This is a genomic window from Pseudomonas mediterranea CFBP 5447 (assembly GCF_000774145.1).
GTDB lineage: Bacteria > Pseudomonadota > Gammaproteobacteria > Pseudomonadales > Pseudomonadaceae > Aquipseudomonas > Aquipseudomonas mediterranea.
Genome location: NZ_KN322987.1, coordinates 1,586,917 through 1,644,587 on the forward strand (window position 1 = coordinate 1,586,917; position 57,671 = coordinate 1,644,587).

Here is a 57,671-nt window from a genome sequence, read left to right on the forward strand (position 1 = left end):
CAGCTCACACAGAGATCACCACTGAGTTGGCAAACCGAGATACACGGATTCTCGATTTCTTTTGCCATGGTCAGTCCTCCTTAGCTTTATGTAGTTGAGCCATGCGACGTTTCCAGTCGCCTATGTGCGTGCGTTGGCACTCTTGCTCCGAGTCGAAGCGGACACTGCGGTCTGAAACAGGCAGGTCAAGATCGGCCTCTTTCAGGGCGATCGCGGTCAACTCAAAGATGCGGGCCTTCGCGTCAATCTCGGCCCGCTTCCTGTCAGCCAGGGTTTCGAACACCCAGATGACCTTCAGAGTTTCAGCCAACGCACTTAGGTCAGCGGTGTGAGTGAGCCAAATAAACCCCTTTATCTCGTCCTTTGCTGTTTCGCACGCGTCGGTGAGCGTGACGATCAACTGCCGCTCGATCCGAGCCAGTTCACGTTTACCGGGCGGCATCGGTGTTTCCTATAGAGTTTGTGCTGGACAGGCGCTGAGTCATGTCTGCCGGAACTCGACGGTCAGGTGGCTGACTTCGTGAACCGTTTTGAGACGTTCACGAATGCTGTCGGCGTTCACAGTGGCTTCACCTAGAACGCTGACGATCGCCGCGCGCGCTTGAGGCCCCACCCTCCAAACGTGCAAGTCTGTAATGGTAGCGCCACCCGGTTTCTCAACGAGTTCGCGGATTTCCTTGGCAACGTGCGCGTCGGTCTGATCGAGCAACACGCCCGCAGTTACCCTCATCAAGGTCCAGGCCCAACGCGCGATAACGATAGCGCCGACGATACCCATGACCGGGTCGAGCCACACCCAGCCCAGATACCGACCGGCAAGCAAGGCAGCGATGGCCAGAATCGACGTCAACGCGTCTGCAATGACGTGGACATAGGCCGACCTCAAGTTGTTGTCGTTTCCGTTGTGGGAATGAGGGTGGTCGTGCCCATGCCCATGCCCATGCCCCAGCAGCAGGGCACTGACAATGTTGACGAGCAAACCGACAACGGCGATGAGGGTCGCGGTGCCAAACTGAACCGGTGTTGGCTGCAACAAACGCATGACCGATTCAACGCCAATGCCCAACGAAACAATGCCGAGAATCAGCGCCGAGGCGAACCCGCCCAAGTCTCCAACCTTTCCTGTACCAAAACTGTAGCGCTGGCTAGTAGCGTGGCGTTTTGCGTATCCGTAAGCGGCCGCCGCGATGCCCAATGCGCCGGCATGAGTTGCCATGTGGAAGCCATCGGCCAGTAACGCCATCGAACCCGTGATATAGCCGGCGGTGATCTCCCCGATCATCATTACCACCGTGAGTGCTACAACCCAAAGCGTACGCTTGGCATTCTCATCGTGCGCTGAGCCTAGAAACACGTGGTCGTGTGTGTAATCGATGTTGGTCCTGCTCATACGTGTTTACCTGGATGCATTCACTTGGAGTACCGGCGGATAGCTTCAAGAAGCTCTTCGACGCCCTTGTTACGCTCTTCTTCGCTAAGCGCAGGGTTCGCGACATGCGCTCGTGCATGATCCTCGATGATCTCCTCCATCAGCCCGTTGATGGCACCCCGAGTGGCCGCAACAAGATGTAGTGTCTTGGCGCAGTCGAGATCCGATTCCAATGCTCGTTCAACAGCCTGAATTTGCCCGGCAATACGTTTTACACGTTTAAGAAGATCGTCTTTGTGTGATGCGATATGGGCCACGCTATACCCCCCCTACCTATACAAGTTCGCATGATAGGCCTCCCCCCTATACCTATGCAAGGTTCGCGGGAGGACAGATCAAAGCCGTTGACGAAACGAGAGGCTTACAAAATCGTTGGATCAAGCAAGAGAGCCGCAATGTTGCCGTTAGCCGACCTTTACCGACGAGAACCATAGGGCGCACTCCTGGAAACCGTTCAAACGGTAGCGAGCTAATTAGCCGCCGAGTGGTCAAGTCCCGTAAAACTCTCGAAATCTACGCTCACGGCCTTGATTAGATAATCGTTGACCTTGCCATGGTGTCAACGTCGATGCTTTAGCTGCGGCGAAAAGACACCGCTCAGCACGAGGATAATTAACATGGTCGTCTTAGATGTATCAGGCATTGGATGCGGCAGCTGCGTCGGCAAAATCACCAGAGCGATCCAGGCACTGGACGACAACGCTACGGTCTCCGTCGATCGATCAACAGGTAAGGTGAGTGTTGAAAGCAGCGAAAACGCGGAACAGCTTCGTAAAGCTGTGGAGGCGGTTGGCTTTCCTTCCAAGATCAGCCATTGAACGGAGACTCCTACTCCTGAGTAGAGCGCCGTCTGGAGGAGAATACCTCTGAATCCAGGAGTACTTAAGCTGCTGTGTCGGTCAAAATGGGCTGGCATGCGGCTGCGCTGCTAGTCACCGCGCAGAGCTTTGAGCAAACCCTTGAATGCTCCGTTCAACCGAGTAAAAGCCTCGTCGAAACGTATTGCGTTTTCCGTGTATTTGGCGACCTCGACCTGCTGATCGACAGTATTTTGGTCCAAGGCAGGTTGAGCCGGCGTGCTGTAAAGCAAGTCGCGCCCGTACTCAGCCACCGCCGATTCTTTCTCAAGAAAATGCTTTGCGTTTGTTGTTTTCAAAGAAAACGCAGTGGTAGCAGGTTCTTTTGTTTGGCTGGCGAGCACAGTAGAAAAATCCAAGCCCTGGGCTTTGAAGTTCGGAGTGTCAGCGTTCGCGATATTGTTACTCAAGATCTCAGCTCTCTGGCCACGATAAACTAACGCTCTTTCTGCGGAGCCTAGTGCTTTCTCAAAATTAATAGTCACAATTAGTCACCCTCGGTGGCATTACTATCTTCTTAGATCATTGAATACTCAGCTGTTGCAGCAGCGCATTCAAGCCTCCTATTAATTTTAATGGAGAGACCTAGAACATCGCCTCCGTGAGAATTAATGGAACCCAAAGCAATGATTACACTTCAATCTTATTTACAATAAATGTTGGGCAATGCGAAAAGATGGAGACCATACGTATTAAATAGCGTGTACTTCAAGAAAAATATCCCAAACTGACACAACTGTAATATTGGCCTAAGCTTCCTGACAGGGGGTATCTCTTATAGTCCAGCTGAGTCTATTGCTCACCCCCAAAGAGTCCAATCCATGATGGGATTCAGAGGGGATATTTTCTCACATCTGAGGTAGCCCATATGAACACCATCAAAACCTTGTTCGTCGTCGCAGCGCTGACCGTTTCCACTCTGGCCATGGCTGAAGGCGGTGGTGACCGGACTTTCGCACGTATGGAAGTGGCCAGGACGAATTCGATGGAATCGTACCAGGTAGCTCAAACGCAGAGCGCTCAACCGCCTGTCGCTGAAAGCAAAGCCAAAGCGATGGATCATAAAAACTGCTGAACGATTAGGCACGCAGCCAAGCTGACAGAAATGTAATCACGAAGGTGGTTTAGATGTGGCAATTTCTGAGCTCGCTTGCAATGAAAAATTCGTCTTTTTTTCGGTAAGCGAAGCTCATCTTGCCAACTCACGGGTTGATTTGAACGGCTCCCTTTTGACTGATTGGAAATAAACGGCATGCATTCCAAAACCTCTAGACGGACATTCGTTAAAGGCCTAGCCGCCGGCGGCATCCTTGGCGGCCTTGGTCTGTGGCGCACTCCTGTATGGGCAGTGACCAGTCCAGGTCTGCCGAGCGTCCTCACCGGCAACGAATTTGATCTGTTTATTGGTGAAACGCCGGTAAACATCACTGGCTCGCCGCGCACAGCCATGACCATCAATGGCTCGTTGCCGGGGCCTTTGCTGCGTTGGCGCGAAGGAGAGACGGTCACTCTGCGCGTGAAAAACCGTCTGGAGCAAGACACCTCCATTCACTGGCACGGCATCATTTTGCCTGCCAACATGGATGGGGTACCGGGTTTGAGTTTCCACGGCATCGCGCCGGACGGCATGTACGAGTACAAGTTCAACGTGCATCAAAACGGCACGTACTGGTACCACAGCCACTCCGGGTTACAAGAGCAGGCAGGCGTTTATGGGCCAATCGTAATCGATTCGAAAGAGCCTGAGCCGTTTCAATACGATCGCGACTATGTGGTGATGCTGACTGACTGGACCGATGAGGATCCTGGTCGCGTCATGGCCAAACTCAAGAAACAATCGGACTACTACAACCACCACAAACGTACCGTGGGCGACTTCATCGACGACGTCAGTAAGCAAGGTTGGTCCGCTGCCGTCGCCGACCGGAAAATGTGGGCTGAAATGAAGATGAACCCCACTGATTTGGCAGACGTCAGCGGGGATACCTACACCTACCTCATGAATGGCCAAGCGCCGAACGGCAACTGGACCGGTATTTTTAAGCCTGGCGAAAAGCTGCGCCTGCGCTTCATCAATGGCTCAGCGATGAGCTATTTCGATGTACGCATTCCTGGTTTGAAAATGACCGTGGTGGCGGCCGACGGCCAACATGTCCAACCAGTCAGTGTCGATGAATTCCGAATCGCCGTGGCAGAAACTTATGACGTGATTGTTGAGCCTGCCACCGAGAAGGCTTACACAATCTTTGCCCAGTCCATGGATAGAACCGGCTATGCGCGGGGCACTTTGGCAGTTCGTGAAGGACTGAAAGCACCGGTACCGGCGATCGATCCGCGTCCGCTCTTGACCATGGATGACATGGGCATGGGCGGTATGGCTGGCATGGACCATGGCAGCATGGCTGGCATGGGCGGCGGCGATATGAAACAGGGTGACATGTCAGGTATGGCAGGCATGGATCACAGCAAGATGCAGGGAATGGACCAAGGTGACATGACCGGGATGACCAGCATGGGCAGCGGTGACATGACCAACATGGCCAGCATGGACCATAGCAAGATGGCAGGTATGGACAAGGGTGACATGTCCAACATGGCCGGCATGGACCACAGCAAGATGGCGGGGATGGACAAAGGCGACATGTCCAACATGGCCGGCATGGATCACAGCCAGATGGCAGGGATGGGCGGTATGGGAGGCGAGATGCAGTCTCACCCAGCGTCCGAAACCAACAACCCGTTGGTTGACATGCAGGCCATGAACCCAACGCCAAAACTGAACGATCCAGGTATCGGTTTGCGGAACAACGGTCGACGGGTGCTCACTTACTCAGATCTGAAGAGCACTTTTCAGGACCCTGATGGCCGCGAGCCCAATCGCACCATTGAGCTGCATCTGACCGGTCACATGGAAAAGTTTTCCTGGTCCTTCAACGGCATCAAATTTTCTGATGCTGAGCCCCTTCGTCTCAAGTACGGGGAGCGTCTCCGCATCACCTTGGTAAACGACACCATGATGACGCACCCCATCCACCTTCATGGAATGTGGAGCGATCTTGAAGATGAAAACGGCAAGTTCAAGGTACGTAAGCACACAATCGACATGCCACCGGGTACCAAGCGCAGCTATCGGGTCACCGCCGATGCTTTAGGTCGCTGGGCCTATCACTGCCACCTGCTTTTCCATATGGAAATGGGCATGTTCCGTGAAGTACGGGTTGATGAGTAAAGGAGACGATCTGTGAGCACACACCTAAATCGTAAATCGCTGGTCGGTTGCCTCTTTGCCTTTGGCCTGATGGGTGGATTCTCCTCCGTAGCATTGGCAGTCGAAGAAAGTGGTGATCATTCACCTGCTACTTCTGCGGATGCGCCGAACAAGACTGCGACCACGTCAAACGAGGCAACGCCGAATCACCCGAAGATGCCTCATACCAAGATGCGCCATGGGTCGATGGATCATGACCAAGAAAACAAGAAGGCGGATTGAGATCATGACCAGGAATTTTTTACGCCCAACGTTGATGGTATTGGCAGTTTCTACGAGTCCTGTCTTCTTTGCCGTGGCTCACGCCGCTGAAGAGATGGATCACTCTAAGATGAACCATGGTTCCATGGGAGCGATGGACCATAGCAACATGGGGGCTATGGACCACAGCAAGATGAAAATGGACGACGGGCAAATGACCGGCATGGAAAGTATGGATGCAGGGACGACAACAACCAGTCGAACCCCTGTTCCCGTACTTACCGATGCTGACCGTGCAGCCGCCTTTCCAGACGTCGCTGGTCATGGTGTTCACGACAAAGAAACCAACTCTTTCATGCTGCTGGATAAGTTTGAGTACCAGGATGCTGACAACGGTAGTGCGCTGGCCTGGGACGCGAAAGGATGGATCGGCGGTGACATTGATCGACTGTGGTTGCGCTCGGAAGGCGAACGTACCAATGGCGTGACGGAAAGCGCTGAATTATCCGCGCTCTGGGGGCACTCCATCGGACCGTGGTGGGATGTCGTCACCGGTGTACGACAGGATTTCAAACCAGGGTCTCCTCAAACCTGGGCCGCACTTGGCATTCAGGGCATGGCGCTTTATAACTTCGAGGCCGAAGCGACTGCCTACATCGGTGAGAACGGTCAATCGGCTGCTCGGCTGGAAGGCGATTACGACATTCTGCTGACGAATAGATTGATCTTGCAGCCGACGGCCGAGGTCAATTTTTATGGGAAGAATGACCCTCAGCGCGGCGTCGGGTCCGGATTAGCCAACACCGAAGTGGGGCTCCGATTGCGTTATGAGATTGTCCGCCAATTTGCCCCTTATATCGGGGTGAGTTGGAGCCGTTCCTATGGCAATACGGCAGACTTTGCACGTGAGGAAGGTGAAGATGCCAGCGAGGCACGCTTTGTCGCCGGTATTCGGATGTGGTTCTGAGAATCGAGCATGAAGATAACGCTGAAGGCACTGATAGCTGCTGGTCTGGCCACCGTATCAGCGGCTGCCGGCGTGGTGTATTTCGGCGTGATCAATGTCGGGGCAGATGATCGGCACTCCGCACCCGTCTACGCGCTACTTTCTATTGCTCGGGAGCGCTCGATACAAGTGCGCTCGCGCGACATTCAGGTCCCCGACCTGAGCCAAGAAGCCCTCATCCGTGAAGGTGCTGGCAACTACAACTCTATGTGTGTCGGTTGCCATTTGGCTCCGGGCCTTGCAGGCACCGAACTGAGTAACAGCCTTTACCCCGCACCTCCGAACCTTTCGAAACCGGGCGTCGATGGGCACCCAGCCGCAGCTTTTTGGATCATCAAGCACGGAATCAAATCCACCGGCATGCCCGCGTGGGGCAAAAGCATGGCCGATCCCTACATATGGGGGATGGTGGCATTTCTCCAGCAGCTTCAGTCACTGGATGCAGAGCAATACAAAGCTCTGATCACGAGTAGCGGTGGCCATCAACACGGTGGTGGCGAAAGCGTGATGCACAACCATGAGGGTCAGCATGGAACGACCTAGGAGCAAAGTGGCGTAGGTGCTGCCGACCAGATGGCGGAAGTCCGCGCTCATGATGACGAGAAAAACAAGGCACGTGCCCATGGCCCCTCCGCAGCGCCGCCTGCAAACGAGCCTGCTGACCACGCCGATCATAAGGGTAGGGAAGCTTCAGATGGTGCGGCCCCGACCCCAACCGTACAGCCCAAATCACATACACATACTGATGGGAAGGAACATACCCATGCGAAATAACTCTCTTCGTCGCAGACGGGCACTTCGTCTCGCCGCTTTCGTGGCTCTGTTCATCAGTTCAGCCAGTCACGCAACAGAGCCATTGACGATCGATGTCCATCGCGACGCTAATTGCGGGTGTTGCAAGAAATGGGTCCAGCACCTTGAAGCTAGCGGCTTTACTGTCGTTGATCACGTGGAAACCAACATGAGCGCGATCAAGCGCGGGCTCGGGATTTCTCCTGAGCTCTCGTCCTGTCACACAGCAACCATCAACGGAAAGTTTGTTGAAGGTCACGCGCCCGCCGAGCAAATCATTGCGATGAGCAAACGTGATGACCTGCTCGGGATTGCCGTTCCAGGCATGCCGGCCGGCTCCCCAGGAATGGAAGTGGACGGGAAACATGACGCTTATAAGGTAATCGGCTTGTCCAAAGCAGGCACCGACCACGTCATTGCTGAATACCCCGAAAACTGATCTTTTAATCTTGTTCCAGCATGGTAAGGGTCATGGCCGTGCAGAGGACATAGCTCATTTCGGACGTAAAAAAGGCGCCACTAGGGCGCCTAAACCGCCTCCCAAACCAAAGGAGAAACAAGGAGGCGGGATGTATCTGGTGGTTGAGCAATTGTTTACTGCGCAATAGAAACCTTTCAACTGACAGACATGATTTCATAAAATGAATAACTTCAGCCTGTCCTGTAAATTACTTCTACGTCAGCGAGCAGTAAGCTTGTTTCGGACAAACGGAAATTATTCAGTTCTTAAATAATTTTCATTGTCTAGCTTCCATGGGGGCAGTTGTCGGCCATAATCTTATATTCCACGGTGTTAAGCTTGCCCGCAGAGTCTTCGTAGGTCATGCGCGAAGGAGCAACACCACAGGTTTTATTGACTCGTGTGACACTGACGACCTTCTGGATATCGAGGTTCATACCATATCCATAATGAACAATTTCAGGAGGAGTCTTACCGTTCCTGGAGGCATATTGTTCCATTGCCTGTTGGTTCTCTTGCATCATTCGACCATACACGCGGTCACCGCCTCCTTCAGCCATGGCTAATGAAGATAAGGCCAAAATCGAAGCGGCGCAAAACGCTTTCACTGCTGTCATTTCTTTCATGATTTTCTCCTAAAGCTCAATTTTCTGAGTTAAAGAGTAACAAGTGAAAGCTTTCAGAAAGCTGCCGCGAAGGTTACTAATGTGAAAGGTGGACCCTACTCCGCTTTTACGCTTTCACGCTTTCAAGCCAGATGGCATTTTTGTTATCACCAAAGGTTGGCAGACGCTGACGGAACACAGACGCCCTCAAAAACTTATTGAAACCGGTGGTCCCTCCCAATTCCTGGATACGCCGGTAGATCTGAGCAAGGCCTCCGCGTCGACCCCGGTTCTCGCCAGGCTTTCCAGATCCCACTCAAAGAAACTGGAAAAAACCAAGAAAACTTTGCTTGATACCGCTGAGGTCAATCTTACCGTCGAGTAATTCACGGGGAGCTTCATCCTGATGAGTTCAGAGACAGTCCATACCAAAGTTCTTAAACGGAAATGCCATACTGACTCCTGATGAATCTTAATCTGTTGATAAGTCAGGGGGAACCTCTGCTTGCGCAGATCCAGTTCATGAGGTAACGAACCTGGGAGCAGCGATTGCAAATTCCGAATGTTCACTCTCTTCGAATCTTTCGTAACTTTATATAGCTCATCTACGCCCGCTTCGATAAGGGCTGCATAGGCGCCGTCTCTTGAGTCGACTGACTTTTCGACCGTAACGGAAACTTTCTTAGGTGCACGAAGTTTTGCCATTAACCATGCGTTATCGTTTTCTAGAATCCATTGCGTAGGTTTGTACGCCTTCTTCCAGAGGTACTCGATATCGGCATCGGTACGTAGCGCTAAAAGCAACTCAATTTTTTGGCGATATCTGGTTTTTTGGCTAAGACGCGATTCTTCGACTTTGGGCCCTCGCGGAGAAACAGCAGCACTCAGCAGGATAGACTCATTCTTCAGAGCCTCTTCAAAGTTATCTGCACTGGAAAACAAATGAAGAGCAATGATCAAATGCCGCGCGAGCGGCATATTTAGCTGACCTTTATCTGATTTGAGCCGGATCCATTGCTCATGCTTTCCGTTGTTGTAGGCTGGATCAATCTGCGCCAAAAGCTCATCGCCGTAAGCGCTTTGGATGCTGTCGAATAGTTTTGCAATACCCGCATTTTTTCCGAAAATGAATCCACGCTTCTTGCATTGGCGGACGTAGCACGAACTCAATACCGTACTGCCTATCGGAGGAATATTGCGTTGCAAAATATTGTGTGCGAACAGAGCGACTTTCTGTTCCATCTTTGAACCCTTGTGAATTGCTGCGCTGTTTAACGGGCTCCAGCCGCATGCGCATGGCTCAGTCAGATTGGGAAGCAGCTTCAATTTTCGGTAGAACGGGCGAGAGCACTCGGGGCAGGCATGGATCAATGCGTCGCCATGACGCCAACAGACGGCAACACCGGGTATCTGGTGAGATCGATGCCAGTAGGCAGAACCCCGCTCAATCAAATCTTCCTGAACGCAGGTAGGACAAAGCTTAGCCTTGCCATGGGTGGACTCTTCTCTGCGGGGCACCCGTACCACCCCGTCATAACCCAGCGGTCCTACGTTGTTCTCCGGCCCCTGCTTAACCCCAAGAAACGGCCGGTAAGCAGGAAAAGTAGTATTGCTACTGATCAGCTCTGCGAGATTGCTCTCCGATTGCCCCGGCAGCCTGTGCGCAAGCCTCTCGATCTGCTTGGGTACGATGCCACCAATGCAAAAAGGTTTCGATGCGAACAAATCGCGGTAGGTTTCTGTCGCGGTTCTATTGCCTGACAGATAGTGATAGCGGGTGACACGAGAGTGCAGCATTTCGTCCGGCATCGACACGGGAAAAAATAATAGATCAGACATCATTTACCAATTAAAGGTAGGGGTCGAAGAGAACGTGCATCCGGGGGCAGTATATATGCAACCCGTAAAATTCTGTATCCGGTCTGGATTTGGAAATGAAACAGCCGCTCAACTTTGAATCGTAGTGAATTCATCTAAACCCCGCCGCGCCCGTACTCCTTGAAATACAGAACACGTATCGATAACCCGGGTAGGTCAGCCAAGGGCGATTGCAAAACTATTTCGGGTGATCGCGGGTTAGTACGTTTTAGATGGTGATTGTGATCATCCAGCGTATGCCGGCGCTATTCTGGAGGGTGCAAATTTTCATTAACAGAAAAACAATGTGTTCACGGTGAATTGATTTAGAACTTTTTTAGATGGAGGGAATGCCTGGCTGAATTACAGCGGGGGCCGAATGCTCGCGAGCCTATAGAGCGAAGAACGTGATACAGACTTGCCCTCCGAGAACAATTGGCGTCTAGCCCATCGCAGACGCCTATCGTGAAAGCCTTCGATTGGTTCACATACTTTGTCGAGCATCGCTGCACAGAGAGGAAGCTTGCAGAGCTGTTTTTCGAAGCGGGATAGGACATGAAGCTCACGACCAATCCTCGTACGCGAAATGCGGACAGGCTTACCCGCAAGAGCATAAAGCGCGTCAGCACACTGACGGACTTCGCCGGCCAGTCTCGCATCGAGGGCAGCGAACATTTCGGTGCTATTTAGACGAGGCGTACGATGTGGGCTTGGGTTTGCAGTTGACTCCGAAAGCCACTGCCTATCGTGGCGATACAGCCACGCATACCCCCTGCATGCATGTGCTTTGTAAAATCGATAATCAGCCTCGAAAGCCGCGCGTCTTGCGCATAGCTCAATGTGAAATCGTGCCTCCCTCCAATCATCTTGCCCGCCAGGTACATTTCGGATGTGACGATAGACATACGCCAATGAAACGCCTAGAACCGCAGCGATCTTTTTGGCATCAGCTCCTTCAAGAGCACGTCTCCACACAGCGGCTGACGAACAGTCCAGGCCTTTACCAGGCATCACCGCAGAAGGACGCGTGGGAAGTCTAATGTGAGCTTCCGGGCCACACGCCACCGCCTGTTTCACATGGCATTGGCCATGCAGCAAGCTCACCATGTCAATGCCCAGAGCACCGGCCAATAAAATGTATTTGAGCGGATGGTGGGAGGTTATAGGCGTACGAAGCAGCTTGGTGACCCATGAGGCGGGTGTACCTGCACGAACTTCCCCGAGTATAGAAAATTCCCATTCTTGCGGGAGTGCGGCAAAAAAATCGGCCATGTGCCGCGCCAGCATGTGCAGGTGCAAGCGATGGTTATCAGAAGCAAGGTTGAGCTGCGTTGCCCTGTGTAAAAGCGTGCAGCGCACCGCCTCCGCCGACAAAGCAGTGACTTCAGACTCAAGGACCTGAAGTGAGCGCAAAGCTATTTCGTGAAGCGGCGGCATGCACCGCAACGGGGTGTCGAGAAGTACTGTGTGTGCTTGCACATTCTCATCATTGGGCAGATTGAGTTGTCGAGAGCTGCGGCTGGACCAGCGAGGATCAAGGATCCTGAGTGACGTGCCGTGATGCGGACATACCAGCACTCCTGGAAGCATGTGGACCCTGTGCCAGTAAGCGACTCCCCGTTGAGCCTGATCTTGGGCGATACATTCTGAGCATAACCGCACTCGGGAGGCGAATCCAATACGGCTCGCGTTGACGCCCAGCTTTAACATCAAGCCTTTCCCATCAGCGGTCATCAGCGTCCGAGCGTGTTCAACCTGGCTCATCCTCAAAAACGGCGCATAGTAGGGTAATAATGTGTGGCGCATGAGGACCTCGGCTACCGATAGCTCGGTACCGCTGGGTAGCGCGTCGACAAAATCCCCTAGATGGCTCGGGAATGCCACATTTTGTGAAAATGCTGCCGCCGATTTCAGTCCGGCAAATGCTGCTTGGCAATTACGAACACCACAAAGACGGGCGTAGCGAGAAATCACGCTGTGCAGCGTCTCGTCGGGAAACGCGGCGGGGAAGAAATGGAGTTTAAGGTGCACTTCACCACCCTCCGACTCACGCTTTGTGATACATCGGTGAGAACTCAAACAGGTCCTCGTTGAGCCAGCCCGCAGCGCGCAGAGCGTCGAGGGGAGCGTCATGTTCGCTAAGCGCTTTAACCTCTGAGTTTTCCACAGCAGTAGCAATCGGCGATGGGTGATCTTTCGCAAGAATGGTTGGAGATGGGTCTGCCGGTTTCTCACGGGATACAACGCTTCGAAGCAAGGTGAGGCGATCCTCTCGTGCCAATCCATCGAAGACCATCATTTCGCTCAGTTGATCCTCAATCGGCAGCAAATCGTCAAACTGTCGCATCCGCTTCGGATCACGGCTACGCAGGGCTGAAAGGGCTGGCTTTAGAATCTGCATTTTTGAGTTGCTTACCTTCACCATGACCTCAGCAGTCAAACACTCCGAGCCACTCTGGACCGCATAACGCTGACTCAATACCAGCAGCTTGACCAGGAAATCTGTCACGCCTTGAGTGTGTTCATACAGCGTGTCAAAAATCTCGTCGGTCAGCTCGGCAGTCTGCTTGCACCACTGATAGCTCCAGAGATTTTCGACCAACAACCGCCACTCCTCATCATCCTTTTCGAATCGTTTGAATTCGAGCGTACCGGCACCACAAACTCGGCGGGCAGTCCGCATGGCTTCTGAGAACAGGCTAATTGTCGAGTTCGTGCCACTGAAAACCACCGGGATACCGATGTTGTTTACCAAGTGCAGGAAAAAATTCAGCATGCTCTCTTTACCACCGGTTTTCGCCAGGTGGAGGTTTTGCAGCTCGTCGATCAACAAGGCGCCGATGAAAAACGTGCTGGCCACCTGCTCCATCTGTTGCAGCGCATCATTGATGTTTCGATGCCTGTAGCGCTTGTGGTAGTCCTTATCTCCTAGAGCGTCACCAACCGCATAAAAAAACTGCTGGCAAAATCCAGCCAGCGATCCATCCCGAGGGCAGTCAAGCTTCAGCCATGTGATTTGGGTATGAACAAACTGCTTTCCCTCATAGCGCTCATGACGGATTGTCTGTGGATAAAGGCTCAAGATGGCGTGGAGCGCCGTCGACTTGCCAATGCCGCTCAGGCCGACGACGGTAAACGTTTCTGCAGTGGACTTGAACGCATCGTGGTAACGCTGAGCTCCCGATAAAGAATGCAAATGCCGGACGGTAGCGGGCGACATAGGGTTACGCCCGACATACCCTCGACGGATGAGCAGTGAGAACAGGGCCTCCAGTTCCAGATGTAGCAAGAACGGCTGTACGACGGTTCTCAGCCTGTCGATACAGTGAATTCGAGTGGCTCCTTCGAGCGTCAGCTCTTTCGGATCCACCGGCTGAGGAAAGTTCGAGATCAGTTCAACAGCCGCCGCCTCCGACAATATCGGAGGCAAAGCTTCGATAAGCGGGTTACCCGCGTACTCACTAATGTCCTGTCTGACGTAATTGGCAAACGTCTGTGCACCTTTCATTTTGCCTGTCCTGGCCGAATTCTTTTGAGCAAATCGATAACCTGCGCGGTGCGCTCGCCGGCATATGAATCATGCGCTTTCGGTGTCGTTTCAGATTGAAGTGAAGCTGGCTCCACCCTCACGCCTTCAGGAACAACCGCATTTTCACGCTCACGGAGACGTTCTTCTGCGCGGTTCTCGCGGATGTTTCCAGTGGCCTCTGCCTTGGTAGGCGGAGCAGGTTCCTGTTTTCGTTCTGCGAGCGCATGACTGATGATCTGATGGACCTGATCGCTAAGCTGCACACGGCTTTCCAGCTCAGCTCGCCGGCGAGTAGGCGGTTTTTGGCGATAGGCTTCGAGCAGATCAAAAATCTCGTCCGAGCGGTAATTCGCGTAACCGGCATCCGATCGTCGAAGATCACAACGGATAAACTGCTTGGCCTCTCCTTGAATCCAAATGTGTGCCGCCGAGTTCGGATCGAACCAACACTCTATTGACCAAACGCCCCCTTTGCGAGCCTTGGCAAACCAATCTTTCTCTATGGCCATATCACACACGTAGTGCATGCCGCGAAACATCACTCCGCCCTTTTGAACGGTCGCGCGCTCACGCGGTAAAAGGTGGAGATAAACCAGCTCGTCGGGACGTTTGTTGGATTCGATCAGGTCGTTGTCGCAGGCCCAATTCCATATACCGTTGGGGGTAGGTTCTACGCCGTCATTCATCATCGCTTGAGTCAGTCGGTCAGGCTGTCGATGGTGTCGGTTATAGTGGAGCACGCAATTAATGAGGATTTGGGTGAACTCTTTGAGGTTCAGCGTGGCATCGAGCCGGTAATCTCGCTCGCCGCGCTCTTTGTCCCTCGCAGCTACCCCACCAGGTAGCCATCTGATACCCGTCAAATCATTCAAAATGCCAAACCGACTTTCAACCATAGGCTTCCAATCAGGCCGATAAGGTGGAGCAGTGCCCATCTCAATTCCCAATCCTGAGGATAACCCCTCTGCTGCGAGTGACAGCATCTCTCCCCGGTCGGCGTAAATCTGGTGGGGCAGGTGGTGACAATTCCAATCATCTGCATTGATTTCAACGCCGTTCTGAGCGCAGAACTCGACTTTGGAGGTAAACGCGTTGAACAGCGCTTGTCTCGCCCCATTCCAACTAGGGCCCTCCAATCCTACATAGAGACCAGCAATTATTCCGGAGAAACTATCCACTACGATATAAACGACGGGCCGACCAATGAGCATCCGTCTAGAGTAGCTGTTGACCAAATAAATATCGGCAATCGTTGCGTCGATTTCGAACTGATGACAGGGTCCACGCAGCCAATCTCGAACGGTACCTGAAAGCGGACGGCAATCCTTTAACCACCTCCTCAACCCTTTACGGCCACGCTCGGTTTCAATCTCGTCGAAAAAAATCTGCCCCCAATATTGGAACTGCCTCAAGCTGGGGAGTTCTGAACTAGGCAACAAACGAAGCGCTTCTTCACTGTTTTTGGAGATGTCTCGAACAGAGTAGAATCGTCTCAACATTTCGTCATATGCGCTCGAAATAGAAGATTTCTTATCTCTTACATAAAGAGCATATCCAACACGGATGCATCGTTTATCAACTGCACTGAGCATCTTGGAAGGCGAAGTAAGAACGCCTTGAAATTTAGGCTTTCGCCCTGGTGGCCTGCTCGGATCATATTTTCTATCGGCAATACCTACTGCCGTATAATTGTTAAGCAATGAGTTGCGAACTTGACCATAAGACCAATAGCGGTAAAGAAGCCGATAGATCGTTTTCCGCTGGATTCCGAGCTCTGACGCCCGTTTGCTAACAAGTCGGCCTAATTCACCTCGTACAAATATTTGTCCTGGGTATTCAGGATCTAGCAGAGGGGCGATGACGGCCCACTTTTCGTCCCGGCCTTGCTTGGCTCTCTCATCCAACTGTTCCTCAAGCACAAGCATAAACTCTGGCGTGGTAATGGCTGCTGGTTTGGTGTGACCAGACGCTATCGAGCGACGCAGCTCCTCCAGACCAACCGCGTACGGCTGTCGGGGTGGGTCAGCTAGATCTATCACAACTGCTAAGTCTTGCGTTTCATCGTGGTAAAGGAGCCTGGCTATCGTAGCGATGACCGACAGATCGGTTACAGGCTCGAAGACGTCATTAACGAGAACAGTCATGACATTTTCTCCTTCAACGATACTTGGACAGGGCTCGGGGAAACTTCGAAGTCAGGGACTAGACCAGTAAGGTGGAGAGGAGTGTTAACCAAATCTATTTTCAGTATTTTGTTCCAAACCAGATGGAAGAAAATTGCTTGAGCGTCTATGTAGGAAATGGAAAGAAGGGATGCTATTTTTCTTAGACAGGTGGCCAAGGTCCACGAATATTCCCGGGAGTTTGCTAGGCACTCGATAAAATTCGAATGCAACGGGGCTTTCATTAAATCACGAGAGAGCTTCGAGTACCTCCTGATTAGTCCAAGATTTTTAATCAAATCTCGTGTAAAAAACTCGTCTGTTACGATTTTCCAATCAACACCTTGGCTTTCCCAAAAACGCTTTTCAATTTCAAGTTTTTCAAGCGTTCTTTTACTTCCGTTGCCAATTAAATCGGAACGATACTTCACCGTCCTAGCTACCGATTTGAAGTTTCCGCTCAGGTCCTTAACAGTTAACAGGAAGTCTGTTGTCATCACATAAGGCAGTGTTGTTCTAGGGTATCTTGAATAGCGTACATCGATCGCCGACGCTATCGCTTGCGCACGCTCTGTGGGTAGTAAAGGGTATTGCTCCCGGATATCCACGACGTCTTCAGAAAATTCACACACAAGGAAGTAGGAACGCTCGAGATCTGACAGGAGATGATGAATCCTCTCGATCTTCACACCTTGAATCTTGTGCGAACGACCTATCGACGGGACATCTTGTACCCGCAGCCAAGGCACGTAGCTTGCCCCGGCGCCTTCGCCAAATCCATTTGCAATGTGCCGTTCAATGTCCTGCTGTGATGCAAATTTACGACCTCGCAACCCACGCCTCCTCAGTCGATGCGGACCGCTTCACCTCGCGTCGAGAAAAAGTCGTAGAAGGACACGACTGCCAAAGCGGCCGTATTCAAAACATTTTCCAGACTACACCCGCTGAAAGTTGAAGCGATGAATCCAGACCAAAGGGAAAGCCTGGAAAGGAAAACCCCCGTAGATACGGGGGTTTGAGCCTTGTGTCAATCTATGTTCATCAGTGTCAAACCTTATTGTTTTGTGTCAATCTTTATTGTTCAAAACCAAGGACCCGTTCGGCAGACGCCCCTCACTCCACCGTCACAGACTTCGCCAGGTTCCGCGGCTGATCGACATCAGTGCCCTTGAGCACGGCCACGTAGTACGACAGCAGTTGCAGCGGAATGGTGTAGAGAATCGGCGCCAGGCTGTCGTGGATGTGCGGCATGTGCACCACGTGATTCCCTTCGCCGTTGGTCATGCCGGCCTTTTCGTCAGCGAAGACGATCAACTGGCCACCACGGGCGCGCACTTCCTGGAGGTTGGACTTGAGCTTTTCCAACAGCTCGTTGTTCGGCGCCACGGTGACCACCGGCATGTCGTTGTCCACCAGCGCCAGCGGGCCATGCTTGAGTTCGCCGGCCGGGTAAGCTTCGGCGTGGATGTAGGAGATTTCCTTGAGCTTCAGGGCGCCTTCCATCGCCACCGGGAATTGCGCGCCACGGCCCAGGAACAGGGTGTGGTTCTTTTCGGCGAACAGTTCGGCGATTTTTTCCACAGTGCTGTCCATCGCCAGGGCTTCACCCAGACGGGTCGGCAGGCGGCGCAGTTCTTCCACCAGTTTCGCCTCTACGCCCTCGGCCAAAGTCCCACGCACCTGGCCCAACGACAGGGTCAACAGCAGCAGGCCGACCAATTGGGTGGTGAAGGCCTTGGTCGACGCCACGCCGATTTCGCGACCGGCCTGGGTCAGCAGGGTCAGGTCGGATTCGCGCACCAGCGAGCTGATGCCGACGTTGCAGATCGCCAGGCTGGCGAGGAAACCCAGGGCCTTGGCATTGCGCAGGGCCGCCAAGGTGTCGGCGGTTTCACCGGACTGGGAGATGGTGACGAACAGCGTATCCGGTTGCACCACCACCTTGCGGTAACGGAACTCACTGGCTACTTCCACCTGGCACGGGATACCAGCCAATTCCTCCAGCCAGTAACGGGCGACCATGCCGGCGTGATAACTGGTGCCGCAGGCGACGATCTGCACGTTGCGCACCTTGGCGAACAATTCGGCCGCCTGCGGGCCGAAGGCCTGGACCAATACCTGGTTCTGGCTCATGCGGCCTTCCAGGGTACGTTGCACCACGGCCGGTTGTTCGTGGATTTCCTTGAGCATGAAGTGGCGGAACTCGCCTTTGTCGGCGGCTTCGGCACCGTCCTGGTACTGCACCGTCTCGCGCTCTACCGCCTGGCCATCGAGATCCCAGATCTGCACGCTGTCGCGGCGGATTTCAGCGATGTCGCCTTCTTCCAGGTACATGAAACGGTCGGTGACCTGACGCAGCGCCAACTGGTCCGACGCGAGGAAGTTTTCCCCAAGGCCCAGGCCGATCACCAGCGGGCTGCCGCTGCGGGCCGCCACCAGGCGATCCGGTTGTCTGGCACTGATCACCGCCAGGCCATAGGCGCCGTGGAGTTCCTTGACGGTCGCTTTGAGGGCCAGCGTCAGGTCCATCAGCTCCTTGAGCTTGTGATTGAGCAGATGGGCGATGACTTCAGTGTCGGTGTCCGAGGTGAACACGTAGCCCAAGGCCTTGAGCTGTTCGCGCAGGGCTTCATGGTTCTCGATGATGCCGTTGTGCACCACCGCCAGGTCGCCGGAGAAATGCGGGTGGGCATTACGCTCGCAAGGCGCACCGTGGGTAGCCCAGCGGGTGTGGGCAATGCCCAGTCGACCGATTAGCGGCTCGGCTTCCAGCGCCTGTTCCAACTCGCTGACCTTGCCCGGTCGACGCATGCGCGCAAGCTGCCCGTCGTGGGTGAGCACCGCCACACCCGCGCTGTCATAGCCACGGTATTCCAGACGCTTGAGGCCTTCGAGCAGGATGGCTGTGATGCTGCGTTCAGCAACGGCGCCGACAATTCCGCACATGTTATTTCTCCTGGCTGACAGACGCGCAAATCACCTGGATGCCGCGCGCCTGAATCTGATCGCGGGCCTCTACGGGCAAGCGGTCATCGGTAATGAGGGTATGGACGCTGCTCCACGGCAGCTCCAGGTTGGGGATCTTGCGGCCGATCTTGTCGGCCTCCACCATCACGATCACTTCGCGGGCAACTTCAGCCATCACACGGCTCAGCCCCAGCAGTTCGTTGAAGGTGGTGGTGCCACGGACCAGATCGATGCCGTCGGCACCGATGAACAGCTGGTCGAAGTCATAGGAACGCAGGACCTGTTCGGCCACTTGGCCCTGGAAGGATTCGGAATGCGGGTCCCAGGTGCCGCCAGTCATCAACAGCACCGGTTCGTGTTCCAGTTCGTTCAAGGCACTGGCGACGTGCAGGGAGTTGGTCATGACCACCAATCCCGGTTGCAGGCCGAGTTCGGGAATCATGGCGGCGGTGGTGCTACCACTGTCGATGATGATTCGCGCGTGCTCGCGAATCCGCTTCACCGCAGCCCGGGCAATGGCTTGCTTGTACCTGGAGACGGTCTGTGCGTTATCGGCGACCAACTCCTGCGGCATGGGTATCGCGCCACCATAACGACGCAATAGCAGGCCATTGGTTTCCAGAGCCGCCAGGTCCTTGCGAATCGTAACTTCCGAGGTTTCGAAGCGCTTGGCCAATTCATCCACACTGACCTCACCCTGCTCCTGGAGCAAGGCAAGGATGTTGTGGCGGCGTTGGGGAGTGTTGCGCTTCGACATAGCGGCTTAAGTTTCGATTCGAAATATAACGTAAGCAATCAAAACCTATTGCGCTGCGATCGTCAAGGCTGAGGGAGAAAAATTCAGAAATAGTAGAAATCCCTGTGGGAGCGAGCCCTGCTCGCGATGACGGTATATCAGCCAAGTAGTCATCGACTGACACAACGTTATCGCGAGCAGGGCTCGCTCCCACAGGGAGGACCGTGGATAACCTTAAGGTTTCTTGATTTTTTCCGGACGCTTCCAGCCGTCGATATTCTTCTGGCGCGCCCGCCCCACAGCCAGCTGTCGGTTATCCACATTCTGGGTAATGGTCGAGCCGGCTGCCGTGGTTGCGCCACTGGAGATATCCACAGGCGCCACCAGGGAGTTGTTGGAACCGATGAACACGTCCTCGCCCAGCACCGTCTTCCACTTGTTCGCGCCGTCGTAGTTACAGGTGATGGTGCCGGCGCCAATGTTGGTGCGGGCGCCGATTTCAGCGTCACCCAGGTAGGTCAGGTGACCGGCCTTGGCGCCTTCACCCAGGTGGGTGTTCTTCAATTCGACAAAGTTACCCACATGGGCCCGCGCTTCCAGCACGGAGCCAGGACGCAAACGGGCAAACGGACCAGCATCGCTGCCTTCACCCATCACCGCACCGTCCAGGTGGCTGTTGGCCTTGATCACGACGCCTTTGCGCAGGGTGCTGTCCTTGATCACGCAGTTCGGACCGATGACCACGTCGTCTTCGATGACCACCTTGCCCTCGAGGATGACGTTGATGTCGATGACCACGTCGCGGCCCACACTGACTTCACCGCGCACATCGAAACGGGCCGGGTCACGCAGGGTCACGCCTTGGGCCATCAGGCGGCGAGCGACGCGCAACTGATAGTGGCGTTCCAGCTCGGCCAGTTGCCGACGATCATTGGCACCCTGCACTTCCATTGCGTCCAGGGGCTGCTCGGTGGCAACCACCAGGCCGTCAGCCACTGCCATAGCGATGACGTCGGTCAGGTAGTACTCGCCTTGGGCATTGTTGTTCGACAGGCGACTCATCCAGTCGCCCAGACGCCCGGCCGGCAGCGCCAGGATCCCGGTGTTGCCCTCGGTAATGGCGCGTTGGGCTTCGTTGGCATCCTTCTGCTCGACGATGGCGGTGACCTGGCCGTCGGCGTTTCGCACGATGCGCCCGTAGCCGGTAGGATCCTCCAGCTCGACGGTCAACAGGCCCAGTTGCTGCGGGGCAACATGCTTGAGCAGGCGCTTCAGGGTGTCGACTTCAATCAGCGGCACATCACCGTACAGAACCAGCACCGTGTCAGCGGTAATGAAAGGTACAGCCTGGGCCACCGCGTGACCGGTCCCGAGCTGTTTATCCTGGAGGACAAAATTCAGGTCATCGCCGGCCAGACGCTCACGCACGGCATCGGCTCCGTGGCCGATCACCACATGAATGCGCTGCGGATCGAGTTGGCGAGCGCTGTGGATAACATGACCGAGCATCGAGTTGCCGGCGATCGGGTGCAGTACCTTGGGCAGCGCCGAACGCATGCGGGTGCCCTGGCCGGCCGCGAGGATAACGATTTCGAGAGACATGACTGGTATCAATCCTGGGTGGTCGATGACTGCGACCAGATGATGAGTCGCGAAAAGAAAAAAGGGTAGCCGAGGCTACCCTTTTTAATCAATCGCACAGAAAGCAGACGGCTTAGCCGCCGAACTTCTTGCGGATCTGCTGGACGGTGCGCAGCTGGGCTGCAGCCTCGGCCAGACGTGCAGCAGCAGAACCGTAGTCGAAGTCTGCGCCTTTTTCGTGCAGAGCCTTCTCGGCAGCCTTGACGGCTTCCTGAGCGGAGGCTTCGTCCAGGTCGGCAGCACGTTGCACGGTGTCGGCAAGGACCTTGACCATGTTCGGCTGAACCTCGAGGAAACCACCAGAGATGTAGAACACCTCTTTTTCCCCGCCCTGCTTGGTCAGACTAATCGGACCTGGCTTCAAGCTGGTGATCAGCGGTGCGTGCCCCAGAGCGATACCAAGATCCCCCAGCTCACCATGCGCAACCACAAACTCGACCAGACCGGAGAAAATTTCCCCTTCCGCACTGACGATATCGCAATGGACTGTCATAGCCATCTGATTGCCTCAACCTAAATTAGCGCCCGTTTCCGGGCGCCGGGATTACAGTTTCTTGGCTTTCTCGATCGCTTCTTCGATGCCGCCGACCATGTAGAACGCTTGTTCTGGCAGGTGGTCGTAGTCACCGTTGAGGATGCCTTTGAAGCCAGCAATGGTGTCTTTCAGGGAAACGTATTTACCCGAGGCACCGGTGAAGACTTCAGCCACGAAGAACGGCTGCGACAAGAAGCGCTGGATCTTACGAGCGCGGGCTACCAACTGCTTGTCGGTTTCCGACAGCTCGTCCATACCCAGGATCGCAATGATGTCCTTCAGCTCTTTGTAGCGCTGCAGCACGTACTGAACGCCACGAGCGGTCTCGTAGTGCTCGGTACCGATCACGTTCGGGTCCAGCTGACGCGAAGTCGAGTCCAGTGGGTCTACCGCTGGGTAGATACCCAGGGAAGCGATGTCACGGGACAGAACGACGGTGGCGTCCAAGTGGGCGAAGGTGGTCGCTGGCGACGGGTCGGTCAAGTCGTCCGCTGGTACGTATACCGCCTGGATCGAGGTGATCGAACCTTGCTTGGTCGAAGTGATGCGCTCTTGCAGCACGCCCATCTCTTCAGCCAGGGTCGGCTGGTAACCTACTGCCGAAGGCATACGGCCCAGCAGTGCGGATACTTCGGTACCGGCCAGGGTGTAACGGTAGATGTTGTCGACGAACAGCAGAACGTCGTTACCTTCGTCACGGAATTTCTCGGCCATGGTCAGGCCGGTCAGGGCTACGCGCAGACGGTTTCCCGGCGGCTCGTTCATCTGGCCATAGACCAGTGCCACTTTGTCCAGAACGTTGGAATCCTTCATCTCGTGGTAGAAGTCGTTACCCTCACGAGTACGCTCACCCACACCGGCGAACACGGAATAACCGCTGTGCTCGATGGCGATGTTACGGATCAGTTCCATCATGTTTACGGTCTTGCCTACACCGGCACCACCGAACAGACCGACTTTACCGCCCTTGGCGAACGGGCAAACCAGGTCGATAACCTTGATGCCGGTTTCCAGCAGGTCGTTGCCGCCCGCTTGCTCAGCGAAAGACGGCGCAGGACGGTGAATGCCCCAACGCTCTTCTTCGCCGATCGGACCGGCTTCGTCGATCGGGTTGCCCAGTACGTCCATGATCCGGCCCAGGGTCGCTTTACCGACCGGTACGGAGATGGCTGCGCCAGTGTTGTTGACGTCCAGACCGCGCTTCAAGCCTTCGGTGGAGCCCATCGCAATGGTACGAACCACGCCGTCGCCCAGCTGCTGCTGAACTTCGAGAGTGGTTTCGGCGCCTTGAACCTTCAAGGCGTCGTAGATGCTCGGTACGCTGTCGCGTGGGAATTCCACGTCGATAACGGCGCCGATGATTTGAACGATACGTCCGCTACTCATAGCTGGATCCTCTGAATATTTGAACCGTTAAACCGCGGCAGCGCCGCCGACGATTTCCGAGATCTCTTGGGTGATCGCAGCCTGACGCGCCTTGTTGTAGATCAGCTGCAAATCGCTGATCAAATCACCGGCGTTGTCGGTAGCGTTCTTCATCGCGATCATCCGCGCGGCTTGTTCAGCTGCGTTGTTCTCGACCACCGCCTGGTACACCTGCGACTCCACGTAGCGGACCATCAAGCCGTCGAGCAGCTCCTTGGCATCCGGTTCGTAGAGGTAGTCCCAGTGGTGCTTGAGTTCCTGTTCCGGGGTCGCAACCAATGGAATCAACTGCTCCACGGTCGGCTGTTGCGTCATGGTGTTGATGAACTTGTTGGATACCACGGACAGGCGGTCGATCCGGCCTTCCAGGTAAGCATCCAGCATCACCTTGACGCTGCCGATCAGGTCATTGATCGACGGTTCTTCACCCAGGTGGCTGATAGCGGCGACGACGTTACCGCCGAAGTTGCGGAAGAAAGCCGCACCCTTGCTACCTACCACGCACAGATCGATCTCGACGCCTTGTTCGCGGTTTACCGCCATGTCCTTGACCAGGGCCTTGAACAGGTTGGTGTTCAAGCCACCGCACAGACCACGGTCACTGCTCACCACAACGTAACCGACGCGCTTGATGGCGCGGTCGATCATGAACGGGTGGCGATATTCCGGGTTGGCGTTGGCCAGATGACCAATCACCTGGCGGATGCGCTCCGCATAAGGACGGCTAGCAGCCATGCGCATTTGTGCCTTGCGCATTTTGCTGACCGCCACTTTTTCCATGGCGCTGGTAATCTTTTGCGTGCTTTTGATGCTCGCAATCTTACTGCGAATCTCTTTTGCGCCTGCCATGTAACACCTATCAGGTTAGCAAGCGGGAGCCTTGCAGCTCCCGCTGCGGCTTACCAGGTTTGGGTGGCCTTGAACTTCTCGATACCGGCTTTGAGGCCAGCGTCGATTTCGTCATTGAAGTCACCCTTCACGTTGATCTTGGCCATCAAATCGGCGTGATCGCGGTTGAAGAAAGCAATCAGCGCTTGTTCGAAGCTGCCGATCTTGGCGATTTCAATGTCAGTCAGGAACCCACGCTCAGCGGCATACAGCGACAGCGCCATGTCAGCGATCGACATCGGTGCGTATTGCTTCTGCTTCATCAGCTCGGTAACGCGCTGACCATGCTCAAGTTGCTTACGGGTCGCTTCGTCCAGGTCAGAAGCGAACTGGGCGAATGCCGCCAGTTCACGGTACTGGGCCAGGGCGGTACGGATACCACCGGACAGCTTCTTGATAATCTTGGTCTGAGCGGCACCACCTACACGGGATACCGAAACACCGGCGTTCACAGCAGGACGGATGCCCGAGTTGAACATGGCCGATTCCAGGAAGATCTGACCGTCGGTGATGGAGATCACGTTGGTCGGAACGAACGCGGAAACGTCGCCAGCCTGGGTTTCGATGATCGGCAGAGCGGTCAGGGAACCGGTCTTGCCAGTCACGGCGCCATTGGTGAACTTCTCTACGTACTCTTCCGAAACGCGGGATGCGCGCTCCAGCAGACGGGAGTGGAGATAGAACACGTCGCCTGGGTAGGCTTCACGTCCTGGCGGACGGCGCAGCAGCAGGGAAATCTGGCGGTAAGCCACTGCTTGCTTGGACAGATCGTCATAAACGATCAGCGCGTCTTCACCGCGGTCGCGGAAGTATTCGCCCATGGTGCAACCGGAGTACGGTGCCAGGAACTGCAGCGCGGCCGATTCGGAAGCACTGGCAGCAACGATGATGGTGTTAGCCAGTGCACCGTTCTCTTCCAGCTTGCGAACCACGTTGGCGATGGTCGATTGCTTCTGACCGATTGCCACGTATACGCAGAAGATGCCGCTGTTTTTCTGGTTGATGATCGCGTCGATCGCCAGAGCGGTCTTACCGATCTGACGGTCACCGATGATCAGCTCACGCTGGCCACGGCCGACAGGGATCATGGCATCGACAGCCTTGTAGCCAGTCTGTACAGGCTGGTCTACCGACTTACGCCAGATCACGCCTGGAGCAACTTTCTCGACCGCGTCGGTCTCGGTGTTGTTCAGCGGACCTTTGCCGTCAACAGGGTTACCCAGTGCGTCGACTACGCGACCCAGCAGTTCCTTACCTACCGGAACTTCGAGGATGCGGCCGGTGCACTTGGCGCTCATGCCTTCAGCCAGAGTCGTGTAGGCGCCCAGTACAACGGCACCTACGGAGTCTTGCTCCAGGTTGAGGGCCATACCGTAGACGCCGCCCGGAAACTCGATCATCTCGCCGTACATGACGTCGGCCAGACCGTGAATCCGCACGATACCGTCAGATACGCTGACGACAGTGCCTTCGTTACGGGCTTGGGAGGTCACATCGAGCTTTTCGATGCGGCCCTTGATAATTTCACTTATTTCGGAAGGATTGAGTTGCTGCATTGCTCTGCTGCCCCTTCAAACTCAAGATTTCAATGCTTCGGCAAGTTTCGCGATTTTGCCGCGAATCGAGCCATCGATAACCAGGTCGCCGGCGCGGATGACAACGCCCCCTATGAGGGAGTTGTCTTCCTCGACTTGCAGGCGCACTTCCCGGTTGAGTCGTGCACTGAGAACCTTGGCGAGTTTGTCTTGCTGTTCTTGGTTCAATGCAAAAGCACTGGTGACTTCCACGTCTACCGATTTCTCCTGCTCGGCCTTGTACAGGTCGAACAGGGCGGCGATCTCCGGCAGAAGCGGGAGACGGTCGTTTTCAGCAACGACATGGATGAAATTCTGTGCCTTGGCATCGAACTTGTCGCCGCACACGTCAATGAACGCGGCGGCCTTTTCTGCGCTCGTCAGTCGCGGGGCCTTGAGCACGCGCTGCATGGTGTCGTCTTGCGACACCGCTGCTGCCAGGCCGAGCATGGCTGACCAATTGGCCAGTTGCTGGTGGGCCTGAGCGTGCTCGAAGGCCGCCTTAGCGTAAGGTCGGGCCAACGTGGTCAGTTCTGCCATGATCGCCCTCGCTTAGATTTCAGCAGCCAGTTGGTTAACCAGCTCTGCGTGCGCGTTTTGATCGATTGTGGCACCCAGGATCTTCGAAGCACCGCCAACGGCCAGGCTACCCACTTGGGCACGCAGGGCGTCTTTGACACTGTTCAGTTCCTGTTCGATCTCGGCTTGAGCCTGAGCCTTCACACGGTCAGCTTCGACACGGGCCTGTTCACGGGCTTCGTCGACAATCTGGGTACCGCGTTTCTTGGCTTGCTCGATGATTTCAGCTGCCTGAGCTTTCGCTTCGCGCAGTTGCTGACCCACTTTCTCATGGGCCAACTCCAGGTCGCGAGCTGCTCGGCTGGCAGCGTCCAGACCATCAGCGATCTTCTTTTGACGTTCGTGCAGTGCCGCAATGACCGGAGGCCATACGAACTTCATGCAGAACAGTACAAAAATCAGGAACGCAACGGACTGGCCAATCAGGGTCGCATTAATGTTCACGCCAACACCTCGCAGTTACGTTGTCCATCACACCAAACTACTCGAGAAATCCGAGTAATTAGCCAGCGATCTGACCAACGAACGGGTTCGCAAAGGTGAAGAACAGAGCGATACCAACACCGATCATGGTTACGGCGTCGAGCAGACCGGCAACGATGAACATTTTGACTTGCAGCATTGGAACCATTTCTGGCTGACGCGCAGCGCCTTCCAGGAACTTGCCGCCCAACAGGCCGAAACCAATTGCGGTACCCAGTGCGCCCAGGCCGATCAACAGTGCAACAGCGATAGCGGTTAGACCAACTACAGTTTCCATCTTTCCTCCCGACTTTTACGTCGTATGGTTTAGGTTTTTTTAATTTAAAGCGGTAAAACAAATCGTTTCATCATGGCCTGTTCGGGCCCCTTCCCGTTTGACCGGGAAGGACATCAGACTAGTCGAGACTGGCCTTAATGGTTTTCTTCGTGCGCCATCGACAGGTAGACGATGGTCAGCATCATGAAGATGAACGCCTGCAGGGTGATGATCAGGATGTGGAACACAGCCCACGCCCATTGCAGTGCGACGCCCAGGCCGCTGAGCCAGAGCAGGCCGCTGCCGAACATCACGGCGATCAGGATGAACACCAGCTCGCCGGCATACATGTTGCCGAACAGACGCAGGGCCAGAGAGATCGGCTTGGCGATCAGGGTCACGAATTCCAGCAGGAAGTTCACCGGGATCAGCAGGGCCTGAACGAGGATGTTCTTGCTGCCGAACGGGTGCAGGGTCAATTCGCCGATGAAGCCGCCGATGCCCTTGACCTTGATGCTATAGAAAATGATCAGTGCGAAAACCGAGAACGCCATGCCCAGGGTCGCGTTCGGGTCGGTGGTCGACACGGCGCGGAACGGGATGTGGTGGTCTCCGGAGATCAGGATGGCCAGTTGAGGAATCCAGTCGACCGGTACCAGGTCGACGGCGTTCATCAGGAACACCCAGACGAAGATGGTCAGTGCCAGCGGTGCGATCACCGGGCTGCGACCATGGAAGCTGTCCTTCACGCTGCCGTCGACGAACTCGACCAGGACTTCAACGAAGTTCTGCAAGGCACCTGGCTGGCCCGAAGTCGCCTTCTTGGCTGCCATGCGGAAAAGGAAAACGAAGATCAGACCCAGCGCGACCGACCAGCCGAGGGTATCGACGTGGAAAGCCCAGAAACCCATTTCCTTGGCTTCTGCTGCGGAGTGGGCAAAGCCCCAGCCGCCGTTGGGTAGCTGACCGAAGGTCAGGTTCTGCAAGTGGTGCTGGATATAGCCCGAAGCGGTTGTCTCTGCCATGGTTGCCTCAAACGCCCTAAGGTCTCGAAAGTCTTGTTCTCATTAGCAGGGGAGCGAACCAGCTGACCATCTGGGTCAACAGGAAGACACCGAATACAGCCAGTGGTGCCAACGGCTTCACACCTGCGAACGTCAATGCAAACAGCACTGCCGTCAAAATCAGTTTCCCCGCCTCGCCGGCATAAAAAGACCGGACGATGGCCTGGGCTGCTCGGGCGCCGGAAAACCGAAATGCCCTGTGAGCGAAATAAATATTGGGAAGCAAGGCTATCAGGCCTCCGCAAAGACCCGAGTATCCGGCGACGACTCCTTTCCATTGCCAGAGCGCCAATGAGGCGATCAGTACAACGACCAACTGGGTCATCAACACCGGGAAAACAGCCAGACGATGGAATGGCAGGCGGTTTGGCGTGCGGGTTTCCATCGCTTTTGCTCTCCAATGGTCGGCTGCCTGAAATCAATAACTTGGCATAATTTGTGCCGACAAAATGCGCGCAGAGTATAGGGGCGGTTCTGCCCCTATTCAACTGCCGGGTAGTGATTTCCGACTGCACGCTACAAGAGCAATTGTTTCAGCGAATGTGCGCAAGGACGCCTTGCAGCTCATCGAGGGAGTTGTAGCCGATCACCAACTGCCCCTTGCCCTTCTTGCCATGGCGAATCTGCACCGTAGAGCCCAGCCGCTCGGCCAGGCGCTGTTCCAGGCGGGCGATATCCGGGTCCGGTTTGGGGGCTTCGACGGGGGCCGGTTTGCCGCTCAGCCACTGACGAACCAGTGCCTCGGTCTGGCGCACGGTCAGGCCTCGTGCGACAACATGTCGCGCCCCTTCAACCTGTTGATTTTCCGGCAATCCGAGCAAGGCCCGGGCATGACCCATTTCCAGGTCGCCATGGGACAGCATGGTCTTGATGACTTCCGGCAACGCAATCAAACGCAACAGGTTGGCCACGGTGACGCGGGACTTGCCCACCGCCTCGGCGACCTGTTGCTGGGTCAGCTGGAATTCCTGCTGCAGACGCTGCAGGGCGACCGCTTCCTCGATCGGGTTGAGGTCTTCGCGCTGGATGTTCTCGATCAGCGCCATGGCGATGGCGGTTTCATCCGATACGTCGCGCACCATCGCCGGAATGGTTTCCTGGCCGGCCTGCTGACTGGCGCGCCAGCGGCGTTCGCCGGCAATGATCTCGAAGCGTCCATTGCCGATCGAACGAACCACGATCGGCTGCATCACGCCCTGGGCCTTGATCGACTGGGCCAGCTCTTCCAGCGCCTGCGGGTCCATGTCCCGGCGTGGCTGGTACTTGCCGCGCTGGATCAGGTCCAGTGGCAAATGTTGCAGCTCGCGTTCATCAGCCTGTACGGCCTGTTCCTCCAGCGCACTGACGGTGGGACCGCTGAGCAGCGCATCCAGTCCACGTCCGAGACCACGTTTCTTGACGGCCATGGGGTTTCCTTAAGTTGGCTGGGCGGCAGCAGTGTGCAGGTTACGGCGCTGACGGCGAACCATCTCGCCCGCCAGGGCCAGGTAAGCCAGCGCACCACGGGATTGTTTGTCGTAGGCCAGGGCCGGCATGCCATAGCTCGGTGCTTCGGCCAAGCGGATGTTACGTGGAATGACCGTATCGTAGAGCTGCTCGCCGAAGTGCTCCTTGAGCTGGACGGAAACGTCGTTCATCAGGCTCAGGCGCGGGTCGTACATGGTTCGCAGCAGACCTTCGACTTTCAGGTTAGGGTTCAGCAGTTCGGAAATGCGCTTGATGTTATCCACAAGGTCGCTCAACCCTTCCAGGGCAAAGTACTCGCACTGCATGGGGATAATGACCCCATCGGCGGCCACCAGGGCGTTGAGGGTCAGCATCGACAGCGACGGAGGGCAATCGATCAGGATGTAATCGTAGTTCTCCCGGATCGGCGCCAATGCACTGCGCAGACGGCTTTCCTTCATCTGCATTTCCAGCAGCACCACTTCGGCAGCCGTCAGGTCACGGTTGGCCGGCAGTAATTGATAACCGCCGTGTTCGGAGAAATGCATGGCCTGGCCCAGATCGCACTCACCGATCAGGACGTCGTAGATGGAGTTCTCCAGGCCATGTTTATCCACACCGCTGCCCATGGTGGCGTTGCCCTGTGGATCAAGGTCGATCAGCAGCACCCGGCGCTTGGTCGCGACCAGGGATGCTGCGAGGTTGATGCAGGTGGTGGTCTTGCCCACACCACCCTTCTGGTTCGCTATCGCGAATACCTTAGCCATTCTTGCTTGTGTTCCCAATCATGCCGTGCGGCGCAGTATCAGCAGATGGCGTTGGCCTTGGCAACCGGGTACGGCCAGGGCGTGTTCGCTATCGAGGTTGAAATCCGACGGCAATGCTACCAGCTCATCGGCCGGATGGACGCCCTTCATTGCCAGCCAGCGTGTTTCGACATCGCCCAGGTGGCGAGTCCAGTTGCTGAAGTTCTCCATGCTGCTGAATGCGCGGGAAATGATCCCGTTGAACGGCTGTGCAGGTTGGAACGCTTCGACCCGGCTGTGGATAACTTGCAGGTTATCCAGCTTGAGCTCGAGTTTGACCTGAGTCAGGAAGCGGGTTTTCTTGCCGTTGCTGTCCAGGCAGGTCACTTGCGAGTCTGGAAACAAGATCGCCAGCGGGATTCCTGGCATGCCGCCGCCGCTGCCGACATCGAGCCAGCGACCGTTTTCGATGAAAAACATCACGCTGAGGCTGTCGAGCAGATGCCTTGAAACCATCTCATCCGGATCGCGCACGGCGGTGAGGTTGTAGGCCTTGTTCCATTTGATCAACAACGCCAGGTAACCCAGCAGTTGCGCATGCTGGGCTTCGCTCAGGCGGACCCCGAGTTGACGGGCACCTGTGGATAACTCGTCGGCGTGTTGCGAGGTGACCATCGAACTCAAGCGCTTTGCTCCAACTGACGGCCCGCGCCGCGTTTTTTCAAATGAATCATCAACAGGGAAATCGCCGCCGGGGTTACGCCAGGGATGCGTGACGCCTGGCCCAGGGTCTCCGGCCGGGTTGTACCGAGCTTGCTCTGGATTTCCTTCGACAGGCCGGAAATGACCGTGTAATCGATATCCACAGGCAGTTTCGTGTCTTCGCTGGCGCGCAGGCGGGCGATCTCGTCCTGCTGGCGGTCGATGTAGCCGGCGTATTTGGTCTTGATCTCGACCTGTTCGGCGACCTGGGGATCTTTCGCGCCTTGGCCCGTCACTTCCACCAGCCCGGCATAGTCGATTTCCGGCCGGCTCAACAGGTTGAGCAGGTTGTATTCGTGCGTCAGCGGCGTGCCGAATTTCGCTGCGATGGCGTCGCCCTGTTCGGTACCGGGACGGACCCAGGTGCTTTTCAGCCGCTGTTCTTCCAGTTCGATCCCTTCGCGTTTCTTGCAGAACGCCGCCCAACGCACGTCATCCACCAGCCCCAGCTCACGGCCTTTCTCGGTCAGGCGCAGATCGGCGTTGTCTTCGCGCAGAATCAGCCGATATTCCGCACGAGAAGTGAACATCCGATACGGTTCCTGGGTACCCAGGGTAATCAGATCATCAACAAGCACCCCGATGTACGCTTCATCGCGACGCGGGCACCAGCTGTCCTTGCCCTGGGCACGCAACGCCGCGTTGGTCCCGGCCAGCAAACCTTGGGCTCCGGCTTCTTCGTAACCAGTGGTGCCGTTGATCTGTCCGGCAAAGAACAGGCCGCCGATAACCTTGGTTTCCAGGCTGCACTTCAGGTCGCGCGGATCGAAGTAGTCATATTCGATGGCGTAGCCCGGGCGGACGATGTGCGCGTTTTCCATGCCGCGGATCGACTGCACGATCTGCAGTTGCACGTCGAACGGCAGGGAGGTCGAGATCCCGTTCGGGTAAAGCTCGTGGGTGGTCAGGCCTTCCGGTTCGATGAAGACCTGGTGGCTTTCCTTGTCGGCAAAGCGATGGATCTTGTCTTCGATCGATGGGCAATAACGTGGACCGACGCCTTCGATCACGCCGGAATACATCGGCGAACGATCCAGGTTGGCGGCAATGATTTCGTGGGTGCGGGCATTGGTGTGGGTGATCCAGCAGCTCACCTGCTGCGGATGCTGCTCTTTCGAGCCCATGAACGACATCACCGGGATCGGCGTATCGCCCGGTTGTTCGGTCATGACCGAGAAATCCACAGACCGACCGTCAATTCGCGGTGGCGTGCCAGTTTTCAGGCGACCTACCCGCAGCGGCAGCTCACGCAGACGCTGAGCCAAGGCAATCGACGGCGGATCCCCCGCGCGGCCGCCGGAATAGTTCTGCATGCCGATGTGGATAAGTCCGCCGAGGAAAGTCCCGGTAGTCAACACCACGGAATCGGCGAAGAAACGCAGGCCCATCTGGGTGACAACACCACGGACCTGATCCTGTTCGACAATCAGGTCATCAGCCGCTTGCTGAAATATCCACAGGTTCGGCTGGTTCTCCAGGATTTCGCGGACAGCCGCCTTGTACAGGACCCGGTCGGCCTGGGCACGAGTGGCCCGTACCGCAGGGCCTTTGCGGCTGTTCAAAACGCGAAACTGGATACCACCCTTATCGGTAGCCATCGCCATCGCACCGCCGAGGGCGTCGATTTCCTTGACCAGATGGCTTTTGCCAATGCCACCGATGGCTGGGTTGCAGCTCATGGCACCGAGGGTTTCCACGTTGTGCGTCAACAGCAGGGTTTTTACACCCATGCGCGCTGATGCAAGTGCTGCCTCGGTACCGGCATGACCGCCGCCGATGACGATCACTTCAAAACGGGAAGGGAAATCCACCACGCACCTCGTGCCTGCTTAATTCAGGTAATTCGGAAATAGGTTATGAGCCTGGTCCTGACGTTTTCTGGACCAGGTCGGCAAGTATAGGGACTTCCCCTTTCCTAAAGAACCCTTTGCACAAAATTTAACCAGCTGTGGAGAACTCGCGGTTAAAAAAATAAAAAAGAGAGAAATTTATAAAACCTTTGTTTTTATGTTTATTCTTACTGCTCACCCGTTCTGTGGATAAACTGCTACAGCCCTTTTATTTCAATGTGTACAGAGATCCTGAACCCTGTGGTCATCTGGCGCTGAGGGGCTTGGATAACCGGTGTAAGCCTGTGGATTAAGTGAATGGTTATCCACAGAGCGGGTTATCTTCACTTTTCAAGGGGGTTTATCAACTGAGCTCAACGTCAGTTACCCACAGGGCTTAATCCACAAGCGAAACCCCATGGGCGAGCCGCCATGAAGGGCAATCGAGGGTAGGAAAAGGGAAGCCGGGCTGCAGGGAACGCGATAGGCAGCCCGTTTTGAGGGAAGGACTTACTTGCCGATGCAGAAGCTGGAGAAAATCCGCCCCAGCAAGTCATCGGAGCTGAACGCACCGGTGATTTCACCCAGGAATTGCTGGGCTTGGCGCAAATCTTCGGCCAGTAATTCGCCGGCACCTGCCAGCGTGAGTTGTGCGCGACCGTGTTCCAGCGCGGCGCTGGCGTGACGCAGGGCTTCGAGGTGGCGACGCCGGGCGCTGAAACTGCTTTCCGAGGTTTGCTCGTAACCCATGCAGGCCTTGAGGTGCTCACGCAGCAGTTCCAGGCCCTCTCCTGCGGCTTTTGCGCTCAGGCTGATGGTCACGTGACCGTCGGCGCTGACCTCGAGAGCGATCGCTTCGCCGGTCAGGTCGGCCTTGTTACGGATCAGGGTGACTTTTGCCGGGTCCGGGCGCACTTCGAGGAACTCAGGCCACAACGCAAAAGGATCATCCGCTTCCGGTGCCGTCGCATCGACCACCAGCAACACGCGATCCGCCTCGCCAATGGCCTTCAGTGCCCGTTCAACGCCGATCTTTTCCACGTGGTCATCGGTATCGCGCAACCCGGCGGTATCCACAACGTGCAGCGGCATGCCATCAATGTGGATATGTTCGCGCAAGATGTCCCGGGTGGTGCCGGCGATCTCCGTGACAATCGCTGCCTCACGACCAGCCAGGGCATTCAGCAGGCTGGATTTACCTGCGTTCGGCCGTCCAGCGATCACCACTGTCATACCGTCACGCAACAAGGCACCCTGCCCCGCTTCGCGCAGTACTATGGATAACTCATCGCGGACCTTATCGAGCATGCTAAGCACATGGCCATCGGCGAGGAAGTCGATTTCTTCCTCCGGGAAGTCGATCGCCGCTTCAACGTAGATACGCAGCCCGATCAATTGTTCGGTGAGGTTATGCACACGCTGCGAGAAAGCACCTTGCAACGAACGTAAGGCATTACGCGCTGCCTGGGCCGAACTGGCTTCGATGAGGTCGGCAATCGCCTCGGCCTGGGCCAGGTCGAGTTTGTCGTTGAGGAAAGCCCGTTCACTGAATTCCCCCGGCCGGGCCAGGCGACAACCCAGTTCAAGACAACGCTTGAGCAGCATGTCCAGCACGATGGGCCCGCCGTGGCCCTGCAGCTCCAGTACGTCTTCACCGGTGAATGAATTCGGCCCTGGGAAATACAGAGCGAGGCCCTCGTCGAGCACTTGCTGGTCGTCACTGAAGAACGGGCCGTAATGAGCAAACCGCGGCTTGAGTTCACGACCACTGATGGCCTTGGCCGCGACACTGGCCAGTGGCCCCGAAATGCGGACGATGCCGACACCGCCGCGCCCTTGGGCGGTGGCAACGGCGGCGATGGTTTCACGAGGTGCGCTCATAAACCGGTATCCAGACAAAAGTGACAGATAGCAAAACGCCCCACTAGGGGGCGTTTTGTGTGGTTATCCACAGTGCAAGTTACGCCTCGGCTTTCTTCGTAGCCGATTCGATCTTACGCGTGATGTACCACTGTTGAGTAATGGACAACACGTTGTTCACAACCCAGTACAGCACCAGACCGGCCGGGAACCACAGGAAGAAGAAGGTAAAGATGATCGGCATCATCTTCATGACCTTCGCCTGCATAGGGTCCGGAGGCGTCGGGTTCAGCTGCTGCTGGATGAACATGGTGGCGCCCATGATGATCGGCAGGATGAAGAACGGATCCTTGATCGACAGGTCGGTAATCCACAGCATGAACGGCGCCTGGCGCATTTCCACGCTTTCCAGCAGAACCCAGTACAGCGACAGGAACACAGGCATCTGTACGAGAATCGGCAAGCAACCACCCAATGGGTTGATCTTCTCTTTCTTGTACAGCTCCATCATGGCCTGGGACATTTTCTGCCGGTCATCGCCATGCTGCTCTTTCAGAGCGGCCAGTTTCGGAGCCACGGCGCGCATGCGAGCCATGGACTTGTAGCTGGCGGCCGACAATGGGAAGAACAAGCCCTTGATCAGCATGGTCAGGAAGATGATCGACCAGCCCCAGTTACCGACGATGCTGTGGATATGTTGCAGCAGCCAGAAGATCGGCTGGGCAATGAACCACAGGAAACCGTAGTCCACGGTCAATTCCAGACCTGGGGACAACTGTTTCAGTACGGCCTGGCTTTTCGGACCGGCATACAACGTAGCGCTGGTTTCAACCTTGGCACCCGGCGCAGCGGTCAATGCAGGACCGGTGTAGCCAATGATGTAGTTGCCTTTGCTGTCCTTGCGGGTCTGGACAATATTGCTTTCACCCTTCTGCGGGATCCAGGCGGTTACAAAATAGTGTTGCAGCCAGGCTACCCAGCCACCTTGCACGGTTTCCTTGAGCTGCGCCTTGTCCATGTCCTTCATGGACACTTTCTTGTACGGCTCCGAACTTGTCCACAGGGCGGCGCCCAGGTAAGTCGCGGTGCCGGTGGCAGTGCTGGAGGACGGATCGGCGCTGGCATCGCGTTTCAGCTGGGCGAACATCGCACCAGACCAGGGCTGCGCGCTCTGGTTGTCGATCAGGTAGGACACGACCACGTCATACAGGCCACGTTTCAAGGTGAAACGCTTGATGTAGTTGACGCCATCCTTGCTGAACTTCAGGTCGACGACCAATTGGTCCTGACCGTCAGCCAGTTGATAACTTTTCTTTTCCGAGGCGTAGACCGGGCGACCGGCTGGATTGGCGTCGGGACCATTGGCGCCGATCAGGCCGCTCTGGGCCAGATAGGTCCGCTCGTTACCGTTATCGAACAGTTGGAACGGAATGTCCGGGTGATCCTGGCGACGCGGATAAAGCGGCAGCGTCAGCTGGGCGATGTCACCACCCTGTGGATCGATTGCCAACTGGAGCACGTCGGTCTTGATCTGGATCAGATCCTTGCTTGCAGCCACCGGGGCTTCGGCAGGCGCACTGGTATCGTTTGCCGCGCGTGGAATGTCATCGCTGCTGGCAGCGTTGGTACCGGAAGTGGTGTCCGGCAGGCTCGGTGCGGTATTGCTGGCTGCAACATTCTGAGTCGGCAGGGCAGCCTGGCCATAGTCCTGGTTCCATTTAAGAACCATGACGTAAGACACGATTGCCAGGGCGACGATCAGGATCGTGCGTTTGATATCCATGATTACTCGGCCATCGAAGAAGAACGGGAGGTAGGGATAGGCGGAACCGGGTCATAACCGCCGGGATTCCACGGATGACAGCGACCTAAACGACGAAAGGTCAGCCAGCCACCGCGCAGAAGGCCATGATTTTCTATGGCTTCGTACGCGTAGCAGGAGCAGCTGGGGTAGAAACGACAGTGACTGGCCATCAAGGGACTAATGGCGTAGCGGTAAAACTGGATCGGAACGAGTGCCAGTTTACGCATCGGGACTGTCTACCCCTGCAGTTTCGGTGTTGACTGGCGATGCTGGCTTGTTACGGGCCAGACGCTTCCAGAGTTTGCCGAAATGCTGAATCAGTTCAGGGTTTTCTACGTCCCCCAAACCTTTGCGCGCGACGATAACAATGTCCCATCCGACCAGTGAATCCTGGTTCAGGCGGAACGATTCGCGCATCAGACGTTTGAGGCGGTTGCGCTGCACGGAGAGCTTGACGCTCTTTTTCCCGATAACCAGCCCTAGGCGGGGGTGATCGAGATCGTTGCTGCGCGCAAGGAGCAGGAGATTTTTCCCCGGAACCTTGCCGGTAGGGGAGTCAAAGACTGCCTTGAAATGCCGGGGTGTAAGCAGACGCTTTTCCCGACCGAAGTCCTGACTCACCTCCAGTGCCGGATTATCAAACTGCCAGACGCGCACGACCTTTGGCGCGACGACGCGACAGGACGGCACGACCGTTCTTGGTAGCCATGCGAGCACGGAAACCGTGGGTACGAGCGCGTTTGATAGTGCTTGGTTGGAAAGTACGTTTCATGTCGTGTTACCTGGTTCGTCCACAACGGGCCGGAATGGCCCCCGTTTTAAGAGACCGGGGATTCTAGAGAAAGCAAGTCCATAGGTCAATTTCCAACCAACGTTTCCTTTAAATAGATGTTCAGGCGTCCGGCCAGCGATCACGTGTGCCAGATATAGAAATAAAGAAGGAAAGTATTTAAAGCTTTTCTGTGAAGCTTATAAAGACTAGCCAGCTGTCTGTCTGTGGATAACCACCTCAAGCCCTTGTCGCTCGTCATGTACAGAGAATGACAACTACGCGGGAAAGCAGTGCCCAGCCTGTGCTGCACGGTCGGATAAGCTGTGTGTGGAAAGGCAGGTTATCCACAGGGCGCTTATCCACCGAGTTTCACCTCCACTTGTACAACGACCTCAAGCGTGGTTATCCACAGAGCTTATCCACTGACCGCCTGTCGTCTTTTTGTGAGTTAACGCATTGATAAATCGTGGGTGAGGGTGAAGCTGCGTGTGGATAAGTGAACGTCTGCTCGCTACAATGGCCGCTTGTTTTTGCCTCACCGGCTTTCAACTTAGGGGATGTCCGTGTCAGTGGAACTTTGGCAGCAGTGCGTGGAGCTTTTGCGCGATGAGCTGCCTGCCCAACAATTCAACACTTGGATCCGCCCACTACAGGTCGAAGCCGAAGGCGACGAGTTGCGCGTCTATGCACCGAACCGTTTCGTTCTCGACTGGGTCAACGAAAAGTATCTGGGCCGGGTCATGGAACTGCTCGACGAGCATGGCAATGGCATGGCGCCTGCGCTGTCCTTATTAATAGGTAGCAAGCGCAGCTCGGCCCCGCGGGCGGCTCCGAATGCGCCGCTGGCTGCCGCGGCTTCCCAGGCTCAGGCTGCCGTGGCACCACCGGCAAACCCGGTCGCCCCCCCTCCCGCACCGAGCAAAAGAAACTCACAGAAGGTGCCCGAGGCCAGTGAAGAGCCTTCCCGGGACAGCTTCGACCCGATGGCGGGCGCCAGCACCCAACAGGCACCGGTACGCGCCGAGCAGCGCACCGTGCAGGTCGAAGGCGCGCTCAAGCACACCAGCTATCTGAACCGCACCTTTACCTTCGAGAACTTCGTCGAAGGCAAGTCCAACCAGCTGGCCCGGGCGGCTGCCTGGCAGGTAGCGGACAACCCCAAGCATGGCTACAACCCGCTGTTCCTGTATGGCGGTGTGGGCCTGGGTAAGACCCACTTGATGCATGCTGTGGGTAACCACTTATTGAAGAAGAACCCGAATGCCAAGGTCGTGTACCTGCATTCCGAGCGCTTCGTCGCCGATATGGTCAAGGCGCTGCAGCTGAACGCCATCAACGAGTTCAAGCGTTTCTACCGTTCGGTGGATGCGCTGCTGATCGACGATATTCAGTTCTTTGCCCGCAAGGAACGTTCCCAGGAAGAGTTTTTCCACACCTTCAACGCGTTGCTTGAAGGCGGACAGCAGGTCATTCTCACCAGTGACCGTTATCCGAAGGAAATCGAAGGCCTGGAAGAGCGCCTGAAGTCGCGTTTCGGCTGGGGCCTGACGGTCGCCGTCGAGCCGCCGGAACTGGAAACCCGGGTGGCGATCCTGATGAAGAAGGCCGATCAGGCGAAGGTCGAGCTGCCCCACGATGCCGCATTCTTCATCGCCCAGCGTATTCGTTCCAACGTGCGCGAGCTCGAAGGTGCACTCAAGCGGGTGATCGCGCACTCCCACTTCATGGGCCGCGACATCACCATCGAACTGATTCGTGAGTCCTTGAAGGATCTCCTGGCGCTTCAGGACAAGCTTGTTTCTGTGGATAACATTCAGCGAACGGTTGCTGAGTACTACAAAATCAAGATCTCCGATCTGCTCTCCAAACGCCGTTCGCGTTCGGTGGCCCGGCCGCGCCAGGTGGCCATGGCCTTGTCCAAGGAGCTGACCAACCACAGCCTGCCGGAAATCGGCGATGTGTTTGGCGGACGCGACCACACCACGGTGTTGCACGCCTGCCGCAAGATCAATGAACTTAAGGAATCCGACGCGGACATCCGCGAGGACTACAAGAACCTGCTGCGTACACTGACCACTTGATGACCACCAGCGCAGCTTATTAAGGCAAGGGACTAGACCATGCATTTCACCATTCAACGCGAAGCCCTGTTGAAACCCCTGCAACTGGTCGCAGGCGTCGTCGAACGCCGCCAGACCTTGCCGGTACTTTCCAACGTGCTGCTGGTTGTCGAAGGCCAGCAACTGTCGCTGACCGGTACCGACCTGGAAGTCGAGCTGGTCGGTCGTGTGCAGCTTGAAGAGCCGGCCGATCCGGGTTCCATCACGGTGCCGGCGCGCAAGCTGATGGACATCTGCAAGAGCCTGCCCAACGATGCGCTGATCGACATCAAGGTCGATGAGCAGAAGCTCGTGGTCAAGGCCGGGCGCAGCCGTTTCACCCTGTCGACCCTGCCTGCCAACGACTTCCCAACCGTGGAGGAAGGCCCGGGCTCGCTGACTTGCAGCCTCGAGCAAAGCAGGCTGCGTCGCTTGATCGAGCGCACCAGCTTCGCCATGGCCCAGCAGGACGTGCGTTACTACCTCAACGGCATGCTGCTGGAAGTGTCCGCCGGGGTTATCCGCGCCGTTGCCACCGACGGTCACCGCCTGGCGATGTGCTCGATGCAAGCCGATATCGGCCAGCCGGATCGCCACCAAGTGATCGTGCCCCGCAAAGGTATCCTGGAGCTGGCGCGCCTGCTGACCGAACCGGACGGCAACGTCAGCATCGTATTGGGCCAGCACCACATCCGCGCCACCACCGGCGAGTTCACCTTCACTTCCAAGCTGGTCGACGGCAAATTCCCCGACTACGAGCGTGTGCTGCCCAAAGGTGGCGACAAGCTGGTACTGGGTGACCGCCAGGCGCTGCGCGAGGCCTTCAGCCGTACCGCGATCCTGTCCAACGAGAAGTACCGCGGCATCCGCCTGCAACTGGCCAGCGGCCAGTTGAAAATCCAGGCGAACAACCCGGAACAGGAAGAAGCGGAAGAAGAAGTGGGCGTTGACTACAACGGCGGCTCCCTGGAGATCGGCTTCAACGTCAGCTACCTGCTCGACGTGCTGGGCGTGATGACCACTGAGCAGGTACGCCTGATCCTGTCGGACTCCAACAGCAGTGCGTTGGTGCAGGAATCCGATAACGACGACTCGGCCTACGTTGTCATGCCGATGCGTCTGTAAATCAGCAGAAGCTAGATGTCCTTAAGTCGCGTCTCGGTCACCGCGGTGCGTAATCTGCACCCGGTGACCTTCTCCCCTTCCCCCCGCATCAATATCCTTTACGGCGCCAACGGCAGCGGCAAAACCAGCGTTCTGGAAGCCGTACACTTGCTGGGGCTTGCCCGTTCGTTTCGCAGCACCCGCCTGTTACCGGTCATCCAGTACGATCAACTGGCCTGTACGGTGTTCGGACAAGTGGAGTTGGCGGAAGGGGGTCATAGCGCGTTGGGCATATCACGGGACCGGCAAGGCGAGTTCCAGATTCGCATCGACGGCCAGAACGCCCGCAGTGCCGCACAACTGGCGGAGATCCTGCCGTTGCAGTTGATCAACCCGGACAGTTTCCGCCTGCTGGAAGGCGCACCGAAAATTCGCCGGCAGTTCCTGGACTGGGGTGTGTTTCACGTGGAGCCGCGTTTCATGGCGACCTGGCAGCGCTTGCAGAAGGCGCTGCGCCAGAGAAACTCTTGGCTGCGGCATGGTACACTTGACGCCGTTTCGCAAGCGGTTTGGGACAGGGAACTGTGCCAGGCCAGCGCTGAAATCGATGAATACCGCCGCGCTTACATCAAAGCCTTGAAACCGGTCTTCGAGCAGACCTTGAGCGAACTGGTTGAGCTCGAGGGCCTGACGCTCAGCTATTACCGAGGCTGGGACAAGGATCGGGAATTGAGTGCCGTACTGGCTGGCTCGCTGCAACGGGACCAGCAGATGGGCCACACCCAGGCTGGACCTCAACGCGCTGACTTGCGCCTCAGATTGGGCGCCCATAACGCCGCGGACATTTTGTCCCGGGGTCAGCAGAAGTTGGTGGTGTGTGCTTTGCGTATCGCCCAGGGGCACCTGGTCAGCCAGGCCCGTCGCGGTCAGTGTATTTATCTGGTGGATGACCTGCCGTCCGAGCTGGACGAGGCCCACCGTCGAGCGCTTTGCCGTTTGCTGGAAGACTTACGCTGCCAGGTTTTCATCACCTGTGTAGATCACGAATTATTGAAGGAAGGCTGGCAGACGGAAACGCCAGTCGCTCTGTTCCACGTGGAACAGGGCCGTATCACCCAGACCCACGACCATCGGGAGTGAAGGCATTGAGCGAAGAAAATACGTACGACTCAACGAGCATTAAAGTGCTGAAAGGCCTGGATGCCGTACGCAAACGTCCCGGTATGTACATTGGTGACACCGACGATGGCAGCGGTCTGCACCACATGGTGTTCGAGGTGGTCGACAACTCCATCGACGAAGCCCTCGCCGGCTATTGCGACGACATCAGCATCACCATCCACCCGGATGAGTCCATCACCGTTCGTGACAACGGTCGAGGCATCCCGGTCGACGTGCACAAGGAAGAAGGCGTTTCCGCGGCCGAGGTCATCATGACCGTGCTGCACGCCGGCGGTAAGTTCGATGACAACTCCTACAAGGTTTCCGGCGGGCTGCACGGTGTAGGTGTCTCTGTGGTGAACGCGCTGTCCGAGGAACTGGTGCTCACCGTGCGCCGCAGCGGCAAGATCTGGGAACAGACCTACGTCCATGGTGTGCCACAGGCGCCGATGGCCATCGTTGGCGACAGCGAAACCACCGGTACCCAGATTCACTTCAAGGCTTCCAGTGAAACCTTCAAGAACATCCACTTCAGCTGGGACATCCTGGCCAAGCGGATTCGTGAGCTGTCCTTCCTCAACTCCGGCGTCGGCATCGTCCTCAAGGACGAGCGCAGCGGCAAGGAAGAGCTGTTCAAGTACGAAGGTGGCTTGCGTGCATTCGTTGAATACCTGAACACCAACAAGACCGCGGTCAACCAGGTGTTCCACTTCAACATCCAGCGCGAAGATGGCATCGGCGTGGAAATCGCCCTGCAGTGGAACGACAGCTTCAACGAGAACCTGTTGTGCTTCACCAACAACATTCCGCAGCGCGATGGCGGCACCCATCTGGTGGGCTTCCGTTCGGCGTTGACGCGCAACCTGAACAACTACATCGAGCAGGAAGGCCTGGCGAAGAAGCATAAAGTCGCCACCACCGGTGACGATGCCCGTGAAGGCCTGACGGCGATCATTTCGGTGAAAGTGCCGGATCCGAAGTTCAGTTCCCAGACCAAGGACAAGCTGGTGTCTTCCGAAGTGAAGACCGCGGTCGAGCAGGAAATGGGCAAGTACTTCTCCGACTTCCTGCTGGAGAACCCGAACGAAGCCAAGCTGGTGGTCGGCAAGATGATCGACGCCGCGCGTGCCCGTGAAGCGGCGCGCAAGGCCCGTGAGATGACCCGCCGCAAAGGCGCGCTGGACATCGCCGGCCTGCCGGGCAAGCTGGCTGACTGCCAGGAAAAGGACCCTGCCCTGTCCGAACTGTACCTCGTGGAAGGTGACTCTGCTGGCGGCTCCGCCAAGCAGGGACGCAACCGCCGGACCCAGGCCATCCTGCCCCTCAAGGGCAAGATCCTGAACGTCGAGAAGGCGCGCTTCGACAAGATGATCTCCTCGCAGGAAGTCGGCACGCTCATCACCGCGCTGGGCTGTGGCATCGGCCGCGAAGAGTACAACATCGACAAGCTGCGCTATCACAACATCATCATCATGACCGACGCCGACGTCGACGGTTCGCACATCCGCACCCTGCTGCTGACGTTCTTCTTCCGTCAGTTGCCGGAGCTGATCGAGCGCGGCTACATCTACATCGCCCAGCCGCCGCTGTACAAGGTCAAGAAAGGCAAGCAGGAGCAATACATCAAGGACGACGACGCCATGGAAGAGTACATGACGCAGTCGGCCCTGGAAGATGCGAGCCTGCACCTGAACGAAGACGCCCCGGGTATTTCCGGTGAGGCCCTCGAGCGCCTGGTCAACGACTTCCGCCTGGTGATGAAAACCCTCAAGCGCCTGTCGCGCCTGTACCCACAGGAACTGACCGAGCACTTCATCTACCTGCCGGCCGTCAGCATGGAGCAGTTGTCCGATCATGCAGCGATGCAGGATTGGCTGGCTCAGTACGAAGTGCGCCTGCGCACCGTCGAGAAGTCCGGCCTGGTCTACAAAGCCAGCCTGCGTGAAGACCGCGAGCGTAATGTCTGGCTGCCGGAGGTCGAACTGATCTCCCACGGCCTGTCGAACTACGTCACCTTCAACCGCGACTTCTTCAGCAGCAATGACTACAAGACGGTCGTATCCCTCGGCGCGCAACTGAGCACGCTGCTGGACGAAGGCGCCTACATCCAGCGTGGCGAGCGCAAGAAAGCCGTGACCGAGTTCAAGGAAGCCCTTGAATGGCTGATGGCTGAAAGCACCAAGCGCCACACCATCCAGCGATACAAAGGGTTGGGCGAGATGAACCCGGATCAGCTGTGGGAAACCACCATGGACCCGGGCTCGCGCCGGATGCTGAAGGTGACCATCGAAGACGCCATTGGCGCTGACCAGATCTTCAACACCCTGATGGGTGATGCGGTCGAGCCTCGTCGTGACTTCATCGAGAGCAACGCGCTGGCAGTGTCCAACCTGGATTTCTGATCCCTCGCTCAGTGCAGCCACAAAAAAGCCAACGCTCATGCGTTGGCTTTTTTTTACGCTTGAAAAAAATGTTCCCCTTCAGACTGCACAGTCGAAAATCGGGTAACGCAGTAACACTTAGGAACAAACCTTTCATTCTCAAGCACTTGGATATCGCCCCTGGGCTCCGGTACCACGGGTCCTCAGGCTTTCTGGCGTAAAACTTGCGTGTTAAATAAACAACACATCGTTTCTTTAAATTTACAAAGACACGGTGGTACGAGGCGGTACGAATAAATTCAAGACCAAAGGTAGTCTCAATGAGTGGTACGCAAACTTCCAACAATCTGGAGCAAGGGCTCAAACCCCGTCATGTGACGATGCTCTCCATCGCCGGCGTAATTGGTGCCGGGCTTTTCGTAGGTTCCGGTCACGCTATCGCGGCAGCCGGTCCGGCGGTGCTGTTGGCCTACGCCGCCGCTGGGGCATTGGTGGTGTTGGTGATGCGGATGCTGGGCGAAATGGCGGTGGCTTCGCCGGACACCGGTTCGTTCTCGACTTACGCCGATCGTGCGATTGGTCACTGGGCCGGTTTCACCATCGGTTGGCTCTATTGGTGGTTCTGGGTGCTGGTTATTCCCTTGGAGGCCAACGCCGCTGCGACCATCCTGCATGCCTGGTTTCCAAACGTGGCCATCTGGGTGTTCACTCTGGTCATCACGTTGCTGCTGACCATCACCAATCTATTCAGTGTGAAGAACTACGGGGAGTTCGAGTTCTGGTTCGCCCTGGTCAAGGTCATCGCAATCATTGGCTTCATCGCCCTTGGTACGTTGGCAATCTTCGGTCTTTTGCCCACCAGCCAGGTCAGCGGCGTTTCGCACCTGTTTGACACTCAAGGCTTCCTGCCAAACGGCATGGGCGCGGTGTTGGGCGCGATCCTGACCACCATGTTCTCGTTCATGGGCACCGAGATCGTGACCATCGCGGCGGCCGAATCGAAGAACCCGGGGCAGCAGATTTCCAAGGCCACCAACTCGGTCATCTGGCGGATTGGCTTGTTCTACCTTGTGTCGATTTTCATGGTCGTCTCCCTGGTGCCATGGAATGACCCGCTGCTCGCCAGCGTGGGTTCCTACCAGACCGTGCTGGAGCGCATGGGCATTCCGAACGCCAAGCTGATCGTCGATATCGTGGTGCTGGTGGCGGTGACCAGTTGCCTGAACTCGGCGCTCTACACGGCGTCGCGCATGATGTTCTCGCTGGGTAAACGCGGCGACGCGCCAGCTGTCTCCCAACGCACCAACAAGAGCGGCACCCCTTACTGGGCGGTGGTGCTGTCGACTGCTGCTGCGTTCCTGGCAGTGTTCGCCAACTACGTGGCCCCGGCTGCGGTGTTCGAATTCCTGTTGGCCAGCTCCGGCGCCATCGCATTGCTGGTGTATCTGGTGATCGCGTTCTCGCAACTGCGCATGCGCAAGCAACGTATGGCTCGCGGCGAGAAAATTGCCTTCAGCATGTGGTTGTTCCCGGGCCTCACCTATGCGGTGATCATCTTCATCGTCGCGGCCCTGACCATCATGCTGTTCCAGGAAGCCCACCGTGTGGAGATTCTGGCGACTGGACTGTTGAGCCTGTTGGTGGTGGTATCCGGGCTCCTCGTGCAGCGTCGTCGGATTGCAAAAGCAGGAAGCCTGGTACAGGCGCACGGCTGACATTCACTGTGGATCGTTCCCACGCTCTGCGTGGGAATGCAGCCAGAGACGCTCTGCGTCTCAAAGAGCCGAACGCAGAGCGTCCGTTGAGACATTCCCACGCAGAGCGTGGGAACGATCAACCTAACTTGCCACCGACGCTTCGCTTCCCGTCGCCACACTCTCCAACCGATACCCATACCCATAAATCGTCAACAACTGCCAACCTCGATCCGCCGTCAGGCCAAGCTTGTTGCGCAGGCGATAGATATGGGTATCGAGCGGGCGGGACGAGGTCATTTCTTCGTGGCTCCAGAAGCGTTCGTAGAAGTACTCCCGGGACAATGGACGACCCAAGTTGGCGAACAGGCAACGGGCCAGGCGGTATTCCCGTTCGGTCAGGCTGATGGGGATGCCGGCGCGGGTGACGGTCAGCTCGGCGTCGTCGAACGCCAGGTCGTTGAACACCAGCGTTTCGCTGGCCGGAGCACGTTGCAGGTTATGGCGACGCAACACGGCAGTCACCCTGGCCTTGAGCTCGTTGGGCCTGAACGGTTTGCTCACGTAATCATCGGCGCCGGCGTTGAGGGCCTGGACGATGTCGTGTTCACCGTCGCGGCTGGTGAGCATGATGGCCGCAGGTGGCGCGTCCATGTGCTCGCGAGTCCAGCGCAGCAGCGACAAGCCGCTGATATCGGGCAGTTGCCAATCGAGGATCAACAGGTCGAAAGTCTCCCGACGCAGTTGCCGCAACAGGTCCTCGCCGCGTTCGAAACTGTGCAGGGTCCAGGCCTGCTCGCCCCTGCCGGGGATCTGCTGCAGTGTCTGTTCCACCCGGCGCAACTCGGCCGGTTCGTCATCCAGTATGGCGACACGCATGGGCGCGATTCCTTGATCTCGAAGGTAACGGACATCATCAGGGGGCCTACGCAAACTCTCAGCTCCGTTGCGGTTCCCCTGTCGCAGGCTGCGACAATACCGGCTCACGGCGGAGAGGGAAAGGCAGCAGCACGCCACCCATCGAGTCCGCTATAGTCTTGCGCTTCGCATCAACCATGAAGCCAATCCTCTCTCGTGTTCGGTCAGGGTATCTATGAGTCATCCGCGTCGCAGTGAAAGCCGTGAACCCACCCAGGCCCAGCGGTTGTTTCGACAATTGGTGCGTGAGTGGTTGTGGATAAGTCTGCTGCTGTTACCGGTGACGGCGCTGCTGTCGTTCAGTGCCCAATCGGCCCGCCATGGTTCGAGCGCCGTATTATCGGTGTGCCTGGTGGCCTGTGTATTGGGATTGTTGTTGCTGCGCCCTCACCTGGCCTTGTGGACGATGGTGGGTGGTATGGCTGCGGCGTTGTCGATCAGTGCTGTGCTGGCGTTGGAGGGCTGGTGGTGGTCGCCGATGGCGAGTGTGACAGGCATGCTGTTCGGCTACCTGATCTGGAACTGGCGACGCCTGAGCGTGGTGCTGGCCTATTTCGGCTGGGAATTGGCGCGCCTGGACGCCGAGCCGAAAGTGTTTCCGGAACGCCGCCGGACCCCCTACACCGGCAGTGACCGCCTGCAGGGCCAGATCATGGCCCTGGAACAAGCCATGGGCAGGACACGCGATACCCGCCGCTTCATCGCTGATGGCCTGGAATATCTGCCCGTCGCGACCATGATCAGTGATCCGCAAGGTCGGATCTTGCTCGGTAACCGCAAGGCCCGGGATCTGTTCGGCCATGTCCTGGCTGGCGGCGATGTGTTGGAAGAACTTGTGCAACTAGGGTATCCGGTGCTGGAGCGTGAACCCCATCACCGGTTATCCACATTGCCGCTGGTGGAGTTTCGCGACACTCGCGAGCGCAGCCTGCGCCTGGAACGCGCCCCGCTCATGCCGGTGGACGGCGATACGCCCATTGGCTGGTTGCTGAGCTTGATCGACCTGAGCGCCGAGCGCGAAGCCGAAGAGCAGCGCAGCGTGATGTTGCGTTTTCTCTCCCATGACTTGCGTGCGCCCCACTCGGCGATCCTGGCGTTGCTCGACGTGCAGCGGCATCAGGTCGGGGGAAATGACTTGCTGTTCGATCAGATCGAGCGCCAGGTTCGCCGAGCCTTGGACTTGACGGAAGGCTTCGTGCAGTTGGCCAAGGCGGAATCCGAGGCGTACCAATTCCAGCCGACCCTGTTCGCCATGCTGATCCTGGATGTGCTGGACCAGGCGTTACCCATCGCCCAGGCCAAGCGCATCCAACTGAGCCATGGGGTAGATGATGAAGAAGCCATGGTGAGGGCAGACCAATCCCTGCTGACTCGTGCGCTGTTCAATCTGCTGGAAAATGCCATCAAGTACAGCTCACCTGACAGCCGCATTTCACTGACGGTTCGTTGCGCGGAGGGCTGGTTGGTCTGCGAGGTCGGCGATCAGGGTAAAGGCATTACTGCCGAGGAACTGCCCGCTCTGTTCAGCCAATACCGGCGGTTTTCGTCGGCCCACGGCGTTGATGGGATTGGCTTGGGATTGTCGATGGTCAAAGCCGTGGTTGACCGCCATGGCGGGCACATTGAATGTCAAAGCGTGGTCGGTGAAGGCACGACGTTCAGTTTGCGCTTCCCCTTGCTGGGGGATGAGTCGAAAGATCGCAGCGTTCTATAAAACCGCCGCAGGCAACAAACCGACCGAACGCTATAAAAACTTATGCACGTCCCGGCCGGTTTTATGTTCTTAAGAAATATGTATTAAAAACATCAGGTTACAAGATAAAAGCTGTGTTTTGAGAGAAAACGGTACACAGCTTATCCACAGATATCAGACAGCGAGTTGGTCGGTAGCCGCCGGCGTTGTGGGAGTCGGGGGAAGCGAGCCCATGTCCCGCTGGGTCTGTTCGTTCCAGGCCTGGACCCGGTCGTTGAGCTCGGCAATGGCGCGGGGCCCGCTGCCTTGGGCATACATCGGCTCACCGATCACCACCGTGATCACCCCTGGGGTCCGGATCCAGCCAGCCTTGGGCCAGAATTTGCCGGCATTGTGTGCAATCGGCAGTACAGGCAGATCGGCATTGACCGCCAATGCCGAACCGCTGCGGGAAAACTTGCCAACCGTGCCATAGGGGACGCGGGTACCTTCTGGAAAAATCAGCACCCAGACGTTGTCCTTGAGCAGTTCGTCGCCCTTCTGTGCCACCTGCTTGAGCGCAGCCTTGGGGTTGTCGCGATCGATGGCAATCGGCCGCAGCATCGCCATGGCCCAGCCGAAGAACGGCACGAACAGCAGTTCACGCTTGAGCACTTGGCTCAGCGGCTCGAAATAGGCCGACAGGAAAAAGGTTTCCCAGGTGCTCTGGTGATTGGACTGGATCACGCAGGGCCGGTCCGGCACGTTCTCGGCACCCTTCACTTCATAACGAATGCCCAGGAACACTTTGCTCAACCACAGTGCGCAACGGCACCAGTACACGTTGATGAAGCGGTAGCGCGCCTTGAACGGCATGAAGGGCGCGACAAAAAAACTCAGGGAGCACCACAACAAGGAACTGGTGCCCAACAGCAGGTAAAAGAGAAAAGATCTGATGGCCTGCAATATCGACATAGCGGCATTTACCGTTGCGGGCAATGCCCGCCTGTTCAAGCGCTTCCCGAACAATCCTTGATCAGGATGTCTTGGGAGCTCTAATTGTGGATAAGTTCAGCGGCAATCGCCGCCAGGTCGTCAAAAATCAAAGTGCCTACCGGTAGGGTCTTGCCCAGAGTCTTTTCGCCTTTCCCGGTCTTTACCAAAACTGGCTGACAATCGACGGCCCTGGCCGCCTCCAGGTCACCGAGGCTGTCGCCGACGAACCAGACGCCCGCCAGCGGCACAGCATAATGCTCGGCAATGGCCTTCAACATGCCCGGTTTGGGTTTGCGGCAATCGCACCCTTCATCCGGCCCATGGGGACAATAGACGATCAGCCCGACTTCGCCGCCCTGCTCGGCCACCAGGGCACGCAAGCGCTCATGCATGGCGTCGAGGACCGCGAGGTCATAGTAACCGCGAGCGATGCCCGACTGGTTGGTGGCAACCGCCACCGTCCAGCCGGCCTTGCTCAACTGCGCGATGGCTTCGATCGAGCCGGGGATCGGCAGCCACTCCTCCACCGATTTGATGTAAGCGTCGGAGTCGTGATTGATCACCCCGTCCCGATCGAGAATCAGCAGTTTCAAGACTTACCCCAGCAGCGAAATGTCGGCGACGCCGAGGAACAGCCCACGCAGACGCGCCAGCAGTGCATAACGGTTGGCCCGTACGCTGGCGTCTTCGGCATTGACCATCACCGCTTCGAAGAACGCATCCACCGGTTCGCGCAGTGCTGCCAGGCGTGCCAGGGTTTCGCTGTACTGCCGTGCCGCGGCCATCGGCTGGACGGCCTGGTCTGCCTGCTGGATCGCCGAATACAGGGAGAACTCATTGGCATTGTCGAAGTACTTGGCTTCGACGGTGGCCGCGATATTGCCTTCGGCCTTGCTCAGCAGGTTCGACACACGCTTGTTCACCGCCGCCAAGGCTGCCGCTTCCGGCAGTTTGCGGAAGGCCTGGACGGCTTGCACGCGCTGGTCGAAGTCCAGGGCCGAACCCGGCTTCAGGGCACGCACCGACAAGTAGGTCGCGACATCGACGCCTTCGTCTTCATAACGTGCACGCAGGCGGTCGAAGATGAACTCCAGTACTGCATCGGCCAGGCCGGCAGCCTTGACCTTGCTGCCGAACGCGTTGACGGCGAAGGCCACCGCATCGTTCAGGTCCAGGTCCAATTGCTTGTCGATCAGGATCCGCAACACACCCAGCGCCGCGCGACGCAGGGCATAGGGGTCCTTGCTGCCGGTGGGCAGCATGCCGATACCGAAAATGCCGACCAGGGTGTCGAGCTTGTCGGCGATCGCCACGGCCGCACCGGTCAGGGTGGTCGGCAGCTCGGCGCCGGCACCACGGGGCATGTACTGCTCGTTCAGCGCCAGGGCGACGTCTTGCGGCTCACCGTCGTTGAGGGCGTAGTAGTAACCGGCGATGCCTTGCATCTCCGGGAACTCACCGACCATCTCGGTGGACAAGTCGCACTTGGACAGGATGCCGGCACGGGCCGCGCGCTGGGCGTCGCCGCCGATGCGTGGGGCGATGAACGCCGCCAGCTTGGAAACGCGCTCGGCCTTGTCATAGACGCTGCCGAGTTTTTCCTGGAACACCACGTTCTGCAGGCGTTCGTTGAAGCTTTCCAGCGGTTGCTTCTTGTCTTGCTTGAAGAAGAACTCGGCATCGGTCAGGCGCGGGCGAACGACTTTTTCGTTACCGGCGATGATCTGCTGCGGGTCCTTGCTTTCGATGTTGGCGACCGTGATGAAGCGCGGCAGCAACTTGCCGTCGGCGTCCAGCAGGCAGAAATACTTCTGGTTGTCCTGCATGGTGGTGATCAGCGCTTCCTGCGGCACTTCAAGGAAACGTTCCTCGAACGAGCACACCAGCGGCACCGGCCATTCCACCAGTGCGGTCACTTCGTCCAGCAGGCTTGGCGGCACGATGGCGGTGCCTTCCTGGCGGGTGGCCAGCTCTTCGGTGCGCTTGCTGATCAGCTCGCGACGCTCGTTGGCGTCGGCCAGCACGTAGGCGGCACGCAGGTCGGCCAGGTAGTTGGCCGGCGAGGTGATGCGCACGCTTTCCGGGTGATGGAAGCGGTGACCGCGGGAATCGCGGCCGGCCTTCTGGGCCAGGATCGTGCAGTCGATGACCTGGTCACCCAGCAGCATCACCAGCCATTGGGTCGGACGCACGAACTCTTCCTTGCGCGCGGCCCAGCGCATGCGCTTGGGAATCGGCAAGTCATTGAGGGAGTCTTCGACGATGGTCGGCAGCAGGCTGGCGGTCGGCTTGCCCTTGATGCTCTGGCTATAGCGCAGCTTCGGGCCGCTCTGGTCGATTTCGCTCAGGTCCACACCGCACTTCTTGGCGAAGCCCAGGGCAGCCTGGGTCGGATTGCCGTCGGCGTCGAACGCGGCCTGGCGTGGCGGGCCATCGAGGTTGATGCTGCGGTCCGGCTGCTGGGTCGCCAGGCCGGTGATCAACACGGCCAGGCGGCGCGGCGCGGCGTAGACGTGCTTGGTTTCGAAGTTCAGGCCGGCGGTTTGCAGGCCTTTTTCGATCCCGGCCAGGAACGCATCGGCCAGGGTATTCAGGGCTTTGGGTGGCAGTTCTTCGGTGCCCAGTTCAACCAGAAAATCTTGAGCACTCATTGTGCAGCCTCCAGCTTAGCCAACACTTCATCACGCAGGTCCGGGGTCGCCATCGGGAAGCCCAGCTTGGCACGGGCCATCAGGTAGGCTTGCGCGACGGAACGCGCCAGGGTGCGCACACGCAGGATGTATTGCTGGCGCGCGGTCACGGAAATCGCCCGGCGTGCGTCCAGCAGGTTGAAGGTATGGGACGCCTTCAACACCATTTCATAGCTCGGCAACGGCAGCGGCTGGTCCAGCTCGATCAGGCGCTTGGCTTCGCTTTCATAGAAATCGAACAGTTCGAACAGCTTGTCGACGTTGGCGTGTTCGAAGTTGTAGGTCGACTGTTCCACTTCGTTCTGGTGGAACACGTCGCCGTAAGTCACCTTGCCGAACGGGCCGTCGGCCCATACCAGGTCGTAGACCGAATCCACGCCTTGCAGGTACATGGCCAGGCGTTCCAGGCCGTAGGTGATCTCGCCGGTGACCGGGTAGCACTCGATGCCGCCGGCCTGTTGGAAGTAGGTGAACTGCGACACTTCCATGCCATTGAGCCAGACTTCCCAGCCCAGGCCCCAGGCGCCCAGGGTCGGCGACTCCCAGTTGTCCTCGACGAAACGGATGTCATGCACCAGCGGGTCGAGACCCACGTGCTTGAGGGAGCCCAGGTACAGTTCCTGGAAGTTCTCCGGGTTCGGCTTCAGGACCACCTGGAACTGGTAGTAGTGCTGCAGACGGTTCGGGTTTTCGCCGTAGCGGCCGTCAGTCGGGCGGCGGCTGGGCTGCACATAGGCGGCGTTCCAGGTTTCCGGGCCGATGGCACGCAGAAACGTGGCAGTGTGGAAAGTGCCGGCGCCTACTTCCATATCGTAGGGCTGAAGTACCACGCAACCTTGCTCGGCCCAGTATTGCTGGAGGGCGAGGATCAAGTCTTGGAAGGTACGCACGGCTGGCGTAGGCTGGCTCACGAAATTCACCTGTTTCTTGGGCTGCGATTTAAAGAGCGGGAGTATACCCGATTCGTTCGTGCGCACGCCCCCTGGAGCCTTATGCCACGCTGCTTTTGGTGTTCCGAAGATCCGTTGTACATGGCCTATCACGATCAGGAGTGGGGGACGCCGCTGCGCGATGCGCAGGGTTTGTTCGAGTTGCTTTTGCTCGAAGGGTTCCAGGCCGGGCTGTCCTGGATCACCGTGTTGCGCAAACGCGCGCATTACCGCGAGGTGCTGTACAACTTCGACGTACAGCGGGTGGCGCAGATGAGCGATGCCGAAATCGAGGACCTGATGCAGGACCCCGGCATCATCCGCAACCGTCTCAAGCTCAAGGCCGCGCGCCGCAACGCCCAGGCCTGGCTGGCGCTGGAAGACCCGGTGGCGTTCCTCTGGTCGTTCGTCGGCGACAGCCCCATCATCAATCATTTCAGGGACCGCACCGAAGTGCCGGCCATCACCCCCGAAGCCGTGCAGATGAGCAAGGGTCTGAAAAAGGCCGGCTTCACCTTCGTCGGGCCGACCATTTGCTACGCCTTCATGCAGGCCTCGGGCATGGTGATGGACCACACCCAGGACTGCGACCGCTACGCCGAGCTGGCAAACGGCGGTTAGAATAGCCGGCTCGCAACACGGCCCATGAATTCAGGAGTGACCTGTGGATAAGTTGAAAGGCGCCTTGCTGGTCGGCGCTCTGCGGTTGTTTGCGCTGCTGCCTTGGCGGGCCGTGCAAGCGGTGGGGTCGGCCATCGGCTGGCTCATGTGGAAACTGCCCAATCGCTCCCGCGACGTGGTGCGGATCAACCTCGCCAAGTGCTTTCCCGAGATGGACCCGGCCGAGCGCGAGCGACTGGTGGGCCAGAGCCTCAAGGACATCGGCAAATCCCTGACCGAAAGCGCCTGCGCCTGGATCTGGCCGGCCCAGCGCTCCATCGAACTGGTGCGTGAAGTCGAGGGCCTGGAAATATTGAAAGAAGCCCTGGCGTCCGGCAAGGGCGTGGTGGGCATCACCAGCCACCTGGGCAACTGGGAAGTGCTCAACCACTTTTATTGCAGCCAGTGCAAACCGATCATTTTCTACCGTCCGCCCAAGCTCAAGGCGGTGGATGAACTGCTGCAAAAGCAGCGGGTGCAACTGGGCAACAAAGTCGCGGCGTCCACCAAGGAAGGCATCCTCAGCGTCATCAAGGAAGTGCGCAAGGGCGGCCAAGTCGGCATCCCCGCGGACCCGGAACCGGCCGAATCCGCCGGCATCTTCGTGCCCTTCTTCGCCACCCAGGCCCTGACCAGCAAGTTCGTACCGAACATGCTCGCCGGCGGCAAGGCCGTCGGCGTCTTCCTCCACGCCCTGCGCCTGCCGGACGGCTCCGGCTACAAAGTCATCCTCGAAGCCGCCCCCGAGGCCATGTACAGCACCGACACCGCAACCGCCTGCGCCGCCATGAGCCAGGTAGTGGAGCGTTACGTACGGGCGTACCCGAGCCAATACATGTGGAGCATGAAACGCTTCAAGAAACGCCCGCCGGGCGAGGCGCGGTGGTACTGAAGGCCCGCCACTTCATAAGATCGGCCCCACCGGGATTTATGGTGAATGCAGAGTCTGCGAACACCCAAGAACCCCTGTGGGATGGTTGCACTGTCTGTGAACAGCCCGAAAAAACTGTGGGAGCGAGCCTGCTCGCGATAGCGCCTTCACAGCCGCCGCTGAATTAACTGACTCCACCTTCCTGTGGCGAGGGGATTCATCCCCGCTGGGCTGCGAAGCAGCCCCAACTTCCTACAGACGATCCGCACCAGCGCTGCTTTCCAACCAAGCAGAGGCAGCCCCTAGCCCGTGAATTCCAGGCCTTCCCGTCGCCTGTTTATTCCCCGACCGCCACCCTTCTCCCAACCCACACATCCTTGCGCCGTTGCCTACAACTACGCCAGAATCCGCCCGCTTGTGCGTCCTGCCCCCGGGTTCTATCGTCTTCCTGCCACTGCTCATCAGTGGTCGGGTTTAGTAGCCCGTGGTTTCCCGCAAGATGCATGAGCTCCATTCAGGCAGGTATTTCCCATCCCTGTTCTTGATGGTGGCTGTGCGCAGGGCGCTTCGGCGCGCCGGCAATGCTGGAATCCCCGGTCTACTAACCTGCGTACAGCCGCCACCCTTCTTTTAGTAGGGAAGAGGTCGCGGCCTCACTGAGGATTCCAGCTTATGTTCAAAGTAACTCCAAACCCTCCGGAAACGGAGCAAGCCCCCCCGCGCACAAAATCCGGGACCAAAAAGCTCGATGAAGCTGCAGAGCGCGCCTTGGATTTCTATCTCTCTCCCAGAGCAACAAAACCCGACGATCCCCAACCGGGCCAGATATTCACAATCGTAAAAGACATCGACAACGAATCCCTGCTCGCCAACCTCACCGAAACCCTGGCCTCGGCTGACGCCATGGTCAACGACCTCGCCTTCGAACTGGAAGGTTCGCGCCGTCATGTGGCGCTCGGTATTCAGCAACTGATCGAGCTGGGTTCGTTGCTGGCAAATCGGGTGCTGGATAACGTTGAGACGCGATAGCAGGTAAACATTCGCTCAATCAATAAAGCAAACCCGACACCGCATGTCGGGTTTGCATCACTTTGCTGGATTGTCGCTATCTTCAATCGTTGTACGAAGAATTCGTAAATACCGCCTCGCCAACATCGCACAGCCCTCTGGTCCATTAACTCAAGGAGTCCTTCCCATGAAAATCGACTTCACCGGCCGTCACGTCTTGGTCACCGGTTCCACCAGCGGCATCGGATTTGCCACAGCCAAAGGCTTCCTCGAAGCCGGCGCCCACGTGGTCATCAACGGTCGCAGCGAGAGCGGCGTGCAGGACGCATTGCAGCGCTTGGGCGACCTTGCTTCCAAAGCCGAAGGCTTTGTGGGCGACCTCAGCAACGCCTCAGGCTGCCAGGCCTTGGTCGCCAGGTACCCGCGCTTCGATGTGGTCATCAACAACCTGGGCATCTTCAAGCTGGAGGATTTCTTCGACACGCCGGACAGCGAATGGCAACGCTTCTTCGAAACCAACGTGATGTCCGGCGTGCGTGTGTCCAGGGCTTATGCGCAGGGTATGGTCGAACGTGGTTGGGGGCGGATTGTGTTTGTCTCGTCGGAGTCCGGCGTGAATATTCCTGCTGACATGATTCATTACGGTTTCACCAAGACCGCCCAACTCTCAATTGCCCGCGGCCTGGCCAAGCGTCTCGCTGGCACGGGCGTTACAGTGAACTCGGTGCTGCCTGGGCCGACGCTATCCGAAGGTGTCGCCCAGATGCTTCAGGCGGACGTCGAGCGCACAGGGGAAAGCCTGGAAAAGGTGGCGGCGGATTTCGTCAATGAGCACCGCAGTACCTCGATCATCCAGCGCGCGGCGCGGGTCGAGGAAGTCGCCAACATGATCATCTATGCCAGCTCGGAACAGGCCTCGGCGACCACGGGTGCGGCGCTGCGGGTCGATGGGGGGGTGGTGGACAGCATCGTTTAGCAGGGCGCGTAGTGAAAACATAGACAAGTGTCGTCACCAGGGGGCAACGACATTCTGATACTACAAAAACGGGGCTGCATTAATATGCGGCCCCGCTTGGTTTGACTCATGTGGCGAAGGTGCCTGTTCCCACTGAATTTGACGCTGCCCTGAAGTTGCCGCATTCATCCGGTTGAACCGCATCATCCGGGTTACGACGGCTGCGTCGCCGAGCGGGAGCAAGCTCCCTCGCCACGGATCTTATGCGCCTTCAGGACTTTGGCTCAACTTCTGACCATGCCCACACATACTGGCGCCTTTACTTACAACTATGCCAGAACCCGCCTGATTGTGCGGCTTGTCCCTGGACCCTATTGTTTTCCTGCCATTGCCCATCACCGTATTTTCACCACATGAAACGACCACGTGTTAACGACTTTAAACATCAGGTGTTCCGCTCGACCGCAATGCGGCTCGCTAAAGAGTTTTTAATGGATGAGCCTGAGGCGCTGGCAGAAAGAGGTATCAATGTTGATCGGATAAGGTATGAGCCAATAACGCCAGATGCGCTGGATCAATGCTATTTATGGGGCTCAGAGGCACAACTCTATCCGTGGGAGGATATACCTAGTTGGAAGAGTCGCGACGGGAAAGCGTTTGACCTATCCCTGTGGTATGACCATGAACTATGTGGACTTTGTTTTGCCACTCCAAAATCAAGTACGTTGTCCATTAAGGTCGTCCTCTTGGAGGGCAAGCTAGATGTTACCCACCCATTGAAGGGTGAGGTCGCTGGTTTGGTCTTGATCGCTATCAGCCGATACGCGCGAATGCTGAAGCTACGTGAAATTGAGGTGTTTGAGCCTGACCCCGGTGCCATTCTTTGGTATCAACGCTTGGGCTTCGATTTTGATGACCGGCGGCGCCTGTCACCGCAGTTAACGAGACTTAACATGAACCCCAGTTCTATTGCCGAGGTTTCCATGAAGACTTCTAAGCG

General features: G+C 57.1%; 54 protein-coding genes and 1 pseudogene (2 of these 55 only partly in view). 18 read left to right on the forward strand and 37 right to left on the reverse strand.

The genetic code is table 11. The features are described 5' to 3' along the window. The 4 genes in view from N005_RS26875 to N005_RS26890 are tightly spaced (at most 39 nt apart) and all read right to left on the reverse strand, a layout consistent with a single transcriptional unit that may run on beyond the window. On the reverse strand, window positions 1–68 hold the start of the coding sequence (locus N005_RS26875) for a DUF1289 domain-containing protein (RefSeq protein ID WP_024616838.1). 115 nt of this gene lie to the left of the window's left edge; 68 of the gene's 183 nt are visible here — the first part of the coding sequence; its start codon is at window positions 66–68; the stop codon falls past the left edge of the window. Between the two features lie 2 nt (window positions 69–70). Next, entirely contained in the window at window positions 71–442 is a 372-nt protein-coding gene (locus N005_RS26880) for a hypothetical protein (protein ID WP_047703938.1), read from the reverse strand. Window positions 443–481: 39 nt separating this feature from the next. Further along, window positions 482–1,390, reverse strand: coding sequence for a CDF family Co(II)/Ni(II) efflux transporter DmeF (gene dmeF, locus N005_RS26885; protein ID WP_047703939.1), 909 nt, complete (start codon window positions 1,388–1,390; stop codon window positions 482–484). A 20-nt stretch (window positions 1,391–1,410) separates the two neighbouring features. Further along, window positions 1,411–1,686 carry a metal/formaldehyde-sensitive transcriptional repressor gene (locus tag N005_RS26890; protein WP_024616814.1) on the reverse strand — a complete coding sequence of 92 codons (276 nt, stop codon included), beginning with the start codon at window positions 1,684–1,686 and terminating at the stop codon, window positions 1,411–1,413. A 360-nt stretch (window positions 1,687–2,046) separates the two neighbouring features. Here N005_RS26890 and N005_RS28545 point away from each other — a divergent pair, with 360 nt between their 5' ends. After that, window positions 2,047–2,247 (forward strand): heavy-metal-associated domain-containing protein, encoded by a 201-nt coding sequence (locus N005_RS28545; RefSeq protein ID WP_019816893.1) that lies wholly within the window; start codon window positions 2,047–2,049, stop codon window positions 2,245–2,247. Window positions 2,248–2,357: 110 nt separating this feature from the next. Here N005_RS28545 and flgB read toward each other — a convergent pair whose 3' ends face one another. Beyond that, window positions 2,358–2,771: a flagellar basal body rod protein FlgB gene (gene flgB / locus N005_RS26895; protein WP_047703940.1), complete on the reverse strand. Its 414-nt coding sequence runs from the start codon at window positions 2,769–2,771 to the stop codon at window positions 2,358–2,360. A 383-nt stretch (window positions 2,772–3,154) separates the two neighbouring features. On the opposite strand from flgB, the gene N005_RS26900 reads away from it, so the two are divergent. From N005_RS26900 to N005_RS26920, 6 genes and pseudogenes are all read left to right on the forward strand, one after another. Then, entirely contained in the window at window positions 3,155–3,361 is a 207-nt protein-coding gene (locus N005_RS26900; protein ID WP_019816895.1) for a co-regulatory protein PtrA N-terminal domain-containing protein, read from the forward strand. A gap of 177 nt (window positions 3,362–3,538) precedes the next feature. Next, window positions 3,539–5,515 (forward strand): copper resistance system multicopper oxidase, encoded by a 1,977-nt coding sequence (locus N005_RS26905; RefSeq protein WP_081993366.1) that lies wholly within the window; start codon window positions 3,539–3,541, stop codon window positions 5,513–5,515. Window positions 5,516–5,527: 12 nt separating this feature from the next. Beyond that, window positions 5,528–5,776 (forward strand): hypothetical protein, encoded by a 249-nt coding sequence (locus N005_RS29280; protein WP_144402730.1) that lies wholly within the window; start codon window positions 5,528–5,530, stop codon window positions 5,774–5,776. Further along, window positions 5,748–6,722, forward strand: a complete 975-nt coding sequence (locus tag N005_RS26910) for a copper resistance protein B (protein WP_047704187.1) — start codon at window positions 5,748–5,750, stop codon at window positions 6,720–6,722. Before N005_RS29280 ends, N005_RS26910 begins: the two co-directional genes overlap by 29 nt. 9 nt (window positions 6,723–6,731) lie before the next feature. Continuing rightward, a pseudogene (locus tag N005_RS26915) lies at window positions 6,732–7,535 on the forward strand (c-type cytochrome). Next, window positions 7,525–7,992 (forward strand): DUF411 domain-containing protein, encoded by a 468-nt coding sequence (locus N005_RS26920; RefSeq protein ID WP_047703941.1) that lies wholly within the window; start codon window positions 7,525–7,527, stop codon window positions 7,990–7,992. Before N005_RS26915 ends, N005_RS26920 begins: the two are co-directional and overlap by 11 nt. A gap of 305 nt (window positions 7,993–8,297) precedes the next feature. On the opposite strand, the gene N005_RS26925 is transcribed toward N005_RS26920, so the two are convergent. From N005_RS26925 to rpmH, 27 genes are all read right to left on the reverse strand, one after another. Further along, the gene (locus N005_RS26925) at window positions 8,298–8,630 is read right to left on the reverse strand and encodes a DUF2790 domain-containing protein (protein ID WP_047704189.1); all 333 of its coding nucleotides are present in this window, start codon (window positions 8,628–8,630) and stop codon (window positions 8,298–8,300) included. A 195-nt stretch (window positions 8,631–8,825) separates the two neighbouring features. Further along, on the reverse strand, window positions 8,826–10,457 hold the full coding sequence (locus tag N005_RS28550; RefSeq protein ID WP_245221698.1) for a TniQ family protein: 1,632 nt from the start codon (window positions 10,455–10,457) through the stop codon (window positions 8,826–8,828). A 381-nt stretch (window positions 10,458–10,838) separates the two neighbouring features. Then, window positions 10,839–12,506, reverse strand: coding sequence for a TnsD family Tn7-like transposition protein (locus tag N005_RS28555; protein WP_081993368.1), 1,668 nt, complete (start codon window positions 12,504–12,506; stop codon window positions 10,839–10,841). A 16-nt stretch (window positions 12,507–12,522) separates the two neighbouring features. Continuing rightward, window positions 12,523–13,983: an ATP-binding protein gene (locus tag N005_RS26945; protein ID WP_047703944.1), complete on the reverse strand. Its 1,461-nt coding sequence runs from the start codon at window positions 13,981–13,983 to the stop codon at window positions 12,523–12,525. Then, on the reverse strand, window positions 13,980–16,148 hold the full coding sequence (locus N005_RS26950) for a Mu transposase C-terminal domain-containing protein (RefSeq protein ID WP_047703945.1): 2,169 nt from the start codon (window positions 16,146–16,148) through the stop codon (window positions 13,980–13,982). The genes N005_RS26945 and N005_RS26950 overlap by 4 nt, the downstream gene beginning before the upstream one ends. Next, window positions 16,145–16,999, reverse strand: coding sequence for a TnsA endonuclease N-terminal domain-containing protein (locus tag N005_RS26955; RefSeq protein ID WP_047703946.1), 855 nt, complete (start codon window positions 16,997–16,999; stop codon window positions 16,145–16,147). Before N005_RS26955 ends, N005_RS26950 begins: the two co-directional genes overlap by 4 nt. 280 nt (window positions 17,000–17,279) lie before the next feature. Then, window positions 17,280–19,112, reverse strand: coding sequence for a glutamine--fructose-6-phosphate transaminase (isomerizing) (gene glmS, locus N005_RS26960; protein ID WP_047703947.1), 1,833 nt, complete (start codon window positions 19,110–19,112; stop codon window positions 17,280–17,282). Between the two features lies 1 nt (window position 19,113). Continuing rightward, window positions 19,114–19,890: a DeoR/GlpR family DNA-binding transcription regulator gene (locus tag N005_RS26965; protein ID WP_047703948.1), complete on the reverse strand. Its 777-nt coding sequence runs from the start codon at window positions 19,888–19,890 to the stop codon at window positions 19,114–19,116. A gap of 213 nt (window positions 19,891–20,103) precedes the next feature. Then, window positions 20,104–21,471 (reverse strand): bifunctional UDP-N-acetylglucosamine diphosphorylase/glucosamine-1-phosphate N-acetyltransferase GlmU, encoded by a 1,368-nt coding sequence (gene glmU / locus N005_RS26970; protein ID WP_047703949.1) that lies wholly within the window; start codon window positions 21,469–21,471, stop codon window positions 20,104–20,106. Window positions 21,472–21,583: 112 nt separating this feature from the next. Then, the gene (locus tag N005_RS26975) at window positions 21,584–22,009 is read right to left on the reverse strand and encodes a F0F1 ATP synthase subunit epsilon (protein WP_024777790.1); all 426 of its coding nucleotides are present in this window, start codon (window positions 22,007–22,009) and stop codon (window positions 21,584–21,586) included. A 45-nt stretch (window positions 22,010–22,054) separates the two neighbouring features. Beyond that, window positions 22,055–23,431 (reverse strand): F0F1 ATP synthase subunit beta, encoded by a 1,377-nt coding sequence (gene atpD / locus N005_RS26980; protein WP_042727805.1) that lies wholly within the window; start codon window positions 23,429–23,431, stop codon window positions 22,055–22,057. A 27-nt stretch (window positions 23,432–23,458) separates the two neighbouring features. Continuing rightward, window positions 23,459–24,319 carry a F0F1 ATP synthase subunit gamma gene (gene atpG, locus N005_RS26985; RefSeq protein WP_003187188.1) on the reverse strand — a complete coding sequence of 287 codons (861 nt, stop codon included), beginning with the start codon at window positions 24,317–24,319 and terminating at the stop codon, window positions 23,459–23,461. A gap of 50 nt (window positions 24,320–24,369) precedes the next feature. Beyond that, the gene (atpA, locus tag N005_RS26990) at window positions 24,370–25,914 is read right to left on the reverse strand and encodes a F0F1 ATP synthase subunit alpha (protein ID WP_024777788.1); all 1,545 of its coding nucleotides are present in this window, start codon (window positions 25,912–25,914) and stop codon (window positions 24,370–24,372) included. 21 nt (window positions 25,915–25,935) lie between these two features. Further along, window positions 25,936–26,472 (reverse strand): F0F1 ATP synthase subunit delta, encoded by a 537-nt coding sequence (locus N005_RS26995; protein ID WP_047703950.1) that lies wholly within the window; start codon window positions 26,470–26,472, stop codon window positions 25,936–25,938. Window positions 26,473–26,484: 12 nt separating this feature from the next. Then, on the reverse strand, window positions 26,485–26,955 hold the full coding sequence (locus N005_RS27000) for a F0F1 ATP synthase subunit B (protein ID WP_030139033.1): 471 nt from the start codon (window positions 26,953–26,955) through the stop codon (window positions 26,485–26,487). A 58-nt stretch (window positions 26,956–27,013) separates the two neighbouring features. Next, a complete protein-coding gene (atpE, locus tag N005_RS27005) occupies window positions 27,014–27,271 on the reverse strand; it encodes a F0F1 ATP synthase subunit C (RefSeq protein ID WP_003097235.1) in 258 nt (85 codons plus the stop codon). 134 nt (window positions 27,272–27,405) lie between these two features. Beyond that, on the reverse strand, window positions 27,406–28,275 hold the full coding sequence (gene atpB / locus N005_RS27010; RefSeq protein WP_047703951.1) for a F0F1 ATP synthase subunit A: 870 nt from the start codon (window positions 28,273–28,275) through the stop codon (window positions 27,406–27,408). 16 nt (window positions 28,276–28,291) lie between these two features. Continuing rightward, window positions 28,292–28,699, reverse strand: coding sequence for a F0F1 ATP synthase subunit I (locus tag N005_RS27015; protein WP_041023020.1), 408 nt, complete (start codon window positions 28,697–28,699; stop codon window positions 28,292–28,294). Between the two features lie 148 nt (window positions 28,700–28,847). Further along, the gene (locus N005_RS27020; RefSeq protein WP_047703952.1) at window positions 28,848–29,720 is read right to left on the reverse strand and encodes a ParB/RepB/Spo0J family partition protein; all 873 of its coding nucleotides are present in this window, start codon (window positions 29,718–29,720) and stop codon (window positions 28,848–28,850) included. Window positions 29,721–29,729: 9 nt separating this feature from the next. Then, on the reverse strand, window positions 29,730–30,527 hold the full coding sequence (locus N005_RS27025) for a ParA family protein (RefSeq protein WP_047703953.1): 798 nt from the start codon (window positions 30,525–30,527) through the stop codon (window positions 29,730–29,732). 18 nt (window positions 30,528–30,545) lie between these two features. Continuing rightward, entirely contained in the window at window positions 30,546–31,181 is a 636-nt protein-coding gene (gene rsmG, locus N005_RS27030; protein WP_197678636.1) for a 16S rRNA (guanine(527)-N(7))-methyltransferase RsmG, read from the reverse strand. 5 nt (window positions 31,182–31,186) lie between these two features. Beyond that, complete coding sequence (gene mnmG / locus N005_RS27035; RefSeq protein ID WP_047703955.1) at window positions 31,187–33,079, reverse strand: tRNA uridine-5-carboxymethylaminomethyl(34) synthesis enzyme MnmG; 1,893 nt, start codon at window positions 33,077–33,079, stop codon at window positions 31,187–31,189. Window positions 33,080–33,607: 528 nt separating this feature from the next. Then, on the reverse strand, window positions 33,608–34,978 hold the full coding sequence (gene mnmE / locus N005_RS27040) for a tRNA uridine-5-carboxymethylaminomethyl(34) synthesis GTPase MnmE (RefSeq protein ID WP_047703956.1): 1,371 nt from the start codon (window positions 34,976–34,978) through the stop codon (window positions 33,608–33,610). A 79-nt stretch (window positions 34,979–35,057) separates the two neighbouring features. Then, window positions 35,058–36,740, reverse strand: coding sequence for a membrane protein insertase YidC (gene yidC / locus N005_RS27045; RefSeq protein WP_047703957.1), 1,683 nt, complete (start codon window positions 36,738–36,740; stop codon window positions 35,058–35,060). 2 nt (window positions 36,741–36,742) lie between these two features. Continuing rightward, window positions 36,743–36,988, reverse strand: coding sequence for a membrane protein insertion efficiency factor YidD (gene yidD / locus N005_RS28560; protein WP_010465488.1), 246 nt, complete (start codon window positions 36,986–36,988; stop codon window positions 36,743–36,745). Continuing rightward, complete coding sequence (rnpA, locus tag N005_RS27050; protein ID WP_047704190.1) at window positions 36,981–37,382, reverse strand: ribonuclease P protein component; 402 nt, start codon at window positions 37,380–37,382, stop codon at window positions 36,981–36,983. The genes yidD and rnpA overlap by 8 nt, the downstream gene beginning before the upstream one ends. Window positions 37,383–37,398: 16 nt before the next feature. Next, the gene (gene rpmH, locus N005_RS28565) at window positions 37,399–37,533 is read right to left on the reverse strand and encodes a 50S ribosomal protein L34 (RefSeq protein ID WP_003213577.1); all 135 of its coding nucleotides are present in this window, start codon (window positions 37,531–37,533) and stop codon (window positions 37,399–37,401) included. A gap of 563 nt (window positions 37,534–38,096) precedes the next feature. Between rpmH and dnaA the strand changes: the two genes are divergently transcribed. The 5 genes from dnaA to gabP all read left to right on the forward strand — a co-directional run bounded on the left by dnaA (window position 38,097) and on the right by gabP (window position 45,993). Next, window positions 38,097–39,614, forward strand: a complete 1,518-nt coding sequence (gene dnaA, locus N005_RS27055) for a chromosomal replication initiator protein DnaA (RefSeq protein ID WP_047704191.1) — start codon at window positions 38,097–38,099, stop codon at window positions 39,612–39,614. Between the two features lie 39 nt (window positions 39,615–39,653). Further along, the gene (gene dnaN, locus N005_RS27060; RefSeq protein WP_041023027.1) at window positions 39,654–40,757 is read left to right on the forward strand and encodes a DNA polymerase III subunit beta; all 1,104 of its coding nucleotides are present in this window, start codon (window positions 39,654–39,656) and stop codon (window positions 40,755–40,757) included. A 15-nt stretch (window positions 40,758–40,772) separates the two neighbouring features. Next, window positions 40,773–41,876, forward strand: coding sequence for a DNA replication/repair protein RecF (gene recF, locus N005_RS27065; RefSeq protein WP_047703958.1), 1,104 nt, complete (start codon window positions 40,773–40,775; stop codon window positions 41,874–41,876). Between the two features lie 5 nt (window positions 41,877–41,881). Further along, window positions 41,882–44,299 carry a DNA topoisomerase (ATP-hydrolyzing) subunit B gene (gene gyrB, locus N005_RS27070; RefSeq protein ID WP_047704192.1) on the forward strand — a complete coding sequence of 806 codons (2,418 nt, stop codon included), beginning with the start codon at window positions 41,882–41,884 and terminating at the stop codon, window positions 44,297–44,299. A 299-nt stretch (window positions 44,300–44,598) separates the two neighbouring features. Then, window positions 44,599–45,993, forward strand: a complete 1,395-nt coding sequence (gene gabP, locus N005_RS27075; RefSeq protein WP_047703959.1) for a GABA permease — start codon at window positions 44,599–44,601, stop codon at window positions 45,991–45,993. Between the two features lie 123 nt (window positions 45,994–46,116). Here the strand turns inward: gabP and N005_RS27080 are convergent, their stop codons facing one another. Next, window positions 46,117–46,851 carry a response regulator transcription factor gene (locus N005_RS27080; protein ID WP_047703960.1) on the reverse strand — a complete coding sequence of 245 codons (735 nt, stop codon included), beginning with the start codon at window positions 46,849–46,851 and terminating at the stop codon, window positions 46,117–46,119. A gap of 214 nt (window positions 46,852–47,065) precedes the next feature. On the opposite strand from N005_RS27080, the gene N005_RS27085 reads away from it, so the two are divergent. Continuing rightward, window positions 47,066–48,604: a sensor histidine kinase gene (locus tag N005_RS27085; RefSeq protein WP_047703961.1), complete on the forward strand. Its 1,539-nt coding sequence runs from the start codon at window positions 47,066–47,068 to the stop codon at window positions 48,602–48,604. Window positions 48,605–48,757: 153 nt separating this feature from the next. On the opposite strand, the gene N005_RS27090 is transcribed toward N005_RS27085, so the two are convergent. The 4 genes from N005_RS27090 to glyQ all read right to left on the reverse strand — a co-directional run bounded on the left by N005_RS27090 (window position 48,758) and on the right by glyQ (window position 53,159). Then, window positions 48,758–49,537, reverse strand: coding sequence for a lysophospholipid acyltransferase family protein (locus N005_RS27090; protein WP_047703962.1), 780 nt, complete (start codon window positions 49,535–49,537; stop codon window positions 48,758–48,760). An 80-nt stretch (window positions 49,538–49,617) separates the two neighbouring features. After that, window positions 49,618–50,151 carry a D-glycero-beta-D-manno-heptose 1,7-bisphosphate 7-phosphatase gene (gene gmhB / locus N005_RS27095; RefSeq protein WP_047703963.1) on the reverse strand — a complete coding sequence of 178 codons (534 nt, stop codon included), beginning with the start codon at window positions 50,149–50,151 and terminating at the stop codon, window positions 49,618–49,620. A 3-nt stretch (window positions 50,152–50,154) separates the two neighbouring features. Then, entirely contained in the window at window positions 50,155–52,209 is a 2,055-nt protein-coding gene (gene glyS / locus N005_RS27100) for a glycine--tRNA ligase subunit beta (RefSeq protein WP_047703964.1), read from the reverse strand. Continuing rightward, complete coding sequence (gene glyQ, locus N005_RS27105; protein WP_047704193.1) at window positions 52,206–53,159, reverse strand: glycine--tRNA ligase subunit alpha; 954 nt, start codon at window positions 53,157–53,159, stop codon at window positions 52,206–52,208. Before glyQ ends, glyS begins: the two co-directional genes overlap by 4 nt. Window positions 53,160–53,240: 81 nt before the next feature. Between glyQ and N005_RS27110 the strand changes: the two genes are divergently transcribed. The 5 genes from N005_RS27110 to N005_RS27130 all read left to right on the forward strand — a co-directional run. Further along, entirely contained in the window at window positions 53,241–53,798 is a 558-nt protein-coding gene (locus N005_RS27110; RefSeq protein WP_047703965.1) for a DNA-3-methyladenine glycosylase I, read from the forward strand. A gap of 43 nt (window positions 53,799–53,841) precedes the next feature. Continuing rightward, on the forward strand, window positions 53,842–54,729 hold the full coding sequence (locus N005_RS27115) for a lysophospholipid acyltransferase (protein ID WP_047703966.1): 888 nt from the start codon (window positions 53,842–53,844) through the stop codon (window positions 54,727–54,729). A gap of 651 nt (window positions 54,730–55,380) precedes the next feature. Further along, entirely contained in the window at window positions 55,381–55,737 is a 357-nt protein-coding gene (locus N005_RS27120; RefSeq protein ID WP_047703967.1) for a DUF6124 family protein, read from the forward strand. Window positions 55,738–55,903: 166 nt separating this feature from the next. Then, on the forward strand, window positions 55,904–56,692 hold the full coding sequence (locus tag N005_RS27125; protein ID WP_047703968.1) for an SDR family NAD(P)-dependent oxidoreductase: 789 nt from the start codon (window positions 55,904–55,906) through the stop codon (window positions 56,690–56,692). Between the two features lie 392 nt (window positions 56,693–57,084). Continuing rightward, a protein-coding gene (locus N005_RS27130; RefSeq protein ID WP_193754048.1) for a hypothetical protein crosses the window boundary here: on the forward strand, window positions 57,085–57,671 show its 5' portion. The gene runs 154 nt beyond the window's last position; 587 of the gene's 741 nt are visible here — the first part of the coding sequence; the start codon lies at window positions 57,085–57,087; its stop codon lies off the right edge, out of view.

Excerpts from the sequence above, each read along its gene's own strand:
- yidD (WP_010465488.1), bottom strand. The coding sequence starts at position 36,988 with ATGCGTAAACTGGCACTCGTTCCGATCCAGTTTTACCGCTACGCCATT.
- dnaN (WP_041023027.1), top strand. The coding sequence starts at position 39,654 with ATGCATTTCACCATTCAACGCGAAGCCCTGTTGAAACCCCTGCAACTG.
- N005_RS26910 (WP_047704187.1), top strand. The coding sequence starts at position 5,748 with ATGACCAAGAAAACAAGAAGGCGGATTGAGATCATGACCAGGAATTTT.
- N005_RS27090 (WP_047703962.1), bottom strand. The coding sequence starts at position 49,537 with ATGTCGATATTGCAGGCCATCAGATCTTTTCTCTTTTACCTGCTGTTG.
- N005_RS26880 (WP_047703938.1), bottom strand. The coding sequence starts at position 442 with ATGCCGCCCGGTAAACGTGAACTGGCTCGGATCGAGCGGCAGTTGATC.
- atpB (WP_047703951.1), bottom strand. The coding sequence starts at position 28,275 with ATGGCAGAGACAACCGCTTCGGGCTATATCCAGCACCACTTGCAGAAC.
- N005_RS26950 (WP_047703945.1), bottom strand. The coding sequence starts at position 16,148 with ATGACTGTTCTCGTTAATGACGTCTTCGAGCCTGTAACCGATCTGTCG.
- N005_RS27085 (WP_047703961.1), top strand. The coding sequence starts at position 47,066 with ATGAGTCATCCGCGTCGCAGTGAAAGCCGTGAACCCACCCAGGCCCAG.
- N005_RS27080 (WP_047703960.1), bottom strand. The coding sequence starts at position 46,851 with ATGCGTGTCGCCATACTGGATGACGAACCGGCCGAGTTGCGCCGGGTG.
- N005_RS26925 (WP_047704189.1), bottom strand. The coding sequence starts at position 8,630 with ATGACAGCAGTGAAAGCGTTTTGCGCCGCTTCGATTTTGGCCTTATCT.
- N005_RS26900 (WP_019816895.1), top strand. The coding sequence starts at position 3,155 with ATGAACACCATCAAAACCTTGTTCGTCGTCGCAGCGCTGACCGTTTCC.
- N005_RS27110 (WP_047703965.1), top strand. The coding sequence starts at position 53,241 with ATGCCACGCTGCTTTTGGTGTTCCGAAGATCCGTTGTACATGGCCTAT.
- glmU (WP_047703949.1), bottom strand. The coding sequence starts at position 21,471 with ATGTCTCTCGAAATCGTTATCCTCGCGGCCGGCCAGGGCACCCGCATG.
- N005_RS27015 (WP_041023020.1), bottom strand. The coding sequence starts at position 28,699 with ATGGAAACCCGCACGCCAAACCGCCTGCCATTCCATCGTCTGGCTGTT.
- glyS (WP_047703964.1), bottom strand. The coding sequence starts at position 52,209 with ATGAGTGCTCAAGATTTTCTGGTTGAACTGGGCACCGAAGAACTGCCA.
- atpA (WP_024777788.1), bottom strand. The coding sequence starts at position 25,914 with ATGCAGCAACTCAATCCTTCCGAAATAAGTGAAATTATCAAGGGCCGC.
- glmS (WP_047703947.1), bottom strand. The coding sequence starts at position 19,112 with ATGTGCGGAATTGTCGGCGCCGTTGCTGAACGCAGCATCACAGCCATC.
- N005_RS26905 (WP_081993366.1), top strand. The coding sequence starts at position 3,539 with ATGCATTCCAAAACCTCTAGACGGACATTCGTTAAAGGCCTAGCCGCC.
- mnmE (WP_047703956.1), bottom strand. The coding sequence starts at position 34,978 with ATGAGCGCACCTCGTGAAACCATCGCCGCCGTTGCCACCGCCCAAGGG.
- N005_RS27020 (WP_047703952.1), bottom strand. The coding sequence starts at position 29,720 with ATGGCCGTCAAGAAACGTGGTCTCGGACGTGGACTGGATGCGCTGCTC.
- N005_RS26975 (WP_024777790.1), bottom strand. The coding sequence starts at position 22,009 with ATGGCTATGACAGTCCATTGCGATATCGTCAGTGCGGAAGGGGAAATT.
- gabP (WP_047703959.1), top strand. The coding sequence starts at position 44,599 with ATGAGTGGTACGCAAACTTCCAACAATCTGGAGCAAGGGCTCAAACCC.
- rpmH (WP_003213577.1), bottom strand. The coding sequence starts at position 37,533 with ATGAAACGTACTTTCCAACCAAGCACTATCAAACGCGCTCGTACCCAC.
- N005_RS27125 (WP_047703968.1), top strand. The coding sequence starts at position 55,904 with ATGAAAATCGACTTCACCGGCCGTCACGTCTTGGTCACCGGTTCCACC.
- N005_RS26995 (WP_047703950.1), bottom strand. The coding sequence starts at position 26,472 with ATGGCAGAACTGACCACGTTGGCCCGACCTTACGCTAAGGCGGCCTTC.
- atpD (WP_042727805.1), bottom strand. The coding sequence starts at position 23,431 with ATGAGTAGCGGACGTATCGTTCAAATCATCGGCGCCGTTATCGACGTG.
- dmeF (WP_047703939.1), bottom strand. The coding sequence starts at position 1,390 with ATGAGCAGGACCAACATCGATTACACACACGACCACGTGTTTCTAGGC.
- recF (WP_047703958.1), top strand. The coding sequence starts at position 40,773 with ATGTCCTTAAGTCGCGTCTCGGTCACCGCGGTGCGTAATCTGCACCCG.
- atpE (WP_003097235.1), bottom strand. The coding sequence starts at position 27,271 with ATGGAAACTGTAGTTGGTCTAACCGCTATCGCTGTTGCACTGTTGATC.
- N005_RS27025 (WP_047703953.1), bottom strand. The coding sequence starts at position 30,527 with ATGGCTAAGGTATTCGCGATAGCGAACCAGAAGGGTGGTGTGGGCAAG.
- N005_RS27120 (WP_047703967.1), top strand. The coding sequence starts at position 55,381 with ATGTTCAAAGTAACTCCAAACCCTCCGGAAACGGAGCAAGCCCCCCCG.
- rsmG (WP_197678636.1), bottom strand. The coding sequence starts at position 31,181 with ATGGTCACCTCGCAACACGCCGACGAGTTATCCACAGGTGCCCGTCAA.
- N005_RS26965 (WP_047703948.1), bottom strand. The coding sequence starts at position 19,890 with ATGTCGAAGCGCAACACTCCCCAACGCCGCCACAACATCCTTGCCTTG.
- N005_RS28545 (WP_019816893.1), top strand. The coding sequence starts at position 2,047 with ATGGTCGTCTTAGATGTATCAGGCATTGGATGCGGCAGCTGCGTCGGC.
- yidC (WP_047703957.1), bottom strand. The coding sequence starts at position 36,740 with ATGGATATCAAACGCACGATCCTGATCGTCGCCCTGGCAATCGTGTCT.
- N005_RS26920 (WP_047703941.1), top strand. The coding sequence starts at position 7,525 with ATGCGAAATAACTCTCTTCGTCGCAGACGGGCACTTCGTCTCGCCGCT.
- atpG (WP_003187188.1), bottom strand. The coding sequence starts at position 24,319 with ATGGCAGGCGCAAAAGAGATTCGCAGTAAGATTGCGAGCATCAAAAGC.
- N005_RS28550 (WP_245221698.1), bottom strand. The coding sequence starts at position 10,457 with ATGTCTGATCTATTATTTTTTCCCGTGTCGATGCCGGACGAAATGCTG.
- N005_RS26945 (WP_047703944.1), bottom strand. The coding sequence starts at position 13,983 with ATGAAAGGTGCACAGACGTTTGCCAATTACGTCAGACAGGACATTAGT.